Genomic DNA, 57,671 nt, shown 5'->3' with positions numbered 1-57,671 from the left:
GCCATAAAGATCAGGGTAGTTTTACTTCCATACTTTTTAATATATTCTTCTCTATGATGATAGTAAGATGCTATAAAGAAAATATAAAGTATTTTAGTAAGCTCTAATGGTTGAAAAACAAAGCCACCAATAGATAACCAGTTAAGGGCTCCACCTGTTCGTGTTCCAAATATAAGTGTACTTAAATATAACAACAAAGAAGATATTATATAGAATTTAATATACCTATCCCATTTTTTTATCTTTTTAAAAATAAAATAAGTAATATAAAATGCAGCTATACTTATTCCAAATAAAAATATTTGTCTAATTCCACGAGCTGGATTTATTCTATATATCATTATAATACCAATACTTGAAAGCATTGATGTTATCAAGAAAAGATAATTATCACCATCTGAAACTTTATGCAGTATAAAATTAGATGCATACATAATAATCATAAATATTACTATAGATATTATTAAGTTTTGTTCTACTGTTTCCTTATAAAATAATAGTAATATTAGTGCTAATGTATTGATTATTACTAGTAGACCTTGTGGTGTTCTTGTTGCTAATTTTCCTATCATACATAACACACTCCTTAGTCTCTATATACAAATAGAAATTCTATTTGTCCTAATTTAATTCTATCTCCATTTTTTAACCTTATCACATCTAATACTTTTTCATTATTTAGATATGTACCATTGGCACTATTTAAATCTTCTAAAAAATATTCATTTTCGTCTAATATAATTCTGGCATGTTCCTTTGATATATAAGGATCTCTAAGAACTATATCATTTTGATTTCCTCTTCCTATGCTTACTTCTTGACATAAAACATACTCTTCTTTTACTTTATAAGGAATTGTTTCTTTTCTGTTTATAAGCTTAAGATAGCTAGTTCCATCACCTTCCAGAGAGTACATACTTTTAATATCTAAGTAAATAAGTCTAATAATTCCAAGCATAAAAAGGTATATAAGTAGTATAAAAACATACCTGAATATTAAAGATAGCACATTAAACATATTATCACCACCAAGCTAAAAAGTTTATTTTCATCACACTCTATTATACCACTTTTCTTATGATAAAATATATTACATTATAGTTAAGCAATATTCAACTAAAAAACCTATATTTCATATAATAGCATTTATATTACCTTTATATTATTCCTATTATTTCCTATACCATACTATTATTATAATTATGTTATTTATATGTACTTTGAAGTATTTTTATCTTTTTATACGTCTTACTACTATAGTGATGAAAAGGAGGTCTTGTATTGAATAAGCAAATTTATCGTTCTAATACTAATAGAGTAATTGGTGGAGTATGTGGCGGACTTGGTGAATATTTAGATATAAGTTCTGATATTGTGAGAGTTTTATGGGCCTTAATGACATTTGTTTCTGGTGGTTTTGGTTTTTTACTATATATATTATGTTTAGTATTAATTCCTCAGGCACCATTAGGATATCATCAAGAGCAGGGCTTTGATTTTAATAGTGGATTTAATAATACTTTAAATCTTAACAATAAAAAAACCAAAATTATATTAGGCGGTGCACTAATATGTATTGGAGTTATTCTTACTCTAAAAAAACTGTTTAATATTGATGATGTATTCATATACTCTATAGTTCTTATATTAGTTGGGGTATATATTATAGCCAAAGGAGGAAAAGAATAGTGAAGAAAAATAGCTTGTTTTTAGGTGTGTTTTTTATTTTTATAGGAGCTTTCTTACTATTAAATAATCTAAATCTTTTAAATTTTTCAGTATGGGGAGCTATTTCGGACTTATGGCCTTTAATCTTTGTAGTTTTCGGTGTACACTTAATATCTAATAAAACTTCTATAAGTTTAGTTACTTGGATAATTTTCTTTGCTATTATTATTCTATATGCTATATTCAAACAACATGGTGGTATGGTTATACAAAGAAATATGTTTTTCTAAAATAAAGAACCTCTTAATATTAAGTATAATATTAAGAGGTTTTCTTATTTTACTTTTCTACTATTGGAGATAATATTTCAAAGTTATTTACATCTACTAATCCTTTATCAGTAATTTTCCACTTTGGACTTGTTGACAACGATAAGAATGATAGATGCATAAATGGCCCGTGTATTTTAACTCCTAAGTCTTCTTTAGCTAATTTTTCAAGTTGAGATATCTTAGCACTTACTTCATGTCCGTCAAGTTCATCTGTTATAAGCCCTCCAACTGGTAATGCTAGTTCATCTATTACTTTTCCATCCTTAGCTAATGCGAGTCCTCCACCCATTTCTATAACTCTATTTATTGCTACAACTATATCTTCATGATTAGATCCTGTAGCTATTATATTATGAGTATCGTGACTTACTGATTCTGCAATAGCTCCTGATTTAAGTCCTATCCCAGTTACAAATGTTTTTCCTACATTACCTTTAGTTCTACCATGTCTTTCTATACATACTATCGGATTTACATCTTTGCTTAAATCTCCTACAACTATTCCGTTCTCTACTTTAAGTTCTACTTCTATTCCTCCAGTTAAATTTTCGTCAGGAATACATTCTATACATCTTGCTGTTACTCTATTCTTATCCGACTTTATAGTTATTTCATCCAAGCTCACAGGGCCTCTCTTAACAGAGTTTTTAACTGAGTCTGGATAAGTATATTTAGGTAGATCTATAAGAAGTTTACCATCCTTAGCTACTAGTTTTCCTCCCAAATAAACAGAATCTATTGTCATTTCATTCAAGTCATTTATTACAGCTATATCTGCAAGCTTTGCTGGTGCTAATACTCCTCTATCTTTAAATCCAAAGTAAGTAGCTGCATTTATAGTAGCCATTTGTATAGCTTCTATAGGATCTACACCTTCTTTTATTGTTCTTTGTACTATGTCGTCCATATGTCCTTTTGTTTCTAAGTCCGATGCAACCATATCATCTGTTGCTAGTATACATCTTCTTGAGTCATATCCTTCTTCTGTTACAGCTCTTATACATTCCGCCATGTTTCTTTGAGTAGAACCTTCTCTCATAAATAAATATACACCTTGATCTAACTTTTCCATAGCTTCCGCTTTAGTAGTAGTTTCATGATCAGAGCACTCTCCAGCACAAGCTACTATATGAGCTGCTAATTCTCTTCCAAACAATTCTGGTGCATTACCATCTACTATTTTTCCTATACTTGAAGCATATACTGATGATGCTACTAAGTCACTTACTATTTCTGGAGTATTTCTATATACATGTTTAGCATTACTAAATCCTTGGAACTCTCCAATACCTATTACATTTGGATAGTTTAGTAGATCATCCATATCATTTGAAGTTACATCTACTCCCGCTGTTTCAAGTGCAGGACAATCTGGTGTTAGTGCTGGTACTGGTAAATGAACATGGTTTGGAACAACGCTTGCCTCATCTGCCATAGCTTTCATTCCTATTGCCCCTAATACATTTCCAATCTCATGTGGATCTCCTATGAGTGTAGTAGTGCCTGATGGTATAGATAACCTTGAAAACTCTGTTATCGTAAGCATACTACTTTCAAAATGCATATGTGAATCTATAAATCCTGGTGATATATATTTTCCAGACACATCAACAACTTCTGTCTCCGGACCTATAAGTTCTTTACAATCTCCTACTAAGAGTATGTATTCTCCTTTTATGGCTATATCAGCTTTATATGTTTTTCTAGTTAGTACATTTACTACATTCCCATTGTTGAGTACCTTATCTGCAAATACCTTGTCACTCATAAGAACATCTATCATTTCTCTATAATCTACTGTTTTCTTTAAAGCTTTAGCATTTAACATATTTAATACTCCCCCTTATTTTTTTGTATTCTTGACTAATAGTAAATTTCAAACCTTTATTATAGCTATACTTTAAGTTTTGTAAATATAACTAAACATAGTTATAAAGTGAAATAAAAAATAACTAGTAGCCTTTTATTTGGTATAATTATATAATATCATACAATTTAAAAGTTACTAGTTATTTGTAGAATTTAAAATTTATATATTATTCTGCAACTACTTCTGTCCAGATTCTTTCATAATTTTTCACATAATCATCTAAGTCTATAAACACTTCTAGATTATTTAAGTCTTCTCCATTTGGATACAGCGCTTTATTTTCTATCACTTCTTTAGGTAGTTTCTTAACTGCTTCTGTATTTGGAGTTGCATATCCTATATATTCTGCATTTCTTTTTGCTACCTCTGGTCTACATAAGAAGTCAATGAACATTTCCGCTTCTTTTTTATGTTTTACTGTCTTAGGTATTACTATATTATCGAACCAATAGTTTGAACCTTCTTTTGGTATAGCATAGGCTAAGTTTGAGTTTTCTGTCATAGTATACCCAGCATCACCAGACCAAACTACCGACATAGCAGCTTCTTCATTTATCATCATGTCTTTTAATTCATCTCCAACATATGAATATACTAAAGGCTTTTGCTTTACAAGTTCTTGTTTTGCTTCTTCAAGTTCTTTATCATTAGTAGAATTCATTGAATATCCTAGTTTTTTTAGAGCAACTCCTAGAGAGTCTCTTTGAGAGTTTAACATAAGTATTTGCTCTTTATATTTTTCATCCCATAGTATATCCCAACTATCTACAGGCTCTTTTACCATATTTTTATTATAAAGTATCCCTACAGTTCCCCACATGTAAGGTACTGAATATTCGTTTTTAGGATCAAATGCTAGATTTTTAAATCTTTCATCTATATATTTATAATTTGGAACATTATTAAAGTCTATTTTCTCTAATAAATCTTCTTTAATCATTTTATCTATCATATAATCAGATGGAAAAAGCACGTCATAATTTACACCCTTTTTAACTTTTATATACATATCTTCATTTGTATCAAATCTATCGTAAATAACTTTTATTCCTGTTTCTTTTTCAAAGTCTTTCAATACTTCTGGGTCTATATAGTCTCCCCAGTTATATACATTTAAAGTAGTCTTTTCTTCTCCACATCCTACTGTCGCTATTCCAGTTAGTATTACTAATATTATTGCCAAAATACTTTTAAAACTTCTTTTCATGCTTAATTATCATCCCTTCTCTGTTTATATTCTCTCTTTTTTATCTTTTGTCGTTCTAAAGTTTATTATTAATAATAATCCTAATACAGCTAAAAACATTAATGTTGATAGTGCATTTATCATCGGATTTATACCTCTTCTTGCCATTGAATATATAGTTATTGATAAGTTTGAAACTCCATTGCCAGTAGTAAAGAAGCTAATAACAAAGTCATCTATGGAAAGTGTAAACGCCATAAGTGCACCAGTTATTATTCCTGGCATTATTTCTGGAAGTATTACTTTTCTAAAAGCATAAAGTGGCTTTGCTCCTAAATCCATAGCTGCCTCTGTTAGATGCTTATTTAGTTGTCTCAACTTAGGTAATACTGAAAGTATTACATATGGTATACAGAATGTCACATGAGCTAAAAGCAAACTTAAAAAGCCGAGCTCCATTTTCACAAACATAAACAATGTCATAAGTGCTACCCCTGTTACTATATCAGGGTTTAATATCGGCAAGTAATTTATATTAAGTGCTATCTTTTTATTTATTGATTTCATATCATATATTCCTATTGCTGCTAATGTACCTATTATTGTAGATATTATTGACGATAATCCTGCTATCAGTAATGTATAGTACAGTGATGTCATTATCTCTCTATTTTGAAGCAAGTCTTTATACCACTTTAACGTAAATCCTCCCCAATTTCCTCTGGACTTGGATTCGTTAAACGAGTATATCATTAGCACTACTATGGGTGCATATAGAAATATGAAGATTATGGCTGTATATATCTTTTCTAATCTTTTTTTTCCTACCATAGTCCACCATCTCCTTCTCTATCATTGTCATACTTAGCCGTTATACCCATAGCTATAAGTATCATCACCATCATGACAATAGATATAGCAGACCCAAAGTGCCAATCATCCGCAGCTAGGAACTGTCTTTCTACAAGATTTCCTATAAGTACATATTTTCCTCCACCAAGAAGTTTAGAGATTACAAATGTACTTACTGCTGGCATGAATACCATGGTAATTCCTGTTATAACTCCAGGTAAACTTAATGGGAAAATTACTTTTCTGAACGTATTTGCTTTATTCCCACCTAGGTCATAAGATGCTTCTATTAAACTGTCGTCTAGTTTTATTAATACTGAATATATTGGCAGTATCATAAATGGTAAGAAGTTATATATCATACCTAATAGCACTGCTCCATCGTTATACATTAAATTTAATGTAGGTAGCCCTATAAAGGATAAAAAGCTATTTATAATTCCATTTTTACTTAAGAGAGTCATCCATGCATATGTTCTTAATAAGAAGTTTATCCACATTGGTAAAATAAATAACAGTGATAGTATATTTCTTACTCTGGGCTCTTGTCTAGATAGAATAAGAGCCATAGGATATCCTAGTATTAAACATGCCACAGTTGACACTACAGCTAATATAACTGAGCGCTTAAGTATATTTAAATATAGTGGATCATAAAATCTTTTAAAATTATCTAATGTAATCTTTATTTTTCCAGCCTCAAGTGCACTTTCATCTGTTAAGCTGAAAAGTAATACTAACAAAAGTGGAACTATTATAAATATTAGCATCCATACTATATATGGATACGCTATAAAACTCTTTTTTTCATTCTACATTAACCTTCTTCATTACATGAATACTTTCTGGCGAAAAATTCATGCCTATAGTTTTTCCTACTTCTTCCATATCCGTACTATGGATTTTCCATTGGGTTTCTCTATCTCTAACCATCATTTCATAATGTACTCCCTTGAATGTCACTGTTTCTACTGTTCCTGTTAGCATACCTTGTTCTTTTTCTACTATTTTTATATCTTCTGGTCTTATAACTATATCTATATTTTCATTACCACCGAATCCGCTATCTACACATTTAAATTCAGTATCAGCAAACTTTACTAGAAAATCTTTTATCATTACGCCATCTATAATATTGCTCTCACCTATAAATTTAGCTACAAAAGCATTTTTAGGTTCATTGTATATATCAACTGGAGTTCCTACCTGTTGTATTTTTCCTTTATTCATTACAACTATAGTATCTGACATAGTTAGTGCTTCCTCTTGATCATGTGTTACATATATAAATGTTATACCTAGCCTTTTTTGCATTTCTTTTAGTTCAATTTGCATCTCTTTTCTCAGCTTTAAATCTAGTGCTGCTAATGGTTCGTCTAAAAGTAACACTTTTGGTTCATTTACTAAAGCTCTAGCTATTGCTATTCTTTGTTGCTGACCTCCACTTAAAGATGTAACAGCTCTATCTTCATAACCTTCTAAGTTTACTAGTTTTAACATCTTCTTTACTTTTTCTTTTATTTCTTTTTCTTGTACTTTCTTTATTCTTAATCCAAACGCTATATTTTCAAAAACATTCATATGTGGAAACAAAGCATATTTTTGAAATATAGTATTTATTTTTCTCTTATATGGAGGTACATCTTTCATGTCTTTACCTTCAATTATTATTTCTCCACTAGTAGGATATTCGAACCCTCCTATCATTCTAAGAGTTACAGTCTTTCCGCACCCACTAGGACCTAAAATAGTTAAAAATTCATTTTCTCTTACATAAAGATTAAGATTTTCTATAACTTCCATATTTCCAAACGACTTTGAAATATTTTTCAGGTCTATGATTAAGTTTTCTTCCATTTAAATCCTCCTTGCCTTTTAGAAACTAGGTGGTGTACTCACCCACAATACTTTTGCCTTTGCTTTTCCTGCATTTTCTATATAGTGATTCGCATGAGCTTTAAAGTAAAAACTTTCACCTTTCTTTACCTTGTATCTCTGACTTCCTATATATAGATATATGTTTCCGCTTAAAACATATCCGAATTCTTCCCCCTCATGAGGATAATCTTCTTTTGATTTCCCCCCTCCATCTAGTTCTATCATTATAGGTTCCATCTGATTTTTTTGGGCATTTGGTATTAACCACTGTAGTACATATTTTAGCTCTTCATTTTCCGTTTCAAAAACATCATCTTTAACAAAGACAATTTTTTCTTCTTGTATTTCATTGAAAAAATCTTTTAGATTTGTTCCTAATCCGTCCAAAATATCCACAAGTGTTGCTATAGATGGAGATGTTAAGTCTCTCTCTACTTGCGATATGAATCCTTTAGTAAGTTCACACCTATTCGCAAGTTCTTCCTGGGTCAGTGAGTGTTTCACTCTTAGACGCCTAATTTTCTCTCCGATTCTCACAAAAAATCCTCCCCATTTGTTGTCATTATATTAAACTTCCGGTTTATCATTACTAAACTCATGATTATTATATTAAAATACTTATAAAAAAGTCAACCCGTTTCTACAATTTTCTTTAAAATAAAACATTAAAATTTCTTACATATAATAAGGAAGCAATAAGTATAAAAAAGAGGTTGACTAGATATTGTCATCCTCTACTGTCCCTAACTGATAGTATCCACCCATCATGCCAGCTGCTACAAAGGCTAACATAACTCTCACTATTAACATTAATAATAGTTTTATAAGTGAATTTATGGTTTTTGTCTTATTCCTAAACATTTTTTGAATATTTAGAATATTGTCACTAATTATTTACCTATACCATCAGTTTCCTCTACAACTCTTATTATTCTTTTTACTATTGATGGAAATATTCCTTTAGCATTCATTGTAGGAGTTAATAACTTTTCATCAGATAAACACTTTCAATCATCTTTAGTATACCCTTTTTCATAACCTTATTCTCAATAACATCAGTTGTACTTTTTAATGCTAGTACTATTTAGTATTGAGAGTGTATTTGAAAGTTTTATTATATAATAGTATTTAAAAATAAAATTCCTATTAAAATTCTAAAAACCATAGTATATATTTCCTTTTATCATATCTATATCAAAGAATCTCTAGTTTCATTAGGTACCATTAGAATTTAACTCAAGTTAAAGACCTTTTTAAAACATCAAAAAGAACACCTCTTTTTATGTTTTCCACGAAGAAGTGTTCTACTGTAAATCCAAATCTTTTAATCAACTTATTTATAAAGTAGAATTTAACAATATCTTTTGTGAATATGTAAATATCTATATTCTAACCAAGCTCACTATTCTTTTCATGACAATAGTAGTTATAAGTAAAATTAGTGATACTATAACTATGCTTCCTCCAGGGGCTAAATCTAGATAAAATGAAATAAAAAGTCCAAGTATTACAGATATGAGTCCAAAAAGATTTGAATATATTAAAGCACTTTTAAAGCTTTTAGATATTTGTAAACTTGCTGCGACTGGTAGTGTCATAAGAGATGATACTAGAAGTATTCCTACTATTCTCATTGATAGTGTAATAGTTAATGCAACAAGAATTGAAAAGTATATATTTATCGCCTTTACTTTTATACCAGAAAATCTTGCACTTTCTTCATCAAATGTTATAGAGAAGAGACCCCTGTATAGAAATATAATAGAAATTAAGATTATACTTCCAAGTAGAGTTATAGTATACAAGTCTTTGTCCGTAACTAGTGCTATACTGCCAAATAAATACCCCATAATTCCATTAGTATTTCCTTTGTCTAAACTTATTAGTAAACTGGCTATACCGATCCCACCTGCAAGAACTATAGATAAAGCAAGTTCAGAATATTTAGCATAAGCTTTTCTTAGCTTTTCTATTCCAAGCGATGCTAATATAGAAACTATTATAGCTGTATATATAGGGTATACTCCCATGACCATTCCTAGTGCAACTCCTGCTAGTGCCACATGTGATATTGTATCTCCTACCATAGAGAATCTTCTTAAGACTAAAAATAGCCCTATAGTAGAACAATTCAAAGATACTATTATTCCTATTATTAATGCTCTCTGCATAAAGTCATATTGTAAAATATCCATAATAACCCCCTTTAATCTACCTTATACGCTATTCTTGATCTATGTTCTTTCGAAGTTAATACTTTGGCTTGTATTTATATTTGTACTTGCACTTGTGCTCGTATTTTTAATTTTTTGTTCTGTATCTTTCCATCCTCTATACAGAATATTTTATCGAGACTTTTCTCTACTCCTCTTACATCATGTGTAATCATAACTATAGTTAGTCTTAACTCTTTATTCAACTTATTCATAAGTGAATAAAAACTTTTTATAGATTCATCATCTAACCCTACAATAGGTTCATCCATAAATATAATATCAGGTTCATTTACTAAAAGTTTTGCTATAAATACTCTTTGTTGTTGTCCCCCAGATAGCTTTCCTATTAACTTATCTTTATAGCCCTGCATATTTACAATTTTCAGAACCTCATCTATCTTCTTTTTATGATTCTTATTTAATATTTTTAAAAATCCCATTTTAGAGTATAAATTAGCAGCTATAACTTCTTCTACTGTTGCTGGAAACTCTGTATTGAAGTTTCTAACTTGTTGAGATAGGTATCCTATATTTTTTTTAGATATGCTTATTGTTCCGCTATTAGGTTGCATTACACCTATTAGTAATTTTAAAAGAGTGCTTTTTCCCGATCCATTACCGCCTATTATTCCTACATATTCACCTTCGTTTATCTCTAAACTTATATCTTTTAGTATATCGTTTTTACCATAACCAAATTTTAGATTCTTAACTTTTACTACAACCTCAGACATTCTAATCCACCAATGCTTTCTTTAGATTTGCTAAGTTTTCCTCCATCAAATCTACATAGTCTATACCTTTATCAAATTGTTCCTTAGTAACTCCACCTATTGGATTTAGTACAAGCACTTCTAACTTAGCTTCTTTTGCTAACATTTCAACTGATTTAGGGCTTGTAAGAACTTCAAAGAATATATATTTTATATTTTTTTCTTTAGATACATTTATTAACTTTGCTAAAGTTTTAGGGCTTGGTTCTGAGTTAGGTGTTATTCCTGTAACAGCTATTTGTTCTAATCCATATCTATTAGCTAAGTATCCAAAGGCTTCGTGTGAAACTAGTATAGTATTATCCTTTTTGTTCTTTAATGTCTCCGTATATTTATTATCTAAGCTTTTCAATTTTTCTGATAATTCTAAGTAGTTTTTTTCGTAAACTTCTTGATTTTCTTTATCTAGTTTTATTAATTCTTCCTTTACTTTTTTCCCTATTTTATCTAGATTCAATGGATTTAGCCATATATGAGGATCTTTTTCTCCATGATCATGTTCATGTTCTTCATGCTCTTCACTTTCCTCTATATTTAAAAGCTCTACATAGTCACTTCCATTTATTATATCTTTATCTTTATTTTTTAGATTATTTGATATTTTTTCTCCCCAGCTTTCCATTCCTGATCCATTATATATAAATAAGTCTATTTGTTCTAAGTCTTTTATTTCTTTAAGAGAAACTTCATATTCATGAGGGTCTACCCCTGCAGGAACTAATAGATTTAAGTCTATTTTATCTTTTCCTATTTCATTAGCTACATAATACATTGGATATGTGCTTGCCGTTACCTTAATTTTATCATTTTTAATATTTTCATTCTCTATATCATTAGAAGACTTTTCACTAGTACATCCAGCTAACAATAAAATTAGTGATGTTAGTAGTAAGAATACTCTTTTTTTCATTCATACCCCTCCCTCTACAATGTATTCATTTCCATTTTTTCTATTCCTATACAGGACATAAAAGTCGTTATCAACTTTTAGATAACGACTTTTATAAGTTTACCAGCTTCCGCCGGCTCCACCTCCACCTGAAGATCCTCCGCCTCCGCGGCTACCACCAGAGCCACCTCCGAAACCACCGCCTCCAAAGCCTCCACCTCTACCATTCCCACTAAATATTACTCTTAAAATCATAATTGTAAGCGTTCCTCTAAATAGAGTAAAATCAATTATAAGAAATATAAATATTGGAATTATTATAAATATATTTGGCATGGTTCTACTTTGATTTGGCATTTCTTGTGGCTCTACACCTTCTATAGATATTTCATACTCATTAGTAATATATCCTAGTATTGCATTGAAACCATTTAGTATTCCTTCATCATAATCCTCTGACTTAAAGTACGGAGTAATATATTTATCTCTTATTTCACCCGCTCTACCGTCAGTTATAGCTCCTTCAAGTCCATATCCAACTTCTATTTTTAACTCTCTCTCATTAGGAGCTATTAAAAGAAGAATACCATTATTTTTTTCCTTACTACCTATTTTCCATTTTCTAAAAAGTTCTGTCGCATATTCTTCTTTAGATCTATCTTGCAGAGAGTTGACCACAGCGACCACGACCTGTGCCCCGGTTTTATCATATAACTCTTTATTTACACTTACTATGTGCTTTTCTGTATCTTTACTTATGACTCCTACTTCATCATATACATAAAAGTCATAGCTTCGCTTTGGTAGCTTTAAATCTTCTCCATATGCTAAAGTCACAACACTTAAGAGTACTAAGGTTATTAAAAATATATTTAATAATCTTGAATTTTTTATTTTCATTTAATTACACACCCTTAAAATTCTACTTTTGGTGTCTCTTTATCTTTTTCCTGTACTTCAAAGTATTCTGCTTCTTCAAATCCAAACATACCTGCAATTATACGCGTTGGAAAGCTTTTAATTTTCGTATTAAATTCTTTTACAGAACTATTATAATCTTGTCTTGCAACCGTAATTCTATTCTCTGTTCCAGCTAACTCATCTTGAAGTCTAATAAAGTTTTGGTCAGATTTTAGCTCTGGATATCTTTCAACTACTACATTTAATCTAGATAATGCTGTATTAAGTTGATCATTAGCTTGAGCCATTTCACCTGGTGTTTTAGCTTTTTCTAATCCGCTTCTTGCTTCAGTAACTCCTATTAATACATCTTTCTCTTGTTGTGCAAATCCTTTAACTGTGTTTACTAAATTCGGAATTAAATCCGCTCTTCTTTTTAGTTGGTTTTCTACTTGTGCCCATTGAGCGCTAGTAGTTTCATCTAATTGTACTAAGTTATTATAGCTTGATGCTAATACTCCACCACATAACAGAACAATTGCCAATATAATTATCAATGGTATTGAAATTTTTTTCATTTATCTCTTCCCCCTTCTAAATAATAGTTAATCCTTATCTATTTTAGTCCTTAATTTAGGGTATTGTTACTTCATAGTGCTATTGTTTTATATTGTAAATCTCCATATTTTCTATTGCATCATTTATCAATTCTTCTGTGTTTAAAGCTTCTTCTGATTTTTCTATATCTTCTACTTCTGGTCTTGTTACCGGATGCTTTGGTAAGAATACTGTACAGCAGTCTTCAAAAGGTTGTATAGAAGTTTCAAATGTTTCTATATCTTGTGCTATTTCAGTTATATCTACTTTATCCATTCCTATTAATGGTCTAAATACTGGAATTTCTACTGATGAATTTGTAACAGTTAAGCCTTTTATAGTTTGACTGGCTACCTGACCGAGACTCTCTCCAGTTATTAGCGCATCTAGTCCATTTTTCTTAGCTATAGACTCTGCTATTCTCATCATAAATCTTCTCGAAATTAAAGTCATTTCTTTTTCTGGACAATTTTTATTAATTTCCTTTTGAATATTTAATAAATTAACACTATAAACAGTTATATTTCCACAATATCTTGATAATATACCTGCTAAGTCTTTAACCTTTTCCTCTGATCTCTCGCTTGTAAACGGATAACTATGGAAATGTACTGCATCTATTCCTAGTCCTCTTTTTGCCATCATAAAGCCAGCTACAGGACTATCTATACCCCCAGATAGAAGTAATAAACCTCTGCCATTAGTTCCTATTGGTAATCCACCGTATGCTTTTATTTTTCTGGTATATATATAGCATTTCTTTCTTATATCTATATTTAAAACTATATCTGGTTTATGAACATCTACAGTTACATCCTCAACATTTTCTAAAAGGTATCCACCTATTTCTCTAGATATCTCTGGTGATTTCATAGGGAAGTTTTTGTCCGCTCTTTTAGTTTCAACTTTATAAGTTCTATTTTTACTTTCTTCTAAGGCTTCTTTTAATGCTAATATAGCATATTTTTTAACCTCTTCCATATCCTCATTCTTTTCTATTCTAAGACATGGACTTACATAAACTATACCAAATACCTTTTTTATTCTATTCATTGCATTTTCCATAGAGCTTTCAGCTATTTCTATATATACTTTACCTTGCTCTTTATATATTTTAGACTCGCCTAAGTCTTTTATTACACTTCTTATGTTTTTTATTAATTTATCTTCAAAATATGACTTGTTTAATCCTTTTAACGCAATTTCTCCAAAACTAACACTTATAACTCTTTCCATTTTATCACCTCATAGTAATTTTTCTTATATCTTCTACCGCATATTTTAATTTTTCTACCACATAATCTAGTTCTTCAAAAGTATTGTTATATGAGAAACTAAATCTTACTGCACCATCTATTTCTTTATTACTTAATCCTATAGCTACTAATACATGGCTCTTTCCTTTTCCTTTAGAAGAGCATGCTGAGGACGTTGATACGTAGATACCACTATCTTCTAAGTAGTGAATTAAAACTTCACCTCTTACTCCAATAAATGAGATATTAATAATATGTGGTGTTCCTAAGTCGTCTAAAAAACTATTTATTTTTATATTTTCTATATTACCCTTAACCTTCTCATAAAAATAGTTTTTAAGCTCTAATATTTTTTCTTTCTCTTGTTTAAAGTTTTTTTCTAATATTTCTACTGCTTTTCCTAATCCTATTATACCTGGTACATTTTCTGTCCCTGATCTAAGACCTTTTTCTTGTTCTCCTCCAAAAGCTATACTTTCTAAGTTTAATCCTTTTTTTATAAAAATTCCACCAATTCCTTTAGGTCCATGTACTTTATGTCCACTAAATGTAAAAGCATCTATTCCTAGTTTATTTATGTCTATATCTATTTTACCAAAAGCTTGTACACCGTCTACGTGTAATTTTACATTTTTATTCTTAGAATTTATTATATTTCTTATTTTCTCAATTGGTTGTATAGTTCCTATTTCATTATTTACAGACATAACAGATAATAGTATAGTTTTATTCGTTATACTTTCTTCTAATTGTTCTAAGTTCAATACACCGTTTTCGTCGACATCTAAGTATGTCACATCATATCCTTTTTCCTGATAATGTTTAAACACATTTAGTACGGATGGATGCTCTATTTTAGTAGTAATTATATGTTTTCCATTTCTAGAAAATTTATTTACTATACTTTGAATTGCTATATTATTAGATTCTGTTCCTCCTGAGGTAAAAGTTATTTCCTCTTTCCTTACTTTTAAAAAGTCAGCTATTATTTTTCTTGATGCTTCTATTTTCTTCTCTACTTCAAGTCCCATTCTGTGAAGTGAAGATGGGTTTCCATATTCATCCTTTAGCATAAGTATCATCTCATTTATTACTTCATCTCTTGGTTTTGTAGTAGCACTATTGTCTAAATATACTTTCAAAAAATCACTCCTATTTCTAAATTTCTAAATTGAAACTTAGACTTAATACAACTATTATACTATAATGATTATATCCAACTTTAATAAAAGTTACAAAATAAACTGTAGTTTTTTATATTTTATTTTAATATTTTAAATATATTTAGAACTTTTTAAAAAAACTTCTATAAAAGGCTTGCATCCTGTGTCGCTTTTTGCTATAATTTGTTTGTGGTTATCCCCCTGGTAACCTCAAATGAGATCTCTATTCCCAATACCCCTTTTGAACGGTTTTATTTTGCGACTCATTGGAGAGTGAGTCTGCAAACAAAAAAAGACTCCCGCTGAGTCTTTTTTTTGTTGTCAAATTCTTGTTCCAAAAGGATTTCTTCTCCTATTTATATACTTTTCTATTTCATGAATCTTTTCTTCTAAATATTTTGTTTCTGCAACATCCGTATTATTTTCTAGTTTCCTTATTCTTCTTTCAATACTTTCTAATACTTTTTCTAGTTCTATAATTCTACTTTCTAATTCTCTAGAAACACTCATTTCACTCACATCCTCTTCTACATAATTTTTTTGTGGATAATCTTCTCTAAAATAATAATCTTCCATATAATCATCTATATGATCTTCTTGGCTAGTAAAATCTTCTTTTTTTTTAGGTTCTTCTACTGCTTTTTCTAATTCTCCAAACCCTAAGAAAGTTAAGTTTGGATAAGTTCTTCCAAATGAATAATTCATGATATAGTTTTTTCGTAATTTTTCTTCATTAGTAATAAACTTATATCTAACAAAGTTTACTTCTTTTGATTCTTTCCATAAATATGGATTACTCCAAGTCTCTCCTTCATCTAAAGAGTAGCTACTCATCACATTATCATATTCTGTCCATACATTCCAAAGTGTCTCATTTTCATATATCAAAGTAGGATAAGTACAGTTAGCTAAGTTAGATAATACATTATAAGACACCTCTTCAATTTTATCTGGATGTACTTTTATCTTTTTATGTTTTATAGTTAGATTTTCATTTTCATATTCACTATATGTTATATGTAGATAACCTCTTAGTTCCAGAATATCTAAATATAATTTTGAACTATTATCATTTGTAATATGGATAGATTCTTCCCATGCACCTCGATTTATGTCGAATACTTTTAAAAATATCTCCTCCGTATAATCTCCTAAATCATAATATACTAATATTATTTTTTCACCATCTATTAATAGTTCAAATGGATTTACTATTTTATTTTTATATATTCCCTCGATAGTAGTTGTATTCCATTTATTATCTTCATAGTAGTGATGATATATATTTAGTATTCTTTCATCTTCTATTGACTGTTCATGATAAAATATATGTAGTGTATTGTTATTCGTCAGTATTTTCAAATTATATATATTTCCCCTTGTTTCTTCAATCAACTCACTTTCTGTCCAATCATAACCATTAAATGAATATATTGAAATACTTAGATTTTCTTTTTGACAAACTAAATATATAATGTCTTCTTCATTTATTGATACATCATATTCTAATATTTTATTATCTACAACAGTTTCTTTTGCAGCTTTACCATTAGTTCTATCATAGATTACTACTTCTATTCCTTTATCGGTATGTTGAAAATTATATATACTTCCCGTTCTATCCGTAATCAATGAGTTGTCTAGATTTAAAAACGACATATATACACCTCCATTATTAAATATTATTTATGCTAAGTTACTATTATGACAATTATAAGTACTTATGTAACAGTTTTATTCACTGAGAATATATTAAGATTAAGAGTAGTTAGTTATTATTCACTTATTACTACTATTCATAATTTAAAGGAGGTATGTATTTATGAGTTGTGGAAGAAAAGATGATTGTGAAAGAAGAGAAGATCGTGATAAAAGAGATAACTGTGGAAGAAGAAGTGGTTGTGGCAGAAGAGAAAGACCTATTGGGATAGGTTTACCTAGAAATTGCTGTACTGCTAATACTGGCTGTAGTTTTGATGGTAATTTAAGAAGAGTTAAGGCTGAGCCAATTTATGTTCAAAAAGTTTATGATACAGCACTATTCAACTTACAAGGACTTAGAACTGTTGCTGATCAACACTTTTCACCTAATATTGGAAGAAATGCTCGTATCGTGAGAGTATTAGATATAAGATGTAAAAAGTTTTTTAACCCTAATAATATTGACGATCCAAAGAACCTAGTGATAGGCCAGGATACAACACTTTCAGGTGCTCAGTTTGTCAAAGATTGTAAGGGCGATGATGTAACAGTTGTAGGACCAGACGGACTATGTAGTGAAAAGCTTGTATTTGCGGATACTCAATTCTGTGATGATAGATGTGAAGGTACTCCTATATTTGGTACACAAAAACTAACTGTTACTGGAGATGTTGTAGTTGAGATTGACGTTGAAGTTTGTGATGACTGCGATAAGAGATGTGATGTTACTCTAAGAGGAGTTATTCCAATAGGAACAATGAGAAATCCTCTAGTTTTAACTAATTTCTTCGAACTTTGTATTCCTTCAGTTGAAGATGGAGCATTTTTACCAAGATTTACTGAAATTTGCAATGCAGACTGTGAACCAAGATTAGCTACTAATAATATAAGAAGAGATATACGTGTAGATAGAGATGGAGATGTAAGAGTAAACTTAATGATTTCTATCTGTATTACTTGTGAAAAGAAAATAGTAGTTCCTGTTCAACTTTGTGTTTTATCTACAGGTTTCCCTGAACTTTCTCCAGAAATTGCTCCTATATGTGAGTCATTCCCTACACTGTTCCCAAATCAAATTGATGAGGAAAGTATAAGAGAATGTAAAAGAGAACAAGAAAGAGAAGAATGTAGAAGAGAAAGAGAACGTGAAAGAGAACGTGAGGAAGAGTGCGAAAGAGAAAGAGAACGTGAAAGAGAATGTGAAAGAGAACGTGAAAGAGAACGTGAAAGAGAAAGAGATAGCAAAAGAAGATGTGGTTCTAGACATGGTCACAGAAACTTTGCCTTATCTGAAGAATCAGATACATCTGATATAGCTGATGATTCTGAAGACGATTTATAATAAAAGAGTCTCAATTGAGACTCTTTTTTACATATTTATTCATTTAGGCTAAATTTCTTTTTCTATTTGATACCCCGTTAGTCCATTTTCCACACTTATCTCCATATCTAGCAATTATACAATCTTCTTCTACTATCTCTATGACCTCACATATATTTGCGCAGTCACCACAATCTATACCTTTTACTTTATATTCATTATTGGCTATGTTTATTCCTTTAAAATTAGTTTTTCCTTTATCTTTTACTTCTTCTTTGGCTAATATTGCAACTCCTATCGCTCCCATTACATCAAAATTCTTAGGCACTACAATTTCCAATCCTAATGCATCCTCAAAAGCTTTTTTTATTCCCTCATTAGCAGCTACTCCTCCTTGGAACGCTACTTTATCTAAGATTTCTTTTCCTTTACCTACATTACTTAAATAGTTTCTAACTAAAGCTTCACAAAGACCTCTTATTATATCTTGTTGATTATGGCCTAGTTGTTGTTTGTGTATCATATCTGATTCTGCAAATACTGCACATCTTCCTGCTATTCTTACTGGATTTTCTGATATTAGTGCTAATTTTCCAAAGTCACTTATATCTACTCCTAGTCTTGATGCTTGCCTATCTAGAAACGAACCAGTTCCAGCAGCACAAACTGTATTCATTGCAAAGTCTGTAACTATACCGTCTTTAATAATTATTATCTTTGAATCTTGGCCTCCAATTTCCAGTATAGTCTTTACATCTTCTACACTATCAATTGCAGACACTGCATGGGCTGTAATTTCATTTTTTACTATGTCTGCACCTAATATCATGCTTGCTAAATGTCTACCGCTTCCTGTGGCTCCTACGCCCTTTATTTCAATTTCTCCTAAATCATCAATTATCTCTTTCATTCCTGTTTGTAGAGCATCTATAGGTTTTCCTTGAGTTCTTAAATACTTTTTATATATAACTTCATTATTTTCATTTATAAGAATTAAGTTTGTGCTAACTGAGCCTACGTCAACTCCCAAGTAATAACTTTTCATTTTCTTTCTCATCCCTTCTTTTTTTAAGTAAATCTGTAAATGCTTCTAACCTAGTTAAGTACCCTGCTTCACCTGTCATTTCATCTATGACTAGCGTTAAAATAGGTATATCTAAGTCTTTTTGAACAGTAGGTAATATACTTTCCGCTACTATTTCTGGCATACATGCAAGTGGTAATAATTGAACTAATCCATCATATCCCTCTTTAGCATACATTATTGCAGTTCCAATAGTTTCTCTACCATGTCCTCCTACTAAAGTGTCTAGATAAGGAGATGCTTCTTTAAATATTTGCTTTTGTGTTTTAGACCCAAATGGAAGTGAATATAAGTGAAATTCTGCCCACCTACTAGGAGTCCATGCTTTTTCCACCTCAATGCCTAGATATCCGAGTTTCTTTTCAATCTCTAAATTTACAAAAGGTTCTATAACAGTGTATATTTCTCCTATTATCCCTATTTTTAATGGATTAAAGTTTTTATCAATTTTTATATCTTTTAAATCTTCTTTACTTTTTCTTATTAGTTTTAATATTTCATCTACCCCGTGTACATTCTCTATCTCTTTATAAAATCTGTCTATAACTATATCTACTTCAATTTTATTTAGAGCCCTTGCTCTTATTTTGTTAGAAAAATCTATTAAATCATCTGACTCATATAGCACCGATTTAACTCTATAACCACTTCTAATAATCTTAAATATATTCTTAGTATTGGTTGCTGTAGCTATACTTTTTATCAAATCTTTAGGTGATTCTCTAAACGGCTCAAAAGTTATCACCTTTGCATCATATCCCAGTTCTTTTAATATTTCTTGTTCCATAGTGGGGTAAAATCCAAATCTACAAGGTCCACAACTTCCTGTAATAACTACCGTGTCTGCACCTTTCTCTATACTTTCAATATAGTTTCCTATATTGATTTTTAATGGTAAGCATATGGTTTCTGGAGAATATTTAGTTCCTATTTCTAAAGTTCTCTTACTGCATATAGGTGGTAATACTACCTCGTTTCCCAGATCTTCAAATAATGCTTTAGCTGCTATATATGCATTACCCATGTGTGGAAATGTTATTTTCATTTTTAACCCTCCATCCTATCATATCTGTAAAGGCCTCTATTCTAGTGTTGACACCAGCCTGACCACTGTGCTCATCAATTGTCAATAGTGTAAATGGAACATTAAGTTCATTAGCTTTTCTTCTAACCATATCTTCTAATATAGAATCTAACCCACATCCAAATGCGGAAATGTATACAATTCCATCTACCTTTTTTTCATACATAACACTAAAACTTGAACCAACTATTCGTCTTCCAAATGTCCAGAACATTCTTTTAGGAAGCATCTTACAATAATGATTTGATTTTTCTACTTCTATCATTTCTGGAGTTAACACATTTATATTTTCATCTCTTAACTTGTTTATAGTATCCATATTTATATAGTTGTCATATATGTTATATGGATGTCCAAGAACCATGATATTTAAGTTGTTTTCATCGTTTATCTTTTCTTCATTATAAGAATTTTTATATAAGTTAAATGCTTCTATTGGTGTGTATCCACTTTGAAGTAATCCCTTATAGTTGTTATATCTTTTAAGAGCGTTATTATATGCTCTTATTATTTTTAATGGATTTCTAGTAAAATATTTACCAGTCTCTAATACACTTATCAATATATTGTTTTTTGATTTTAGTAAATCTATTTTTACGTCTATTATTTCTGGTAAACCTTCTATAGAGTTTTTTATCATATCTGGCAGTCCTAATATCTTAGGACAAGTGTATTCTCTTTTATATACACTAATTATTTTAGGAATAAATATATAGTCTACTCTATTTTTTAAATCTTCAACATGACCATGAAATACTTTTACTGGTAAGCATGCTTCATCTACAGATGATGAAACACCTTTATTTAGTATTTCTTTATTAGTATTAGAAGAAACTATAACTTTAGCTCCTAATTCCTCAAAGAATTCTTTCCATAGTGGATAGTAATCATAATACATAAGTCCTCTTGGGATACCAACTTTAATCAAGTCATCTCCTCCAATCATCAGTTAATCTTTATACTTTATCTATTATTAACATCTTTTTGGAAAGTATAACCTTAATATCTTATTTCTTTACATAAAAAAACAAGGGGTTATGTTTAGTCCCTTGTTTTATAACATTTATACTATTTTTTAGTGTTTAACGTTTCCTATCCCTCTGTATCTAGTCATAAGTTCTAATATGTTGTTTATAGTAGCTATTAAATCCTCTCTCTTGTTCGTCATATTTATGCTATTAGCTACATATTCAAAAAATTCTTGTGGAGTCATAAATGCTCCCTCTGTTAATGCAAGAAGTCTCTTCATTCTAGTTCTTCTTTGTAGATTTTCCATCTGATCTATATTTCTATCTATAAATTGAACTAAGCTCTTAACTGCTTCGTCAAGATATTCTTTTTCCACTATATCTACATAATCTGTGTCCAATATCTCTTCTTGTTCCAATGCATAGTCATTTATAAAGTCTAAAACATATTGAACTTTTCCAAGTTCAGATTTAAGCTCATCACTTACTTTATTTTTTCTATTAAAGTTCTCCATTGTAAACAGTTGTAAATTTTCATTAGTCTTTTTAAACTTATCATCTAGTACCTTAAATAAAGCTTTATAACTTTCTAATAATTTACTTCTACTAGCGTCGCTTTCTTTTTCTGAGTAGTTTGTCCATGCATTTGTAAGTGATTTTATATTGTAATTATCTGATTGTTCTAGTATGTTTTCTTGAAGAATACATACAGCTATTATTCTATTTACTATAACTCCAAATTCTCTAACTACATTAGCTATAGTTCCTATCTCTACCATAGTCTTATAAGTATCATCATATATTTTTCTAAGCTCATCTTCAGACATATCTTTTAATTCCATTTGTCTAGCTTCTTGAGCCTTTCTAAAGTATCTACTAAAGTAAAGTCCATATTCAGACTCTAATGATCCATTAAGTATTGTCTTGTATCTAGATAATACAACATCAGTTTTTCTCTTGCTGCTATATCTTAAGTTTCTACTAAATGCTTTTGATACAATATCATAGTATTTAGTTTTAGCCACTCTCATTGGTAAGATATTAGTTAAGTCCATAACTTTATTTTTCATATTAGTTGGATCTTCCATTACGAATTTAGATATACTGTCAAATAATTTTTGATAATCTATATTTTTATCTATTTCTGACTCATTCTGTTTTATAAATTCTTTGTAAAGTAAATCCTTAGCTATTTCATTTGTATATGATATTTCTGTAGAGTAAGCAGCTAGTGTTCTAAGAACTTTTACTATACTTGTTCTTAGTTTCTTTAGTTCTTCTATATCTAGGTTCTCGTTAAGTTTTTCTATATCTACTATACTGTCTAGCTTTATAACCTTATTTTCAACCATATTATATACTTCACTAAATTTAGCGTCTTCTTTTAATAACTCGTTTATTAAGTCTTTATCATTTTTTAATAGTGACTTTAAGTATATATTTCTATTAAATAGTTCCACATATGCCATAAGTCCTATATTCGATAGTTGTAAATTATTAGTGTTCTGTATTTGTTCTATTAACTCCTCGTCACTTAATTTACTTATTTCCTCATTAAGATTTTTTAAATTTTCCATATGTTACAATCTCCCTTCAGTGTTTGTTACATTTTCTATAATGTCTATTTCTTCTCTGCTTAGCTTGTATATATCATAAAACCATTTATCTATAGATTCTATATTTTCCTCTACTTGTACGTAATTATTTATCCTATAGCAATACTCGATATCTTTTACTAAATTCTCTACATATTTAGTATCATGTTGTACTATGATATTTAACTCCATCATTTTATTTGGATAATATTCATAAAGTTTATCATTTAACTTTTTTGCTACACATTTTAAATAATATTCAAATATTGATGAATTTAAAAAAGCTGCTAAATACTCTAGATTAAATCTATGTTTAAATTCATTCTTTATAGTTACAAAATATATATCTGCACTAGAACACACTTCTTCTCTTACTATTGTAAACTTATTTCTATTAGCTTTATAGGGAAAAACTATCTTATCTTTTTTAAATAAATCTTCATTTCTTCCCCATTGAAGCTCGTACCATTTTCTAGTTCCCTTTATACATTCTCTTCTTTTAGTTAACTTATCCTTATATTGTTCTACATGACTAATAGAATTAGGATAGTTTTCTTCTATATCTATTTTATCTGTATATATTATATACTTTTTTATGTCTTTTAATTTAAACCTTTCTACGTCACTATTTTTTATCCAAGGCTTAATAAGATTTTTTTCTAGCTGCTCATCTTCTATCTCTTCTTTACTTACTATAAATGCCTTATCATGTCCTGTTATTATTCCTTGGTTGAATGTGCATATCTCACCTAATTTAATACTTTTAGACTTATCTATCTTGTCTAAAAGCTTTTTTTCTTTCTCACTAAGTAATACCCATCCACTATTAAGCAATTCTTTTTGACTTATATCAAACATTTCAGATCCTTTAGATACATTAATAATATTATTTTCACTTTTATTTTTAGTACATTCTATCATAACAGGACTTATACCTATTCCTTTAAACGGATTCTCACCATAAAAGTCTATAATTTTATTAACATTCAAGTTCTCATTTATAAATTTTCTTAGCCCTTCTCCAGATTGTGACTCTTGAAAGTATCTGGACGTTATATAAAACAGCTTTCCATCATTCTTTAAAAGTTGATAGCCTTTTTTAAAGAAGCAGTAAGATATATCACCCTTATCTGAATAGACTTCTGAATATAATTTTTCTAAGACTTTTCTATAATCTTTATCTATTCTTTTATGTCCTATATATGGAGGATTACACAATACCAAATCAAAAGTCTGACTGTATATATCATTTTCATCTATTAATGGATCTAATTTAAATATATTTGTATTTATATTTGTAATATCATCTTTTATAATCAGCGAAAATTTAGTCATATATATAGCGAATTCATCTATATCTACTCCCCAAATATTATTCTCTATTATAAATTTATGAATACCATCCTCATTGAGTTTCCTCTCTGTTTCTCTATTTCTTATTATAATTTTATCATAATTTTCGTACATTATCTGTTTTATTTTTTTATATGCTTCTATAAGAAAATATCCCCCACCGCATGCAGGATCTATTATTTTAAAATATGGATTGTTGATAATATCTTTATCATTTATAGTTATAGAAACCATGTATTCAACTATATTTTTAGGAGTATATACCTGTCCTAATAGCTTTTTTTCTTTGCTAGTAGTAAAATTTTCATATATCTCACCTATTGAAAAATCTTTGATAGCTTTACTATCTATTTGAACTAATATCCTAATAATATCTAACTTGTTATCTTCATTTAAGTAATGTCTATAATCATGTTTTTTGTCTATGCCTTTAAATATGTACTCATAATCTTCCTCAATATTATTTTCACTTAATTTTATTATATTTGAAATATCTCTATCGTTAAATTGAATTATAATCAAGATAATTTTACTTATATAGACTAAAATACTTTTTATTATATCTATATTTGTTTGAGTATCTTTATTCTTATTCTCTTTGAGTATATTTTTTACTACCTTTTTTAATTCTTTTATATTAGTTTTTTTCTTTCATTTATTATTTATATACTCCTTTTTATTTATGCTATATGTCTATAATTTTAACATATATTACGCTATAAGTGAAATTGTTTTGACTTTTCTATATCTCTATACTTGTGATGTATGGTCACATATGTTAATCTTTATATAAGTTTTTATATTACTAATATTACTAGACAATTAAATTGTAGAAAGGATTTTAATATGAAAATATTTAAGAACGATCTTAGAAATGATATTTATATTCCTAATGATTTAAAAGATACTTTAGGCGATACTAATTTTTGTTTTTTAGATATAGAAACTACTGGTCTGAGTAGTAGATATAACCACATAATTTTAATAGGAATGTTGTGCGTAGAAAATCATAATGTATATATAACACAATTATTTGCTGAAAGTACTAGTGAAGAAAAAGAGTTGTTAGTTTCACTTACAGAACTATTAAATAACTTTGAACATATTATTACCTATAATGGTAGTACTTTTGATATCCCCTTCATAAAAAATAGATTAACTTATCATAATATTGATAGTAATATTTCTATGATTAATCACTTAGATATACTTAAATTAGTCAGAAAAAACAAAACTATGCTTGGACTTAGTGACTGTAAGCTTAAAACAGTTGAAAAATCTTTAGGTATTTTTAGAAAAGATACTATTTCAGGAAAAGAAAGCGTTGAACTTTACAAGGTTTATACTACTTCAAAAAATCCATCTATAAGAAAGACTATACTTAATCATAACTATGATGATATCTTTTACTTACCGAAGTTATTAACTATTTACGATATTATTGATGCAAAAAATAATTTAGAACTTGAACTAAGTTTTAAAGAAGTAATCGTTGATTTGTCTATTAGAAAAGATTCTTTTATCTTTAAGGATAGGCTATTATATATAGAAGGAAAAACCAAGCTAGTTAATTTACCTCCCCAGCTTTATTATGAAGATTTTTTTACTCTAGATTGGAATGTACCTAATGGCGCCTTTAATCTAAACATACAGTATAAGACTGGTAGGCTATCTACTGGTGAAGAGTGTCTATATATAGACTTATCTGATACAAATATATCTTTAAAGAATATTAATAATATGAAATATAATATTCCTAGTAATATTTTTCTAATTAGAATAAATGGTGAGATTATATATGATAATATTTCATATCTGGTCAGAGAAATAGTTTTTAGTCTTGGTTAATAGCTAAATATGAAGATAAATAAAAAAACTTGTCTAAGCTGTTTAGACAAGTTTTTTCTATATGGTGCCCAGAGGCGGAATCGAACCACCGACACGGGGATTTTCAGTCCCCTGCTCTACCGACTGAGCTATCTGGGCAAATTGGTGGGCCTTCAGGGACTCGAACCCCGGACCTACCGGTTATGAGCCGGGCGCTCTAACCAACTGAGCTAAAGGCCCTAACATTTCTGCTAGGTTTATTACTTAAAACGTTTATTCGTTTTATGGTGGGCCTGGATGGACTCGAACCATCGACCTCACGCTTATCAGGCGTGCACTCTAACCACCTGAGCTACAGGCCCATTTTATTTAGTGACTTTTAAGTAAAAATACATTGACTTTCTTATTGGTCGGGGTGGAGGGACTCGAACCCCCGGCCCCATGGTCCCAAACCACGTACGCTACCAAACTGCGCTACACCCCGACTTTATTTGTTTTTTATGGTGGGCCTTCAGGGACTCGAACCCCGGACCTACCGGTTATGAGCCGGGCGCTCTAACCAACTGAGCTAAAGGCCCCCATTTATGGCGGAGAAGGAGGGATTTGAACCCTCGCGCCCCGTGAAGGACCTACTCCCTTAGCAGGGGAGCCTCTTCGACCTCTTGAGTACTTCTCCATAGTGTTTTTATTGTTTTTTATGGCGGAGGAGGTGGGATTCGAACCCACGTGGGCTTGCACCCTAACGGTTTTCAAGACCGCCCCGTTATGACCACTTCGGTACCCCTCCGGATTTTAATTAAATCATCTTTAAGCTCTAACCTAAAATAATTCAGTTAAAACTTAGATTCTTGGCTGGGGTAGCAGGACTCGAACCTACGCATGCCAGAATCAAAATCTGGTGCCTTACCAACTTGGCGATACCCCAACAACATCTTATATATTTATTTTTTGGCGTGCCTACAGGGATTCGAACCCCGGACACTCGGCTTAGAAGGCCGATGCTCTATCCAGCTGAGCTATAGGCACTCGTTTTCTTGGAGCGGGTGAAGGGAATCGAACCCTCGCAACTGGCTTGGAAGGCCAGGGCTCTACCACTGAGCTACACCCGCGTATTATGTTTTGGTGGAGGAGACTGGATTCGAACCAGTGAAAGCGAAGCTAACGGATTTACAGTCCGTCCCCTTTGGCCAGCTCGGGAACTCCTCCTAATTTTGAAACTTTGGAGCTGGTGAGAGGACTTGAACCCCCAACCTACTGATTACAAGTCAGTTGCTCTACCGATTGAGCCACACCAGCGTATATAGTTTGTTTCTCATTCTTTAATAGAATATTTTTTGGCGACCTGGAAGGGACTCGAACCCTCGACCTCCAGCGTGACAGGCTGGCATTCTAACCAACTGAACTACCAGGCCGCATTTTTTATTTACTTATGGTGGGCGCGACAGGGCTCGAACCTGTGACCCCCTGCTTGTAAGGCAGGTGCTCTCCCAGCTGAGCTACGCGCCCGTAATTATTTTACGGATTTCTGGGATTTTCTTTTTTGGTGACCCTACCGGGATTCGAACCCGGGTTACCGCCGTGAAAGGGCGGTGTCTTAACCGCTTGACCATAGGGCCATCATACTACATGTACACATTTGGTGCCCAGAGGCGGAATCGAACCACCGACACGGGGATTTTCAGTCCCCTGCTCTACCGACTGAGCTATCTGGGCAAATTGGTGGGCCTTCAGGGACTCGAACCCCGGACCTACCGGTTATGAGCCGGGCGCTCTAACCAACTGAGCTAAAGGCCCTAACATTTCTGCTAGGTTTATTACTTATAAAACATTTATTCGTTTCATGGTGGGCCTGGATGGACTCGAACCATCGACCTCACGCTTATCAGGCGTGCACTCTAACCACCTGAGCTACAGGCCCATTTTATTTAGTGACTTTTAAGTAAAAACATGTTAATCTTTTTACTGGTCGGGGTGGAGGGACTCGAACCCCCGGCCCCATGGTCCCAAACCACGTACGCTACCAAACTGCGCTACACCCCGACTTTATTATTAAATATATTATTATTCTATTGGCAGGGGTAGCAGGACTCGAACCCACGACATTCGGTTTTGGAGACCGACGTTCTACCAACTGAACTATACCCCTATGTATATGGTGGGCCTTCAGGGACTCGAACCCCGGACCTACCGGTTATGAGCCGGGCGCTCTAACCAACTGAGCTAAAGGCCCCCACCTATGGCGGAGAAGGAGGGATTTGAACCCTCGCGCCCCGTGAAGGACCTACTCCCTTAGCAGGGGAGCCTCTTCGACCTCTTGAGTACTTCTCTATAGTGTTTTTATATGTTTTTTATGGCGGAGGAGGTGGGATTCGAACCCACGTGGGCTTGCACCCTAACGGTTTTCAAGACCGCCCCGTTATGACCACTTCGGTACCCCTCCGGATTGGTGATCCATCCGCGACTCGAACGCGGGACACCCTGATTAAAAGTCAGGTGCTCTACCGACTGAGCTAATAGATCACAAAATATTTACTTCTGGCTGGGGTAGCAGGACTCGAACCTACGCATGCCAGAATCAAAATCTGGTGCCTTACCAACTTGGCGATACCCCAACAACATCTTATATATTTATTTATTGGCGTGCCTACAGGGATTCGAACCCCGGACACTCGGCTTAGAAGGCCGATGCTCTATCCAGCTGAGCTATAGGCACTCGTTTTCTTGGAGCGGGTGAAGGGAATCGAACCCTCGCAACTGGCTTGGAAGGCCAGGGCTCTACCACTGAGCTACACCCGCATATATAGTTTCATGGAGCTGGTGAGAGGACTTGAACCCCCAACCTACTGATTACAAGTCAGTTGCTCTACCGATTGAGCCACACCAGCACATATAGTTTGTTTTTCATTCTTTAATGGAATGTTTTTTTGGCGACCTGGAAGGGACTCGAACCCTCGACCTCCAGCGTGACAGGCTGGCATTCTAACCAACTGAACTACCAGGCCGCATTTTTTATTTACTTATGGTGGGCGCGACAGGGCTCGAACCTGTGACCCCCTGCTTGTAAGGCAGGTGCTCTCCCAGCTGAGCTACGCGCCCGTAATTTTATTACGAACTTCTGGGACTTTTTTGGTGACCCTACCGGGATTCGAACCCGGGTTACCGCCGTGAAAGGGCGGTGTCTTAACCGCTTGACCATAGGGCCATCATGGTAGCGGTGAACGGATTTGAACCGCTGACACTGCGGGTATGAACCGCATGCTCTAGCCAACTGAGCTACACCGCCATAATGGTATTAATAAGCATCTAATTTGGTTGCGGGGACCGGATTTGAACCGATGACCTTCGGGTTATGAGCCCGACGAGCTGCCGCTGCTCCACCCCGCGTCGTTTTAGTTTAGAGTTTCTTGGTGCCGAGGACCGGAATCGAACCGGTACGATCTTTAAGGACCGCAGGATTTTAAGTCCTGTGCGTCTGCCAGTTCCGCCACCCCGGCAAATTGGCTCTCAGGGTGGGACTCGAACCCACAACCTACCGATTAACAGTCGGGTGCTCCACCGTTGAGCTACCTAAGAACATCATTTAGCAACGTCTTACTCTCCCAGGCGGTCTCCCACCAAGTACCATCAGCGCTGAAGGGCTTAACTTCTGTGTTCGGTATGGGAACAGGTGTGACCCCTTCGCTATCGTCACTAAATATTTGAAGATATTTCGTACCTTCAAAACTACACAGCGATTAGATTATTCTTTAATATATTGGTCAAGCCCTCGATCTATTAGTATCACTAAGCTGAAGACATTGCTGCCCTTACACCTGTGACCTATCTACCAGGTAGTCTTCCTGGGATCTTACTAGGTTAACCCTATGGGAAATCTTATCTTGAGGGGGACTTCGTACTTAGATGCCTTCAGCACTTATTCTTTCCAGACTTAGCTACTCAGCCATGCCGCTGGCGCGACAACTGATACACCAGAGGTCTGTTCATCCCGGTCCTCTCGTACTAGGGACAACTCCTCTCAAATTTCCTACGCCCACGACGGATAGGGACCGAACTGTCTCACGACGTTCTGAACCCAGCTCGCGTGCCTCTTTAATGGGCGAACAGCCCAACCCTTGGAACCTACTTCAGCTCCAGGATGAGACGAGCCGACATCGAGGTGCCAAACCTCCCCGTCGATGTGGACTCTTGGGGGAGATAAGCCTGTTATCCCCGGGGTAGCTTTTATCCGTTGAGCGATGGCCCTTCCACTCGGTGCCACCGGATCACTAAGTCCAACTTTCGTTCCTGCTCGACTTGTAGGTCTCGCAGTCAAGCTCCCTTCTGCCTTTACACTCTTCGTACGATTTCCGACCGTACTGAGGGAACCTTTGAGCGCCTCCGTTACTCTTTAGGAGGCGACCGCCCCAGTCAAACTGCCCAACTGACAGTGTCCTAAAACTGGTTTCACAGTTTCTAGTTAGAACTTCAGCATCATAAGGGTGGTATCCCAACGGTGACTTCACCAAAGCTGGCGCCCTGGTTTCTAAGTCTCCCACCTATCCTGTACATATGATACCAAAATTCAATATCAGCCTGCAGTAAAGCTCCACGGGGTCTTTCCGTCCTGTCGCGGGTAACCAGCATCTTCACTGGTACTACAATTTCACCGGATCTCTTGTTGAGACAGTGCCCAAATCGTTACGCCTTTCGTGCGGGTCGGAACTTACCCGACAAGGAATTTCGCTACCTTAGGACCGTTATAGTTACGGCCGCCGTTTACTGGGGCTTAAGTTCTGAGCTTCGCTTGCGCTAACTCTTCCCCTTAACCTTCCAGCACCGGGCAGGCGTCAGCCCCTATACTTCATCTTTCGATTTAGCAGAGACCTATGTTTTTGGTAAACAGTCGCTTGGGCCTATTCACTGCGGCTGGTTGCTGCTCCAGGTGTGCACCCTTCACAGCCTCCAGCACCCCTTCTCCCGAAGTTACGGGGTTATTTTGCCGAGTTCCTTAACAAGAGTTCTTCCGCTCGTCTTAGGATTCTCTCCTCGCCTACCTGTGTCGGTTTGCGGTACGGGTACCTATTTGCTCGATAGAAGCTTTTCCCGACAGTGTGGATTCAGTGACTTCGCTACTTATTTTCGCTCCCCATCACATCTCAGGATTGTTCTAGCGGATTTGCCTACCAGAACTCCCTACTTGCTTAGACGTACATAACCAACAGTACGCTTCACCTATCCTCCTGTGTCACTCCATTTCTCAAACGCATTTAGGTAGTACAGGAATCTCAACCTGTTGTCCATCGCCTACGACTTTTGTCCTCGGCTTAGGCCCCGACTTACCCTGAGTGGACGAGCCTTCCTCAGGAAACCTTAGGCTTTCGACGGGTGGGATTCTCACCCACCTTTCGCTACTCATGCCAACATTCTCTCTTGTATGCAGTCCACCACTCCTTACGGTATGACTTCTGCCCACATACAATGCTCCTCTACCGATGTTATACACATCCCATAGCTTCGGTGACAGATTTTAGCCCCGGTTATCTTCGGCGCAAGACCACTCGACCAGTGAGCTATTACGCACTCTTTGAATGAATGGCTGCTTCTAAGCCAACATCCTGGTTGTCTGTGTAGTCTTACATCCTTTACCACTTAATCTGTACTTTGGGACCTTAGCTGATGATCTGGGCTGTTTCCCTTTTGACTATGAATCTTATCACACATAGTCTGACTCCCGAGAATCATGAATGTGGTATTCGGAGTTTGATAGACTTTGGTAACGCATAGCGCCCCGCAGTCATTCAGTGCTCTACCCCCACTTCACTTTCTCGAGGCTAGCCCTAAAGCTATTTCGAGGAGAACCAGCTATATCCGGACTCGATTGGAATTTCACCCCTATCCACAGGTCATCCGGTAGCTTTTAAACGCTAATCGGTTCGGACCTCCGCGAGATTTTACTCTCGTTTCATCCTGCCCATGGATAGATCGTCCGGTTTCGGGTCTACGCCATACAACTTAATCGCCCTATTAAGACTCGGTTTCCCTTCGGCTTCGTTGCTTAACAACTTAACCTTGCTGCATAACGTAACTCGTTGGCCCGTTCTACAAAAAGTACGCGGTCGTTCATATAAAGAACTTCCACTGCTTGTAGACATAGGGTTTCAGGTTCTATTTCACTCCCCTCCCGGGGTTCTTTTCACCTTTCCCTCACGGTACTGCTTCACTATCGGTCACTAGGTAGTATTTAGCCTTGGGGGGTGGTCCCCCCTGCTTCCCACAAGGTTTCACGTGTCTCGTGGTACTCTGGATCATAACTTGGAGTTTTCTCGTTTCACCTAAAGGACTATCACCCTCTGTGGTGGAGCTTTCCAGCTCTCTTCGGTTACAATACCTCTCCGTTTGTGTTATGTCCGCAACCCCATAAGAGTAAACTCTCATGGTTTGGGCTCTTCCCCGTTCGCTCGCCGCTACTGAGGGAATCGATTTTTCTTTCTCCTCCTCAGGGTACTTAGATGTTTCAGTTCCCCTGGTCTGCTCCCATATACCTATGTATTCAGTATATGGTACTTGAGGTTTGCCTCAAGTGGGTTTCCCCATTCGGATATCTACGGATCAGTGTCTACTTGCGACTCCCCGTAGCTTTTCGCAGCTTATCGCGTCCTTCTTCAGCTCCTAGTGCCAAGGCATTCACCCTATGCCCTTACTAACTTGACCAGTTAGTAAGTAAATATCAAATAAGTTTGACATTCACTACTCAATTTATTATTGAGGTTTAATTTTCCTTAATATATTAATATATCTCGGTTAATTGTATTTTAATCTATTTCGCTGTGTAGTTTTCAAGGTACAATTTGTTTTAGACGCCATTTTATAAAGCATAGGTATCAGATGTTCTATCTGATCTATCTTTATAAGTGTTCTAAAACTTATTTGAGAGTTTTGGTCTCTCAAAATTAAACAGTAAAAAGCGTTTCTCCTTAGAAAGGAGGTGATCCAGCCGCACCTTCCGATACGGCTACCTTGTTACGACTTCACCCCAATCATCGATCCCACCTTCGACAGCTGCCTCCTTGCGGTTAGCTCACTGGCTTCGGGTGTTACCAACTCTCGTGGTGTGACGGGCGGTGTGTACAAGACCCGGGAACGTATTCACCGCGACATTCTGATCCGCGATTACTAGCAACTCCGGCTTCATGTAGGCGAGTTGCAGCCTACAATCCGAACTGTGATCGGCTTATTGAGATTCGCTCCACCTCGCGGTTTCGCTGCCCGTTGTACCGACCATTGTAGCACGTGTGTAGCCCAACATATAAGGGGCATGATGATTTGACGTCATCCCCACCTTCCTCCGATTTATCATCGGCAGTCCCTCTAGAGTGCCCAACTTAATGATGGCAACTAAAGGTAAGGGTTGCGCTCGTTGCGGGACTTAACCCAACATCTCACGACACGAGCTGACGACAACCATGCACCACCTGTCACCTCTGCCCCGAAGGGAGACTCTATCTCTAGAGTTGTCAGAGGGATGTCAAATGTTGGTAAGGTTCTTCGCGTTGCTTCGAATTAAACCACATGCTCCGCTGCTTGTGCGGGTCCCCGTCAATTCCTTTGAGTTTCAGTCTTGCGACCGTACTCCCCAGGCGGAGTGCTTAATGCGTTAGCTGCGGCACTGAGGTTCGACCCCCAACACCTAGCACTCATCGTTTACGGCGTGGACTACCAGGGTATCTAATCCTGTTCGCTCCCCACGCTTTCGTGCCTCAGCGTCAGTATCAGTCCAGAAAGTCGCCTTCGCCACTGGTGTTCCTCCTAATATCTACGCATTTCACCGCTACACTAGGAATTCCACTTTCCTCTCCTGTACTCAAGCCAAATAGTTTCAAGTGCTTACGCCGGTTGAGCCGACGCCTTTCACACCTGACTTATTTGGCCGCCTACGCACCCTTTACGCCCAATAATTCCGGATAACGCTCGCCCCCTACGTATTACCGCGGCTGCTGGCACGTAGTTAGCCGGGGCTTCCTCCTAAGGTACCGTCATTATCTTCCCTTAGGACAGAGTTTTACGACCCAAAGGCCTTCATCACTCACGCGGCGTCGCTGCATCAGGGTTTCCCCCATTGTGCAATATTCCCCACTGCTGCCTCCCGTAGGAGTCTGGACCGTGTCTCAGTTCCAGTGTGGCCGTTCACCCTCTTAGGCCGGCTACCCATCGTCGCCTTGGTGAGCTTTTATCTCACCAACTAGCTAATGGGACGCGGGACCATCTTATACCACCGGAGTTTTGACTCATGCACCATGTGGTGCTAGAGTTTTATAAGGTATTAATCCCGGTTTCCCGAGGCTATCCCTTTGTATAAGGAAGGTTTCCCACGCGTTACTCACCCGTCCGCCGCTCTCCAGTCACTCTTTCACCCGAAGGATCCGTAACGACTTTCCCGCTCGACTTGCATGTGTTAGGCACGCCGCCAGCGTTCATCCTGAGCCAGGATCAAACTCTCAAAATAAAAGTTTTCTGTCTCAGCTTCTGCTGACTGCTCTATTTAATGTTGAGCTTCATTTGTTATTAATTCTAGGAATTAACTTGCTTTTTACTGTTTAATTTTCAAAGACCAAAGTCTGTTTCACTATCTTAACATCCTTTTAACATTCTGTCAAGAAGTTTTTTCGACTTTTTTCTCACTTCTTGTTTTACTTTGTCGCTCTCTTGTGGCGACTCTTATTACTTTATCAGGTTTTGTTTCTTTTGTCAACACTTTTTTTCAACTTTTTTATTCCAGATTTTATATCTTATTCATATATCACCTTTAAGCGACTTTTATAATTTATCAAATTCAAACAGCTTTGTCAATAGTATAAGAATATTTTTATTATAATATGTAAATGATTTTTATTATAATTGAGCAGAGTCAATCACTAGACTATCTTAGGGGTTAACTCTGCTCTGGGTATAGTGCGCTTCTATTCAGGGTTTTCTTTCCTATATATTATATATGAGTATACTGACAGTCCTATTGTTGATAATATTAGAGGCCCTATTGTTATATAGTAACTTATTTCACTACCAACAAATCCTCCTATTATAAACAGTATCCCTATCAAGAAAAACACATATCCTCCTAACCTATGTGTTTTCTTCCATACTGTCTCACTTGCTAGTGTCCATGGGGTTTTTATACCAAATGAATAGTTATGTCTAATTTGAGACATGTAGTTTCCAAATGTTGAAAAAACTACTCCCAGTGATATTTGAATAACACTTGATATCTCTATATTATAGCCAAGTGCATATGCTACAGTTAACCAATGGATTAATATAATAAACAAAGTCATCACAACTATAAATATTTCATAAGCCTTTCCATGCTTAGCATAAGATCTTCTCTTTGGATCTAATTTGGGTAGTATCTTCATTAGTGCATACATTAATAATGGAAGTGTCGCTGTGAAATATACAAATGTTTTACTTTGAAAGTCGTCAACCTCTCCTTTAATATTCCAATGGCTAGGAATTTGATCTGGCAGCTTGTCATAAATCATTGTAGTTGCTAATATTGATAAAAGGATAATAGAGATTAATACTATACTTATTTTTTTATTTTTCATTCTGCTCCCTCCTATTTTCTAAAAAATCAAATGTCCACTTCATGATCTCCTGTAGTACAGTCGTATTTAAAGAATATATTATATTTTGCCCATCCTTCTCCCACAGTACTAGATCTGAACTTTTTAATGCATTTAGATGATGACTAATAGAAGGCTTACTTATTTTAAATTGTTCTGCTATTTCACCTGCTGTCATATCCTTTTCTTTAAGCAACTCTAATATTTTTCTTCTTGTTGGATCTGAAAGTGCTTTAAATGCTTGATTCACTACATCATCTCCTAATAACATATTTATATATTTAGATAATTATCTAAATATATAAATATGTTATTCTAACTATTTAAAATTGTCAAGGAGTATTATAATATCTCAAATATTACTTTAAAATTCTTATATATACCTTGATAGCTATGTGTGTTTCCAAAAGTTTATATATCATTTTTATCTTAGTTTGTGTACCTATTATATGGATATACATTTTTAATCGTCTTAAATTTGAATTTAGAAGGCCATTTAAAAATAATTACTTTTATTTATATATTAGTAACCACACTCTACCTTCTCTTAACTTTAATCATTTGTAGTAAAAATATACATCTAATATATCTCATGTTTTTCATTATTCCTACAATGTCAAGCATCAAGTTAAAAGACTATATTTAAATGAAAACAACGTAACTATCTTTATCTGCGTAGATTATGTATGTTTTACTCTCCATTTTTCTAGTGTTATTCCTAACCAAAACTAATAAATATCAACTGTTATAATACACAATAATAGCTACTTAATCCATTGTCCAATTAATCCTGTATCAGTTCCATCAAATCCTAGTATTCTTCCTTCTATTACTATAAGATTAATTTTCAATCCATAACCCCTACATGATGCCCATGGATAGCATATTTCAAATATAAAAACTGTAACTAACCAGCCTGATGTACTCTAACATATAAGTAGTAAAAGTGCATCCACAAAATATAATTCTTGTTTAGCTATATTTTCTATACTGATACTTGCACTATTTCTATCAAGCACTTTTAGTTCTTTTTACGATAATATATTTAGGAATACTATAGATATAAAACAAGTACATGGCTCTAGTCGCTAACATACATCCTTTCATAAAATAGAACCAAGCCCAAACTAACTCTATAGCTTGGTCTTGGTTCTATTTTGTATAATATATTTTATAGTTATTTCGAAGTTTATTTGCTAGTATTATATTTTCCCTTGATCTCTATGTCTCCTATATTTATTATAAACTGCTCATTATCACTATACATTGGATTATACTTATACATTAAGTTATTATATGCCATATCTTCATTGTTTTCTACATTAGAGTTCTCATCTAAAAATATCACTAGTATTAGTTTTTCTTTATTGTTAGGATTCTCTGCTATAAAAGCTCCAGTAACTTTTTCATTTTTAATAGATACTCCATCCACATAGATAGTATCCTCATCTATTTTTATAGGTAGTTCAGAACTCATTTCTTTAATTATCTCATTTTTATCTGGATACCCAATAACTATTAAATTAGCTTGCTTATCTGTTTCTATTAAATCTTTTTCCTCTTTGACATTTATTTTTAAATTATACTGCATCATAGTCTCATCTACTAACATTTGAATAAACTGCTCAACTTTAGCTGAATCATTTTCATTTAAATGTTCTGGCTTTACTATTAATACTTCTTCTCCTTCTAAAACTCTAAGATCTATACTTCCTATCACTAATCCATTTCTTTTTTCTAATCCATTCAAATAGCGTTTTCTCATATTTCTATAACGAAACTGCTCTTCTTCTTGAGTTAATTTTATGCTTTGTGAAAAATAGTTTGGCTTTAACAGTCCATCTTCCATAGAGTTCTTAATATCTTTTCCTCCTATTTCTTCTATTACACTTAATAATCCCTCTATGGTTGCATTCTTAAACTTATATTCATCATAATATGTGCTAAGTATCTTTACAAACTTTTCTTCTCCTACTTTTTGTTTTAGGTATTCGAAGAAAGCAGGTCCTTTTCTATATATAGTCTCTCCATAGTCACCCCAATTTCTAAACTGATCTACACTACTATTTACAGGAGAGTTATCCGACATATACATTGAATTTCTTATAGCATAGTCAATTCCATTTTCATGATTTTTTCCATATTGTTTTTCGAAGTAATAAGCGGTAGTGAATACTGTTAAAGATTCGTCTAGAAAAGGCTCCTTAAATTCATTATTTCCCACTGCTACATACCACCATTGGTGCATTGTCTCATGAACTGCAGCTTCTATTGTGAAGTTAACTCCCTCTTCTATGTTTATATCTCCTGGTTCCCAGTATCTTCCCATCTGTATTACCTGAGGATATTCCATAGCTCCTCCTGATAAAGGTGTTTCTGTTATTCTTAACTCATCATAAGGATATTTTCCTATTGTTTTATTCATAAACTTCATTGCCTTAGCTACTTCATCTAATACCATATCAGCTTCTCTACTATCCTTTTTGTCTTCTATAAGATAATAGTTACTAATTTTAATTCCATCTACTTCTGTAGTCTTTACTTTATATTCATTACTCATAATGATAACAAACTCTCTAACTTTTTCAGCCTTTATCGTTAGAGTTTTATTTTCTCCGTCTTCTTTCTCTCCTATTATACTACCTGTTGGAGCCACTACCATCTGCTTAGGTACAGTAAGATTTACATTATAATCTGAGACATCACTGTAGTTAGACTCTCCAATAGGGTGGAATGGGTTCTCATCCCATTTTTTATCTTTCTCATTATATATAGATAAGACGGGATACCAATTTGTTAGAGAGTATACTCCTTGTGAATAGTGAAGACGATGACTTCCCTCAGGAATTTTCATAGTGAATTCAATTTTTACATCTACCTTTTCACCTTTTTTTAATGGTTCCTTCATATTTATTTTCAATATTTGATTATTATCTGTATACTTAACTTCTTCACCATTAATATATACTTGTTTTACCTTAATATAACCCTTTATTTCTTCTCCTAATTCTTCTTCATCCATAAAGTACATACCACCTATAGCTGCTAATGTATCAGGGGACTTATAAGAATCTGGATAAAGATGAAATACCAAATCATTTAAGTCTGAATTATATGTATTGGTGAAAGTTACTTTTTGCTCTCCATCTACAGTATGATCATTAGTATTTAAAGTTATATTCAAATCATACTTAGTTATATTTTCTAAATCTACTGCAAACCCGAATTGAAAACTACTTAGCAATATTACTAAAACTAATATAGTTGATAAAAACCTTCTTTTGTTCATGATAAACCCCCTTATTTTTTATATACATTTCTATAATACCACAAGCCTCCTATAACTTCCAAAATATTTCTTATATTCCTATCAAAGTTTATATCTCTAAATTAGTTACGTTTATATAGCAAAATATTTTTAATATAAAGATTAAAGATATTTAAACTTATAGAAAAATATGAAAGGAAACATATTAGATTTGTTTTTATAAAGCAGAATGTATTTACTGTGTGCTGTCAAGCTCATGGAAAGTCAATAGATGCATTCAAGGTATCTATATTTAAGTAAGTTCTAATAATAAGGATTATCATAAATATTTAAATAAATTAGGTGGTTTTATAATAAGATGATATTTAAAGTAAGAAAAGTATTTCAATGTAAAAGATGTGAGTAAAAATAGCTTTAATAATTTTACTAATGTGCTTTATTTTATCTTTTAATTTTCATTTTTATAAGAAGTTGATATGTAAACCTATAATTAACGACCTTTTTAGTCTTGTAAAATAGCATTAAAAAGTATTTTTATAAAAAAATAAAACGTTGAAATATCAACGTTTTTCTTATTGGCGCACCCAGGAAGACTTGAACTCCCAACCTTCTGATTCGTAGTCAGACGCTCTATCCAGTTGAGCCATGGGTGCCTATAATGGAGGCGGCACCCAGATTTGAACTGGGGAATAAAGGTTTTGCAGACCTCTGCCTTACCACTTGGCTATGCCGCCATATATCTAGTTTATGGGGTGGATAGTGGGACTCGAACCCACGGTCTTCGGAACCACAATCCGACGCGTTAACCAACTACGCTATACCCACCATGCTTAAATAAAATTGGAGCGGGTGAAGGGAATCGAACCCTCGCAACTGGCTTGGAAGGCCAGGGCTCTACCACTGAGCTACACCCGCGCATTTTCTTAATCTATAATGTTTATTGGAGCGGAAGACGAGATTCGAACTCGCGACCCTCGCCTTGGCAAGGCGATGCTCTACCACTGAGCCACTTCCGCATATCATCATTGGTGGAGGAGACTGGATTCGAACCAGTGAAAGCGAAGCTAACGGATTTACAGTCCGTCCCCTTTGGCCAGCTCGGGAACTCCTCCTAGTTTTGAAACCTTGGAGCTGGTGAGAGGACTTGAACCCCCAACCTACTGATTACAAGTCAGTTGCTCTACCGATTGAGCCACACCAGCATATATAGTTTGTTTCTCATTCTTTAATAGAATATTTTTGGCGACCTGGAAGGGACTCGAACCCTCGACCTCCAGCGTGACAGGCTGGCATTCTAACCAACTGAACTACCAGGCCGCATTTTTTATTTACTTATGGTGGGCGCGACAGGGCTCGAACCTGTGACCCCCTGCTTGTAAGGCAGGTGCTCTCCCAGCTGAGCTACGCGCCCGTAATTTTATTACGAACTTCTGGGACTTTTTTGGTGACCCTACCGGGATTCGAACCCGGGTTACCGCCGTGAAAGGGCGGTGTCTTAACCGCTTGACCATAGGGCCGTCTGTTTAATTTGGTTGCGGGGACCGGATTTGAACCGATGACCTTCGGGTTATGAGCCCGACGAGCTGCCGCTGCTCCACCCCGCGTCGTTTTAGTTTAGAGTTTCTTGGTGCCGAGGACCGGAATCGAACCGGTACGATCTTTAAGGACCGCAGGATTTTAAGTCCTGTGCGTCTGCCAGTTCCGCCACCCCGGCAAATTGGCTCTCAGGGTGGGACTCGAACCCACAACCTACCGATTAACAGTCGGGTGCTCCACCGTTGAGCTACCTAAGAACATCATTTAGCAACGTCTTACTCTCCCAGGCGGTCTCCCACCAAGTACCATCAGCGCTGAAGGGCTTAACTTCTGTGTTCGGTATGGGAACAGGTGTGACCCCTTCGCTATCGTCACTAAATATTTGAAGATATTTCGTACCTTCAAAACTACACAGCGATTAGATTATTCTTTAATATATTGGTCAAGCCCTCGATCTATTAGTATCACTAAGCTGAAGACATTGCTGCCCTTACACCTGTGACCTATCTACCAGGTAGTCTTCCTGGGATCTTACTAGGTTAACCCTATGGGAAATCTTATCTTGAGGGAGACTTCGTACTTAGATGCCTTCAGCACTTATTCTTTCCAGACTTAGCTACTCAGCCATGCCGCTGGCGCGACAACTGATACACCAGAGGTCTGTTCATCCCGGTCCTCTCGTACTAGGGACAACTCCTCTCAAATTTCCTACGCCCACGACGGATAGGGACCGAACTGTCTCACGACGTTCTGAACCCAGCTCGCGTGCCTCTTTAATGGGCGAACAGCCCAACCCTTGGAACCTACTTCAGCTCCAGGATGAGACGAGCCGACATCGAGGTGCCAAACCTCCCCGTCGATGTGGACTCTTGGGGGAGATAAGCCTGTTATCCCCGGGGTAGCTTTTATCCGTTGAGCGATGGCCCTTCCACTCGGTGCCACCGGATCACTAAGTCCAACTTTCGTTCCTGCTCGACTTGTAGGTCTCGCAGTCAAGCTCCCTTCTGCCTTTACACTCTTCGTACGATTTCCGACCGTACTGAGGGAACCTTTGAGCGCCTCCGTTACTCTTTAGGAGGCGACCGCCCCAGTCAAACTGCCCAACTGACAGTGTCCTAAAACTGGTTTCACAGTTTCTAGTTAGAACTTCAGCATCATAAGGGTGGTATCCCAACGGTGACTCCACCAAAGCTGGCGCCCTGGTTTCTAAGTCTCCCACCTATCCTGTACATATGATACCAAAATTCAATATCAGCCTGCAGTAAAGCTCCACGGGGTCTTTCCGTCCTGTCGCGGGTAACCAGCATCTTCACTGGTACTACAATTTCACCGGATCTCTTGTTGAGACAGTGCCCAAATCGTTACGCCTTTCGTGCGGGTCGGAACTTACCCGACAAGGAATTTCGCTACCTTAGGACCGTTATAGTTACGGCCGCCGTTTACTGGGGCTTAAGTTCTGAGCTTCGCTTGCGCTAACTCTTCCCCTTAACCTTCCAGCACCGGGCAGGCGTCAGCCCCTATACTTCATCTTTCGATTTAGCAGAGACCTATGTTTTTGGTAAACAGTCGCTTGGGCCTATTCACTGCGGCTGGTTGCTGCTCCAGGTGTGCACCCTTCACAGCCTCCAGCACCCCTTCTCCCGAAGTTACGGGGTTATTTTGCCGAGTTCCTTAACAAGAGTTCTTCCGCTCGTCTTAGGATTCTCTCCTCGCCTACCTGTGTCGGTTTGCGGTACGGGTACCTATTTGCTCGATAGAAGCTTTTCTCGACAGTGTGGATTCAGTGACTTCGCTACTTATTTTCGCTCCCCATCACATCTCAGGATTGTTCTAGCGGATTTGCCTACCAGAACTCCCTACTTGCTTAGACGTACATAACCAACAGTACGCTTCACCTATCCTCCTGTGTCACTCCATTTCTCAAACGCATTTAGGTAGTACAGGAATCTCAACCTGTTGTCCATCGCCTACGACTTTTGTCCTCGGCTTAGGCCCCGACTTACCCTGAGTGGACGAGCCTTCCTCAGGAAACCTTAGGCTTTCGACGGGTGGGATTCTCACCCACCTTTCGCTACTCATGCCAACATTCTCTCTTGTATGCAGTCCACCACTCCTTACGGTATGACTTCTGCCCACATACAATGCTCCTCTACCGATGTTATACACATCCCATAGCTTCGGTGACAGATTTTAGCCCCGGTTATCTTCGGCGCAAGACCACTCGACCAGTGAGCTATTACGCACTCTTTGAATGAATGGCTGCTTCTAAGCCAACATCCTGGTTGTCTGTGTAGTCTTACATCCTTTACCACTTAATCTGTACTTTGGGACCTTAGCTGATGATCTGGGCTGTTTCCCTTTTGACTATGAATCTTATCACACATAGTCTGACTCCCGAGAATCATGAATGTGGTATTCGGAGTTTGATAGACTTTGGTAACGCATAGCGCCCCGCAGTCATTCAGTGCTCTACCCCCACTTCACTTTCTCGAGGCTAGCCCTAAAGCTATTTCGAGGAGAACCAGCTATATCCGGACTCGATTGGAATTTCACCCCTATCCACAGGTCATCCGGTAGCTTTTAAACGCTAATCGGTTCGGACCTCCGCGAGATTTTACTCTCGTTTCATCCTGCCCATGGATAGATCGTCCGGTTTCGGGTCTACGCCATACAACTTAATCGCCCTATTAAGACTCGGTTTCCCTTCGGCTTCGTTGCTTAACAACTTAACCTTGCTGCATAACGTAACTCGTTGGCCCGTTCTACAAAAAGTACGCGGTCGTTCATATAAAGAACTTCCACTGCTTGTAGACATAGGGTTTCAGGTTCTATTTCACTCCCCTCCCGGGGTTCTTTTCACCTTTCCCTCACGGTACTGCTTCACTATCGGTCACTAGGTAGTATTTAGCCTTGGGGGGTGGTCCCCCCTGCTTCCCACAAGGTTTCACGTGTCTCGTGGTACTCTGGATCATAACTTGGAGTTTTCTCGTTTCACCTAAAGGACTATCACCCTCTGTGGTGGAGCTTTCCAGCTCTCTTCGGTTACAATACCTCTCCGTTTGTGTTATGTCCGCAACCCCATAAGAGTAAACTCTCATGGTTTGGGCTCTTCCCCGTTCGCTCGCCGCTACTGAGGGAATCGATTTTTCTTTCTCCTCCTCAGGGTACTTAGATGTTTCAGTTCCCCTGGTCTGCTCCCATATACCTATGTATTCAGTATATGGTACTTGAGGTTTGCCTCAAGTGGGTTTCCCCATTCGGATATCTACGGATCAGTGTCTACTTGCGACTCCCCGTAGCTTTTCGCAGCTTATCGCGTCCTTCTTCAGCTCCTAGTGCCAAGGCATTCACCCTATGCCCTTACTAACTTGACCAGTTAGTAAGTAAATATCAAATAAGTTTGACATTCACTACTCAATTTATTATTGAGGTTTAATTTTCCTTAATATATTAATATATCTCGGTTAATTGTATTTTAATCTATTTCGCTGTGTAGTTTTCAAGGTACAATTTGTTTTAGACGCCATTTTATAAAGCATAGGTATCAGATGTTCTATCTGATCTATCTTTATAAGTGTTCTAAAACTTATTTGAGAGTTTTGGTCTCTCAAAATTAAACAGTAAAAAGCGTTTCTCCTTAGAAAGGAGGTGATCCAGCCGCACCTTCCGATACGGCTACCTTGTTACGACTTCACCCCAATCATCGATCCCACCTTCGACAGCTGCCTCCTTGCGGTTAGCTCACTGGCTTCGGGTGTTACCAACTCTCGTGGTGTGACGGGCGGTGTGTACAAGACCCGGGAACGTATTCACCGCGACATTCTGATCCGCGATTACTAGCAACTCCGGCTTCATGTAGGCGAGTTGCAGCCTACAATCCGAACTGTGATCGGCTTATTGAGATTCGCTCCACCTCGCGGTTTCGCTGCCCGTTGTACCGACCATTGTAGCACGTGTGTAGCCCAACATATAAGGGGCATGATGATTTGACGTCATCCCCACCTTCCTCCGATTTATCATCGGCAGTCCCTCTAGAGTGCCCAACTTAATGATGGCAACTAAAGGTAAGGGTTGCGCTCGTTGCGGGACTTAACCCAACATCTCACGACACGAGCTGACGACAACCATGCACCACCTGTCACCTCTGCCCCGAAGGGAGACTCTATCTCTAGAGTTGTCAGAGGGATGTCAAATGTTGGTAAGGTTCTTCGCGTTGCTTCGAATTAAACCACATGCTCCGCTGCTTGTGCGGGTCCCCGTCAATTCCTTTGAGTTTCAGTCTTGCGACCGTACTCCCCAGGCGGAGTGCTTAATGCGTTAGCTGCGGCACTGAGGTTCGACCCCCAACACCTAGCACTCATCGTTTACGGCGTGGACTACCAGGGTATCTAATCCTGTTCGCTCCCCACGCTTTCGTGCCTCAGCGTCAGTATCAGTCCAGAAAGTCGCCTTCGCCACTGGTGTTCCTCCTAATATCTACGCATTTCACCGCTACACTAGGAATTCCACTTTCCTCTCCTGTACTCAAGCCAAATAGTTTCAAGTGCTTACGCCGGTTGAGCCGACGCCTTTCACACCTGACTTATTTGGCCGCCTACGCACCCTTTACGCCCAATAATTCCGGATAACGCTCGCCCCCTACGTATTACCGCGGCTGCTGGCACGTAGTTAGCCGGGGCTTCCTCCTAAGGTACCGTCATTATCTTCCCTTAGGACAGAGTTTTACGACCCAAAGGCCTTCATCACTCACGCGGCGTCGCTGCATCAGGGTTTCCCCCATTGTGCAATATTCCCCACTGCTGCCTCCCGTAGGAGTCTGGACCGTGTCTCAGTTCCAGTGTGGCCGTTCACCCTCTCAGGCCGGCTACCCATCGTCGCCTTGGTGAGCTTTTATCTCACCAACTAGCTAATTGGGACGAGGGACCATCTTATACCACCGGAGTTTTGACTCATGCACCATGTGGTGCTAGAGTTTTATAAGGTATTAATCCCGGTTTCCCGAGGCTATCCCTTTGTATAAGGAAGGTTTCCCACGCGTTACTCACCGGTCCGCCGCTCTCCAGTCACTCTTTCACCCGAAGGATCCGTAACGACTTTCCCGCTCGACTTGCATGTGTTAGGCACGCCGCCAGCGTTCATCCTGAGCCAGGATCAAACTCTCAAAATAAAAGTTTTCTGTCTCAGCTTCTGCTGACTGCTCTATTTAATGTTGAGCTTCATTTGTTATTAATTCTAGGAATTAACTTGCTTTTTACTGTTTAATTTTCAAAGACCAAAGTCTGTTTCACTATCTTAACATCCTTTTAACATTCTGTCAAGAAGTTTTTTAAACTTTTTTCTTACTTCTTGTTTTACTTTGTCGCTCTCTTGCGGCGACTCTTATTACTTTACCAGGTTTCTTTTTTCTTGTCAACACTTTTTTCAAACTTTTTTCTTTCAATTCAAATTTATTGTATAGATCGTGTTGGCTTATATAATATACCACATTTATATGTATAACTCAACTTATATTTTAAGATCTAAACATCCTAATATAAAAAGCCTAAACAATAAAATTCTTAGAATTTTATTGTTTAGGCTTTTCTATATCTAACATAACTACATAATACTTTTTTCTAGTTCATTCTTACACGCTATAGTTATTTCATCATTAGGATTTATATTATACGCTTTAAGAATATCTCTTTGAGCATTTTCAATATCATTCATTTGCAAATATGACATTCCTCTATTGCACATAATTTCATAATCATTAGGTCTTAACTCTATAGCCTTCGTAAATTTTTGTATTCCACTTATAGTTTCTCCCAAATATACTAAACATAATCCTAATTCATTTATCGCGTCTACCTGATCCTCTTCTATTTCTAATACTTTTTCGAAGTATCCTTTAGCTTCTTCAAATAAGTTTAATTGTCTAAAGCCTAATCCTATCATAAAATATAAGTTCCACCAGTTTTCGTATTTAGGTTCCAAAGGAAGTAATTTATCTAGACCACTTTGTGGATCACCGTTCAATATACTACTATATCCTTCTTCATATATAACATCATCTTTTATAGAGTCTAAGTTTTCTCTTACTTCCTGAAGAAGTTCTTCTTCTTTTCCTATTCTTAAAAACTTCTCCCATGTCAATTGACACTTTTTAAATTCACTTCTATTTTTATAATGATATCCTAGTTTGTAATACGCTAAATGAAAACTAGAGTCAGCATTTAATATTTCCTCTAATATTGTTGTTGAACCATTTAAAAATGCATTTGCAAGTTCAGTGTCTTTTAAGTTGAGTGATTCTTTAGCTCTTTCTTCAAGGGCTAATGCATAGTTGTATTTACCATATAAATTATCTTCATTTAAAAAGTATAATGCTCTTAACCCTATTAGTCCACTTTCTAAAGAACCTTCGTTTATACTTTTTAGACTTATATAAAGTATATACTCTTCTATTTTTTTATCATAGCTATATAATATCTTTTTATAGGCTTCAAAATATTTAAACTCTGGATCTACCCCTATAGTATATATTATACCCTTTATAAATGAAGCAAATTTTATCTCATCTAATCCATCTCCCCTTTGTATTTCATCTATAAGCTCATCTACTACTATAGGAAGCGGTATTTCTTTTTCAACTTTATGTCCACTTACTTCTATATATGAATCTGGCTGTATTTCTATAAAGGATATGTTCTTCGTTTTCTTCTTAAAATAATTATCTAGTCTACTCATAAAGTCCACCTTTTCTTTAGTTTTACTATTTATACGTATTTCTCATAAACATTCTTTTTCTTCTTGTACTTGTACTAAGTAGTTCAAATAATACTCCTCTATATATCATAGTAAACGAGAATATAGCTTGCCCTACAAAATATATAGCAATTCCTTTTAGCGACATTATATTGAGATTTGATCCAATACTGGTGTTAAATAAATTAGTTATAATACTTCCTGTTACTATATATATTAAACCTAACAGTATAATATTAGGAACTAACCATTCAATCCAATTTTCTTTCATATATTCAAAAGTATATTTTATAGCATCTAGTCCTGAGTAGTGTTTTTGATATATTACTTCCGGAAGAGGGTTTATTGCAACTAATACTAATAAATTGATTATGACCACTATTGTTCCAGTATCTAAAGATCCACCTGAACTAGCAGCAATCATAGGCACTAACCCCCTAATAAATATCATTTCTGCAATCCATCCAATAAAAAATATTCTTATTAGCGGACTCATATAAACTCTATATCCTAATTTAAAGTCTTTAAAGTCAAACTTTTTATATTTTATAATATTATAAAGTATATAAAGGTAACTTGAAAGCATAGCTACATATAGAATATACTGTAAAACACCTGCTACTATATTTAAAACTGGTACTCTAAAAAATGGTGATAACAATAGGGTCGCAATAATAGTAATTCCTAAGTATATTAGCCCTGTAAATATAATTGTCCAATTTTTTTTAAACATTTCAAATGCTTTTTTAATAGTATTTTTGTTAATATAAATTATATCTTTTATAAAATTCATCCTTACGCTCCTCTCTCTTTTAAATATCTTTTTGTAATATCGAATACCTCACATTTATCAAATACCTTATTTTCTAGATTATAGACAAATAAATAAATTCTATTTACATATTTTATAGATTCCTTTTTATATTTATTTTCTATAATATATTTGATATCATAATTAAACCCTTCAAAATGAACATCGTTTAATATCCTCTTAACAGGAGTATCTGCATATCGTGGAAGATATGCTTTTAAGTTCTTATCATTTTGTAAGAAATCATGCCTCATAGTCTTTAAATTTTCTTTTTTCTCATTATTAAGATACTCAGGTATATTAGGAGACTTTGTATTAAGTATTAAATCAAATTTAATAAATTCACGTATTAATTCAATATCTCCTTTTACAAATCCTTCAGAAAACTCATAGAGCTTTTTATACAAAGAAAGTCTGTTGTGTGAGGCTTCATTATACTTTTTAGTTTCCCAGAAATCTGCAAACTCACTATAAAAGTCAAATGGAGATTCAAAGAAGTTCTCAATAATATATTCTATAGAATTTTTAAAGTATCCTTCATTTCCATACTTTTCAACTAAGTCTTCTATCTGCTTTAATTTCAAAAGCTCTCTATAGCTAATATCTTTAGTTTCCATAACCTCATAAGACGGCTTATTTATGAACTTAAATCCATAGTCATCTTTCCTTTTCCTTAATTCTGATCCTTTTAATAGTTTTAAAAATCCTAGTTGAAGCTTATGTGGTCTAAGCCCATATACATCATTAAATGATTTCTTAAAACTATTGTAATTTTCATGTGGAAGTCCCGCTATTAGGTCTAAGTGTAGATGTATATTATTATAACTATTTATTTGATCTACAACCTTAGATAACTTATTGAAATCAGTTTGTCTATCTATAGCCTCTAGTGTCATAGGATTTGTAGATTGTACTCCTACCTCAAATTGAAATAATCCCTCATCTACAGTTCTAAGAAATTCAAGCATATCATCTTCTATTAGGTGTGCTGTAACTTCAAAGTGAAAGTTTATATCTTTAACATTTTGGCTTATTATAAATCTCATTATCTCCATCGCATATCCTTTTTTAGCGTTGAAGGTTCTATCTACAAACTTAACCTGTTTAACTCCCAAATCTATTAATTTTTTGAGATCACTTTTTACTCTCTCAATTGAAAAAAATCTAACACCTTTTATTGTAGATGATAAGCAAAATTGACAGTTAAAAGGACAACCTCTAGAACTTTCAAAATAAACAATTCTATTTTTGAACGCCTCTATATCGTCATCAAAAGGTGAAGGTATAGAATCCAAGTTTTGGATAAGATCTCTTGGAGGGTTTACATATATATTTTCATCTTCTCTATGAACAATACCTTGTACATTTCTAAAATCTTTTTTATTTTTTATATTCAAAAGTAACTCTTTAAATGTTTCTTCTCCTTCTCCATATATTATAAAATCTATAAAAGGATTCTCTTTTAAAATCTCTTCGCTATTATATGATACTTCGGGTCCACCTAGTATTATAGTTATATCTTTATTTATAAGTTTTAGCCTCTCAGATATCTCTAATATCTGTTCTATATTCCATATATAACTTGAAAAAGCCACTATATCAGGATTCTTCTTAAATATCTCACCAGTTATATAATCTGTATTTTGGTTTATAGTATATTCTTCTATTTCTATATTAGGAAATTCATCTTTACAATAACTTTTTAAATATCTTATAGAAAGAGCTGTGTGTATAAATTTTGAATTTAACGTTGTTATTAAGATGTTCATGTTTTTTATCTTCTTCCCTTCTTTAGTTTATACATTGAGTAAGGAGTTACAGCAAGTTCATAAGTTCCTGTAACTCCTTACTCAATATCTATATCCTTCTATATGAATAAATCTTATATCTGTATAATAATAGTTTGATAGTCTATAGTCAAATCTATCATCAGTATGCGCTGCTATAAAAATATTATCTGGATTTATAGGTCTTTCTATCCTTACAACTACTGGTGAATGATTAAATATATTATCCTGTTCAAAGTTTAATTGTACAATATCTCCTATTTCTATCTCCTTTATATCACAGAGCCTCCCTACAGGTCCCCTTCCTTTATTGTTTATTAAAAACTTATATAAATATTCTACACCTGTCCAAGCTGCTGCTCTATCATTTAAGTTATTATAATACCATCCAGTCCATTTCGTATAGTTCATAGGGCAACCTCCAGCATATAGAACTTGTGATGCAAAGTTTGTACAGTCACCCCCTAGATCTTCAAAGTCATAAAATCTAGGATTTCTGTCTAATGCCCATCTCTTAGCATATCTATAAGCATTTATTCTATTGTACGGAAAAAGCTCTGTATCTGTTTTTTTAAAGTTATAGTCCACAGAATTCACCTTCCTTTATATACCTTACATTTTACTTTATTTGCATGAATCTCACTTCGCTTAATACTCTATATTATTTAAAAATCTACATGTGTGTTACTAAGTCATTTTTAATCTAGTTATAAACTTGAGCTCATTTATTATTTTTTTAATGTGAAGGTATTCTTACTTCTTTATAGAAATAGAATAATAGATAGAAATATAGTTTATATTATCGAATTAATGAAGGAGGCTCTTGGAAATATGCAAGAATTCGACAAGATATCAATATCTGAACTTTCAAAGCAAAATATGTTCATGATTTTACATGCACTTGAGTATACAGGTAAAAGTACAAATGTAGATACCTTTATTGAACTTAAAAACAATATAATTAAAGAACTAAGTGAGTTAGCAGATGCTACTGAAGATGAGTTTATGAACTATCTACAAAAAGAATCTATTTAATAAAAAAATCAAAATCGCTGTCGAATTTTCTATTGATAGCGATTTTAACTTAATTATCTTTCAATTTTACAAATCTATAAATTCCAGCTCTAGTTTTTACATAACTTATAATAAATCTATCTCGCTCACCCTTATATATAATCTGACATTTATTTAAAATATCATGACTAAAAGCTTCGTCATAGTTATATTTAAATATATCAGTATCTTTATAACTTTCTATATATAAACTCTCCGGATTTATTCTTCCTTTTCTTAATTTTGTTATATACGAACATAAGCTTTCTATAAAGTTTATATCTTTTATATCCCTACTTATAATTTCTCCTTTTATCATTCCAACCAGCCCATGTGTAAAAAAGTTTCCATTATCTTTTTCATATATATAAGTTTCACTTTCTTTCAAAATATATAGGGATTCTCTGAGTGTATTAAATTTTTGATTTATATTTATTCCATTTAGAAAACTTATGATATCTATTTTTGTTCTTTCAAATTCTATAACATAATTTTTACAGTATGTATCTTTAGGCATTTTGTAAAAGTCATCACATTCAAGTAAATCTTTTTGTGAAAAGTTTATTATTTCTTGTTTTAGTGTTTCTAATATATCTATGTATTCATAATCTTTATATTTTAACTTTAAGAAAAGTATCTTAGATAGTAATACGTATTCTAAAAGTATCTCTATATTTCCTGAAGTATAAAGTATGTTTTTTATAGTTTCTTTTTTCACAGTATGCCAGTTTTGATTAGCCAAAGTAATAGGCACAATTCTAGCATATATAGTTTCATCAGTACTATTCCAATACTCTTTAGTATAATTTTTATCTATAGCATTTATTATATCTTTATTATATCCATGTCTATAACTTTTCCACAGTTTTAGTTCTTCTAAAAACCTTTTATAATCTATAATGTTTCCATCATTACTTTGTGAAGGTAATAGTGATTTAATAGTAAGTATCATTATCTCCACCATGTATGACCACTGATTTTGTTCATACTCCTCCACTATGGGCTTCTTTCCCTTACTTTTATAGTCTAGAACTTCAAAGTAACTTGCATTCATTATAAAGTTTTTTATCATGCTTTCCTGCATTGACTTAAACACTCCTTTAAATATAAAAAGCTAGGATTCACCTAGCGAAGTTATTCTTTGGTTTTAGTTTTTCTTAAAATTATAAATCCAATTAAAATTAAGACTATTGGAAATATAGAATCTAATATTGCTACTTTAATATGATTAGGAATAATAATAATTCCCAAAGATAATATTTCTATTAAAGACTGTTGTATAAGCAATATGCATCCTAATCCAACAAACCCAATACCTATATATTTTGGCTTAACCTCTCCTAAGTGAAATTCTGAAAATAAATCTTCTTCAACTTCACTTCCAGATTCCAGTTTCTTTCTAGTATGATATGCATCAAAGAATGCGTAGAACCAAATCATAATATTTAGTATAGTAAAAGATCTAGCTGAATATATTAAATCGGTTATAACTATTACACCAAAAAATAAAAACATAAACTGGAGTCCTTTTTTCATAAGCCCTAAATACATATGGCCTCCACCTGGAATTAAGGAGCATATCATAGCTAATATTTTGTTATATTTTTTATTGTCATGAAAGTCAAAGTCTTCATCATCATAAAAGTCGTTGTTCAATTCAATCGCTCCTTGCTTTATATTTAAAATATGCCTGCTATCTCTTTCATACTTTCTGAAATTTTATCTATTGGACTTAATATCATTTTATTTATTCCTATACTACTTTTATATATTTCTGAAAATAGATTTACTGGTTTATATTGAGTTATATTAAAAACAGCAGCGACTGCTCCTGCCGCTATAATACTAGTAACCCATTTAAATATAAAAGTTTCTTTTATGCTTTTTTTACCCTCGTATACTTTAACTTTACTTATAACACCGCTAGTAAAGTCAATAGGAGTTATAACCGTATTGTGATTTGACAAAATAAAGAACATCTTTTCCATATCATCATATTCTTTTTTGCATCGGACACAATTGGATATATGTTTCTTTATATTAAACGCCTCTATATCAGTAAGGCTTTGCTCTATATATCTATCCATTTTATCCATTGCTTCCTCACATTTCATTTATATTCCCCTCTCTTATACACGCTTTAGCTACTCTTTCTTTTAGCATTCTTCTAGCCCTATAAAGCCTTGTTTCTACGGTTCTTTCTGGTATATCTAACGCTTTTGCTATTTCTTGATAAGTCATTTCATTAAAATGATACATTATAAGAACAGTTTTATACTTGTCTGATAAGTCATATATTAGACTGTGTATTTCTTGTTGACTTTCATCTTTTACTATTCTTTCATCCGGCATTAGACTTCTATCTGGTATATCTATAGTTTGATCTTTATTCTCTTCATTAACCATATTTGAGAAGTTTATATTTTTCATCTTTTCTTTTTTCTTTTTCCAATCTAAGCAAGTGTTTACGGATATTCTATATATCCATGTAGATAGCTTACTTTCTCCTCTAAAGTTTTTTATTTGTCTATATATCTTTAAAAAAACTTCCTGAGCTAAATCTTGAGCTTCATCATAGTCATTTGTAAATTTATAAGCCATTCCAAACACTCTATTTTTATACGAGTTCACTATTTTATCATAATTAGAATAATTCCCACTTTTCAACTGTTGTATAATTTGATTTTCATTCAATTTAAAACACCACCTACCTAACTATCATTTTAGTTAGTTTTTAATGTTATATTTCCATTATTCACTCTTACATTGAATAAAGGCTTTAGATTTTGTCTAGTTTCATTTATACTACTACTACTGGCACTCTCTATTATATTAAATCCTATATTATCATATATAGTTCCATAAGTAGTAACTATATTGAACTTTCCTTTTTGCTTGCTTGGCAATTCTATATTTACATCTGAATAGTCACAGTATATCTCTACATCTTTATCTATTGCTTTTTCTAATTTCAAAGATGTGCTTCCACCATTCGAGCTAATATATATATTTCCAAACGAACTCTCTATATTATTTTCACAGTATTGGCTATGAATATTTATATTTCCAACTATATTTTCTGCTTTTACATATCCGTAGTTCACTTTCAAGTCTATATCTCCGTTAATATCTTCTAGTCGTATATCTGAATAGTTACTGCTTATAGTTATAGAGTTCTCAACATCTTCAATCTCTATAGCACTATAGTCACTTTTTATTTCTATATCTACATTTTTAGGAACAATTAATATATATCTAACATCCTCAATATTCATATCATTTATATAGTTACCCTTAGCTTTTTTTTCTATTGTTGATGTTATTTCAGTAATATTTCCGTCTTCATTTATTTTTAGAATATTATTTGTTGCTTTTTTTTCCTTATCTATATCGTCATATTTATAAGTGCCTGATACATATACTTTTACTTCATCATCATTACTTTTCTTAACTATTATATCACTATATGAGTCATTTAATATAATTTTTTTATTTCCTTTCAAAACCATATTATTAGAAACTGACTTTTCATACTTGTGTCTTATTCTTGCATGTTCTTTCACATTATCAAATCTTTGTATAGTAGTTGATGTCATAGCTATACTACTCACAATAGCCACAACCAATGATGTGCTTATTATATCTAGCTTTACATTAATATCTTCTTGATTTTTAGCCTTTAAATTATTAATTATTATCTCTAATCCAAATAGCATTATAATAGACGGCCATAACATTGAAAATAACTTAACTATATTATATCCTATGAATTTTTGAAGAAGTATAGTAAATCCTAAAGCCATAAGTAGAACAGCTAAAGTAAATCTACCCGTCTTTATGCTTTTCAATTTAACCCTCCTCCAACTATCTGCATTAATATATATGACAAATAGTTTTTTTAAAACCCTTCACTATATTGAAAAAAATAGCACCGTCTAAAACGATGCTATTATAATTTACTTTACATTTTCTCTGGTGTTTCAATACCAAGGAGTCCTAGTCCAGTCTTTAACACTACAGATACGGAGTAAACCAATAATAATCTAGCTTTTTGTAAACTCTCATCCTCTACTATTATAGGACATTCATGATAGAATCTACTGAATGCTTGAGCTAAGTCTATCACATGTTTAGATATAAATGAAGGTTCATTTTTTTCCATAGCTGATACTATAGCATGCGGGAATGTTTCTAATAATCTCACCACATTTATTGACTCATCATTATTTAGTAGTGAATAATCTATATCAGTAGTTATATCATATTGAGCTCTACTCAATACACTTTTTGCTCTAACGTAAGTATATTGAACATAAGGCCCTGTTTCACCTTCAAAACTTAACATCTTATCCCAGTTAAATACTATATCTTTTATTCTACTGTTACTTAAATCATTAAATATAACTGCACCTATACCAACCATTTTTGCAACTTCATCTTTATTTTCAAGCTCTGGATTCTTTTCTTCAATTACTTCTCTAACCTTTTCTATTGATCTACTTAGAAGATCATCTAAAAGTATAACATTTCCTTTTCTAGTTTGAAGCTTTCCTTCTTCTGTACTAACTCTACCAAATGGAACATGTTCTAAGTTTTTAGCCCAATCATATCCCATAAGTTCTAGTACCTTAAAGAACTGTGCGAAGTGTAGGTTTTGAGCATAATCAGTAAGATAGATAGCCTTTACAAAATCAAATGTTTCTTTTCTATATATCGCAGCAGTTATATCTCTTGTAGCATATATAGTTGTTCCATCACTTTTAATAACTAAACATGGTGGCATTTTGTACTCCTCTAAATCTACTACATATGCCCCTTTACTTTCTACTAAAATATTTTTTTCTTTTATCATTTCAACTACTCTATCCATTTTATCCTCATAAAAACTTTCACCTGTATAGTAGTCAAAATCAACCTTTAGTAATTTATATATTCTTGAAAACTCTTCTAAGCTTAGTTCTACGAACCATTTCCAAATCTTTTTAGCTTCTTCATCATTGTTTTCTAGCTTTTTAAACCACTCTCTACCTTCATCTTCAAGAGTGGGATCTTTTTCAGCCTCTTCATGGAATTTAACATATAGCGATTGTAGTGCCTTTATAGGTTCTTTTTCTATATCTGCTTTATTACCCCACTTGTTATATGCACATATCATCTTACCAAATTGTGTTCCCCAATCTCCTAAGTGGTTAACCCCTATAGGATTAAATCCTAAGAATTTATATATTTTATATATTGAATTACCTATAACAGTTGATCTTAAATGTCCAACGTGAAATAACTTTGCTATATTAGGAGATGAATAGTCTATAACTACCTTTCCGCCATTTCCCATAGTACTTGAACCAAAGTTTTCTTTTTTATCCACAACTTCTTTTAAAACGCTCTCTAATAATAGTGCTTTATTAACAAAGAAGTTAACATATCCACCTGTATTTTCTATCTTTTCAAAGTATTTATTTCCTTCTAAACTCTTTGCTATATCTTCTGCTATTATATTAGGAGCTTTTCTTAGTGTCTTTGCAAATCTAAAACAAGGTAGTGCATAGTCTCCTAACTCATAGTTAGGTGGTACTTCTATTATTGTTTCAATATCACTTTGAGTAAATCCATCTACCTTTTCACTTATTAATTTCGTTACTTCGCTTTTAAAATCTATCATAAATTAATCCTCCTTATTTAACTTCAAGTTTTTAACACAAAAAGATCTCGTCTCTAAATAAAAGAGACGAGATCTTAATCCCGTGTTGCCACTCTAATTAGTATATATACTAAAAGTTATATACTCACTCTATTCCTATAACGTAGGAAATACGTCTAATTTTACTCATTTCAAATAGATTCTCAAGGTCTCTTTTCAGATATATTTATGTATTAGGCTTACACCGTCCCCAACTCGCTTAGACATAACTTAAATCTTACTCTTCCTTTCGCAGAATTTAAGTATATTTAATATGTTTGATAATTTGAGATTATAACATATATTTTAGCTTTTTTCAATATATTAGATTATTTAGTTTCTGCTTGTATTATATATTATATTCGTTTCAAAATATTTTTTATTTGTGATAAGAGGGAATATTTTATTTAATAGCTGTCAATAAGCTTGCTTATTAAGCCTAACCCAAGCAAAATTATTAAATAATTTCTCATAAGTATCGATTGCCATCTCTAAAGCTTATTTTTATTTTTCGAACTATTAAACTGTTTTTATTATCAGCTTAACAGTTCAAATATTTAAAGCAACCTACATTTTTCTAAATTTCATTCTATTCCACTACAAAACTACGAAGAAGGTTTCTTGACGCATTTAATAGTTCTAAATAATTTTCACTTGTCACTTCATCTTCAGGATCA

40 protein-coding genes, 47 tRNA genes, 6 rRNA genes and 1 other annotated feature (2 of these 94 only partly in view) are annotated in these 57,671 nt (G+C 34.1%); of the genes, 5 read left to right on the top strand and 88 right to left on the bottom strand.

What is annotated here, in order from left to right:
* Both CURI_RS04855 and CURI_RS04850 read right to left on the bottom strand, forming a co-directional pair.
* On the bottom strand, positions 1–572 hold the start of the coding sequence (locus CURI_RS04855; protein WP_014967113.1) for an FtsW/RodA/SpoVE family cell cycle protein. 691 nt of this gene lie to the left of the window's left edge; the window shows 572 of its 1,263 coding nt (coding positions 1–572); the start codon lies at positions 570–572; its stop codon lies beyond the left edge, outside the window.
* A 14-nt stretch (positions 573–586) separates the two neighbouring features.
* Positions 587–1,018, bottom strand: a complete 432-nt coding sequence (locus CURI_RS04850; RefSeq protein WP_014967112.1) for an FHA domain-containing protein — start codon at positions 1,016–1,018, stop codon at positions 587–589.
* 263 nt (positions 1,019–1,281) lie between these two features.
* On the opposite strand from CURI_RS04850, the gene CURI_RS04845 reads away from it, so the two are divergent.
* A complete protein-coding gene (locus tag CURI_RS04845; RefSeq protein WP_014967111.1) occupies positions 1,282–1,689 on the top strand; it encodes a PspC domain-containing protein in 408 nt (135 codons plus the stop codon).
* Positions 1,689–1,958 carry a LiaI-LiaF-like domain-containing protein gene (locus CURI_RS04840; protein WP_014967110.1) on the top strand — a complete coding sequence of 90 codons (270 nt, stop codon included), beginning with the start codon at positions 1,689–1,691 and terminating at the stop codon, positions 1,956–1,958. The genes CURI_RS04845 and CURI_RS04840 overlap by 1 nt, the downstream gene beginning before the upstream one ends.
* 49 nt (positions 1,959–2,007) lie before the next feature.
* Here CURI_RS04840 and CURI_RS04835 read toward each other — a convergent pair whose 3' ends face one another.
* The 14 genes from CURI_RS04835 to CURI_RS04770 form a co-directional block, all read right to left on the bottom strand.
* Positions 2,008–3,828 (bottom strand): adenine deaminase, encoded by a 1,821-nt coding sequence (locus CURI_RS04835; RefSeq protein WP_014967109.1) that lies wholly within the window; start codon positions 3,826–3,828, stop codon positions 2,008–2,010.
* 208 nt (positions 3,829–4,036) lie between these two features.
* Positions 4,037–5,077: an ABC transporter substrate-binding protein gene (locus CURI_RS04830; RefSeq protein WP_014967108.1), complete on the bottom strand. Its 1,041-nt coding sequence runs from the start codon at positions 5,075–5,077 to the stop codon at positions 4,037–4,039.
* Positions 5,078–5,101: 24 nt separating this feature from the next.
* Complete coding sequence (locus CURI_RS04825) at positions 5,102–5,887, bottom strand: ABC transporter permease (RefSeq protein ID WP_014967107.1); 786 nt, start codon at positions 5,885–5,887, stop codon at positions 5,102–5,104.
* Positions 5,881–6,678 (bottom strand): ABC transporter permease, encoded by a 798-nt coding sequence (locus tag CURI_RS04820; RefSeq protein WP_014967106.1) that lies wholly within the window; start codon positions 6,676–6,678, stop codon positions 5,881–5,883. Before CURI_RS04820 ends, CURI_RS04825 begins: the two co-directional genes overlap by 7 nt.
* A gap of 37 nt (positions 6,679–6,715) precedes the next feature.
* On the bottom strand, positions 6,716–7,765 hold the full coding sequence (potA, locus tag CURI_RS04815; RefSeq protein ID WP_014967105.1) for a spermidine/putrescine ABC transporter ATP-binding protein: 1,050 nt from the start codon (positions 7,763–7,765) through the stop codon (positions 6,716–6,718).
* Between the two features lie 18 nt (positions 7,766–7,783).
* Positions 7,784–8,323, bottom strand: a complete 540-nt coding sequence (locus CURI_RS04810; protein WP_014967104.1) for a helix-turn-helix domain-containing protein — start codon at positions 8,321–8,323, stop codon at positions 7,784–7,786.
* An 845-nt stretch (positions 8,324–9,168) separates the two neighbouring features.
* Positions 9,169–9,981 carry a metal ABC transporter permease gene (locus CURI_RS04805; protein ID WP_014967102.1) on the bottom strand — a complete coding sequence of 271 codons (813 nt, stop codon included), beginning with the start codon at positions 9,979–9,981 and terminating at the stop codon, positions 9,169–9,171.
* A 74-nt stretch (positions 9,982–10,055) separates the two neighbouring features.
* Positions 10,056–10,736, bottom strand: a complete 681-nt coding sequence (locus CURI_RS04800) for a metal ABC transporter ATP-binding protein (protein WP_014967101.1) — start codon at positions 10,734–10,736, stop codon at positions 10,056–10,058.
* A 1-nt stretch (position 10,737) separates the two neighbouring features.
* Positions 10,738–11,685 (bottom strand): metal ABC transporter substrate-binding protein, encoded by a 948-nt coding sequence (locus CURI_RS04795; RefSeq protein WP_014967100.1) that lies wholly within the window; start codon positions 11,683–11,685, stop codon positions 10,738–10,740.
* A 99-nt stretch (positions 11,686–11,784) separates the two neighbouring features.
* The gene (locus CURI_RS04790; protein ID WP_014967099.1) at positions 11,785–12,564 is read right to left on the bottom strand and encodes a TPM domain-containing protein; all 780 of its coding nucleotides are present in this window, start codon (positions 12,562–12,564) and stop codon (positions 11,785–11,787) included.
* A 14-nt stretch (positions 12,565–12,578) separates the two neighbouring features.
* Positions 12,579–13,142: a LemA family protein gene (locus CURI_RS04785; protein ID WP_014967098.1), complete on the bottom strand. Its 564-nt coding sequence runs from the start codon at positions 13,140–13,142 to the stop codon at positions 12,579–12,581.
* 79 nt (positions 13,143–13,221) lie between these two features.
* Positions 13,222–14,397, bottom strand: a complete 1,176-nt coding sequence (gene thiI, locus CURI_RS04780) for a tRNA uracil 4-sulfurtransferase ThiI (protein WP_014967097.1) — start codon at positions 14,395–14,397, stop codon at positions 13,222–13,224.
* 4 nt (positions 14,398–14,401) lie between these two features.
* A complete protein-coding gene (locus CURI_RS04775) occupies positions 14,402–15,559 on the bottom strand; it encodes a cysteine desulfurase family protein (protein WP_014967096.1) in 1,158 nt (385 codons plus the stop codon).
* Between the two features lie 342 nt (positions 15,560–15,901).
* Positions 15,902–17,239 carry a hypothetical protein gene (locus CURI_RS04770; RefSeq protein WP_014967095.1) on the bottom strand — a complete coding sequence of 446 codons (1,338 nt, stop codon included), beginning with the start codon at positions 17,237–17,239 and terminating at the stop codon, positions 15,902–15,904.
* Positions 17,240–17,402: 163 nt separating this feature from the next.
* Between CURI_RS04770 and CURI_RS04765 the strand changes: the two genes are divergently transcribed.
* Positions 17,403–18,623, top strand: coding sequence for a hypothetical protein (locus CURI_RS04765; protein WP_014967094.1), 1,221 nt, complete (start codon positions 17,403–17,405; stop codon positions 18,621–18,623).
* Between the two features lie 43 nt (positions 18,624–18,666).
* On the opposite strand, the gene CURI_RS04755 is transcribed toward CURI_RS04765, so the two are convergent.
* The 5 genes from CURI_RS04755 to CURI_RS04735 all read right to left on the bottom strand — a co-directional run bounded on the left by CURI_RS04755 (position 18,667) and on the right by CURI_RS04735 (position 25,208).
* Positions 18,667–19,647 carry an acyl-CoA dehydratase activase gene (locus CURI_RS04755; RefSeq protein ID WP_014967093.1) on the bottom strand — a complete coding sequence of 327 codons (981 nt, stop codon included), beginning with the start codon at positions 19,645–19,647 and terminating at the stop codon, positions 18,667–18,669.
* The gene (locus tag CURI_RS04750; RefSeq protein WP_014967092.1) at positions 19,622–20,731 is read right to left on the bottom strand and encodes an acyl-CoA dehydratase activase-related protein; all 1,110 of its coding nucleotides are present in this window, start codon (positions 20,729–20,731) and stop codon (positions 19,622–19,624) included. Before CURI_RS04750 ends, CURI_RS04755 begins: the two co-directional genes overlap by 26 nt.
* Positions 20,703–21,698: an acyl-CoA dehydratase activase-related protein gene (locus tag CURI_RS04745; RefSeq protein ID WP_228370455.1), complete on the bottom strand. Its 996-nt coding sequence runs from the start codon at positions 21,696–21,698 to the stop codon at positions 20,703–20,705. Before CURI_RS04745 ends, CURI_RS04750 begins: the two co-directional genes overlap by 29 nt.
* A 147-nt stretch (positions 21,699–21,845) precedes the next feature.
* Positions 21,846–23,315 (bottom strand): hypothetical protein, encoded by a 1,470-nt coding sequence (locus CURI_RS04740; protein WP_014967090.1) that lies wholly within the window; start codon positions 23,313–23,315, stop codon positions 21,846–21,848.
* Between the two features lie 3 nt (positions 23,316–23,318).
* Positions 23,319–25,208 (bottom strand): N-6 DNA methylase family protein, encoded by a 1,890-nt coding sequence (locus CURI_RS04735; protein ID WP_014967089.1) that lies wholly within the window; start codon positions 25,206–25,208, stop codon positions 23,319–23,321.
* A gap of 324 nt (positions 25,209–25,532) precedes the next feature.
* On the opposite strand from CURI_RS04735, the gene CURI_RS14950 reads away from it, so the two are divergent.
* On the top strand, positions 25,533–26,534 hold the full coding sequence (locus CURI_RS14950) for a ribonuclease H-like domain-containing protein (RefSeq protein WP_014967088.1): 1,002 nt from the start codon (positions 25,533–25,535) through the stop codon (positions 26,532–26,534).
* A 62-nt stretch (positions 26,535–26,596) separates the two neighbouring features.
* Here CURI_RS14950 and CURI_RS04725 read toward each other — a convergent pair.
* From CURI_RS04725 to CURI_RS04425, 60 genes are all read right to left on the bottom strand, one after another.
* A tRNA-Phe gene (locus CURI_RS04725) sits at positions 26,597–26,672 on the bottom strand.
* A 4-nt stretch (positions 26,673–26,676) separates the two neighbouring features.
* Positions 26,677–26,753 (bottom strand) — tRNA-Ile (locus CURI_RS04720).
* A 45-nt stretch (positions 26,754–26,798) separates the two neighbouring features.
* Positions 26,799–26,875 (bottom strand) — tRNA-Ile (locus tag CURI_RS04715).
* A 45-nt stretch (positions 26,876–26,920) separates the two neighbouring features.
* A tRNA-Pro gene (locus tag CURI_RS04710) sits at positions 26,921–26,997 on the bottom strand.
* Between the two features lie 17 nt (positions 26,998–27,014).
* A tRNA-Ile gene (locus tag CURI_RS04705) sits at positions 27,015–27,091 on the bottom strand.
* A 7-nt stretch (positions 27,092–27,098) separates the two neighbouring features.
* Positions 27,099–27,189 (bottom strand) — tRNA-Ser (locus CURI_RS04700).
* 22 nt (positions 27,190–27,211) lie between these two features.
* Positions 27,212–27,300: transfer RNA gene (locus CURI_RS04695), tRNA-Ser, on the bottom strand.
* A 62-nt stretch (positions 27,301–27,362) separates the two neighbouring features.
* A tRNA-Gln gene (locus CURI_RS04690) sits at positions 27,363–27,438 on the bottom strand.
* A gap of 24 nt (positions 27,439–27,462) precedes the next feature.
* Positions 27,463–27,539: transfer RNA gene (locus CURI_RS04685), tRNA-Arg, on the bottom strand.
* Positions 27,540–27,548: 9 nt separating this feature from the next.
* Positions 27,549–27,622: transfer RNA gene (locus CURI_RS04680), tRNA-Gly, on the bottom strand.
* 11 nt (positions 27,623–27,633) lie between these two features.
* Positions 27,634–27,719 (bottom strand) — tRNA-Tyr (locus tag CURI_RS04675).
* 14 nt (positions 27,720–27,733) lie between these two features.
* Positions 27,734–27,809 (bottom strand) — tRNA-Thr (locus tag CURI_RS04670).
* A 39-nt stretch (positions 27,810–27,848) separates the two neighbouring features.
* Positions 27,849–27,925: transfer RNA gene (locus CURI_RS04665), tRNA-Asp, on the bottom strand.
* A gap of 18 nt (positions 27,926–27,943) precedes the next feature.
* Positions 27,944–28,019, bottom strand: a tRNA-Val gene (locus tag CURI_RS04660).
* A 35-nt stretch (positions 28,020–28,054) separates the two neighbouring features.
* Positions 28,055–28,129: transfer RNA gene (locus tag CURI_RS04655), tRNA-Glu, on the bottom strand.
* 21 nt (positions 28,130–28,150) lie between these two features.
* Positions 28,151–28,226, bottom strand: a tRNA-Phe gene (locus CURI_RS04650).
* 4 nt (positions 28,227–28,230) lie between these two features.
* Positions 28,231–28,307: transfer RNA gene (locus CURI_RS04645), tRNA-Ile, on the bottom strand.
* Positions 28,308–28,354: 47 nt separating this feature from the next.
* Positions 28,355–28,431 (bottom strand) — tRNA-Ile (locus CURI_RS04640).
* A gap of 45 nt (positions 28,432–28,476) precedes the next feature.
* Positions 28,477–28,553 (bottom strand) — tRNA-Pro (locus CURI_RS04635).
* 30 nt (positions 28,554–28,583) lie between these two features.
* Positions 28,584–28,659 (bottom strand) — tRNA-Trp (locus CURI_RS04630).
* A gap of 7 nt (positions 28,660–28,666) precedes the next feature.
* A tRNA-Ile gene (locus tag CURI_RS04625) sits at positions 28,667–28,743 on the bottom strand.
* A 121-nt stretch (positions 28,744–28,864) separates the two neighbouring features.
* Positions 28,865–28,953: transfer RNA gene (locus CURI_RS04615), tRNA-Ser, on the bottom strand.
* A gap of 4 nt (positions 28,954–28,957) precedes the next feature.
* Positions 28,958–29,033 (bottom strand) — tRNA-Lys (locus CURI_RS04610).
* A gap of 16 nt (positions 29,034–29,049) precedes the next feature.
* Positions 29,050–29,125 (bottom strand) — tRNA-Gln (locus tag CURI_RS04605).
* 24 nt (positions 29,126–29,149) lie between these two features.
* Positions 29,150–29,226: transfer RNA gene (locus tag CURI_RS04600), tRNA-Arg, on the bottom strand.
* 9 nt (positions 29,227–29,235) lie between these two features.
* Positions 29,236–29,309, bottom strand: a tRNA-Gly gene (locus tag CURI_RS04595).
* 13 nt (positions 29,310–29,322) lie between these two features.
* A tRNA-Thr gene (locus CURI_RS04590) sits at positions 29,323–29,398 on the bottom strand.
* 40 nt (positions 29,399–29,438) lie between these two features.
* Positions 29,439–29,515 (bottom strand) — tRNA-Asp (locus CURI_RS04585).
* Positions 29,516–29,533: 18 nt separating this feature from the next.
* Positions 29,534–29,609 (bottom strand) — tRNA-Val (locus CURI_RS04580).
* A 31-nt stretch (positions 29,610–29,640) separates the two neighbouring features.
* Positions 29,641–29,715 (bottom strand) — tRNA-Glu (locus CURI_RS04575).
* Between the two features lie 4 nt (positions 29,716–29,719).
* Positions 29,720–29,796 (bottom strand) — tRNA-Met (locus CURI_RS04570).
* Between the two features lie 26 nt (positions 29,797–29,822).
* Positions 29,823–29,897: transfer RNA gene (locus tag CURI_RS04565), tRNA-Met, on the bottom strand.
* A gap of 21 nt (positions 29,898–29,918) precedes the next feature.
* Positions 29,919–30,007 (bottom strand) — tRNA-Leu (locus CURI_RS04560).
* A 4-nt stretch (positions 30,008–30,011) separates the two neighbouring features.
* A tRNA-Asn gene (locus CURI_RS04555) sits at positions 30,012–30,086 on the bottom strand.
* Positions 30,087–30,091: 5 nt separating this feature from the next.
* Positions 30,092–30,208 (bottom strand): 5S ribosomal RNA (gene rrf, locus CURI_RS04550).
* A gap of 59 nt (positions 30,209–30,267) precedes the next feature.
* A 23S ribosomal RNA gene (locus CURI_RS04545) occupies positions 30,268–33,203 on the bottom strand.
* Positions 33,204–33,470: 267 nt separating this feature from the next.
* Positions 33,471–34,995: ribosomal RNA gene (locus CURI_RS04540) — 16S ribosomal RNA — on the bottom strand.
* Together the 16S, 23S and 5S rRNA genes with 34 tRNA genes alongside form the textbook arrangement of a ribosomal RNA operon.
* Before the next feature lie 454 nt (positions 34,996–35,449).
* Entirely contained in the window at positions 35,450–36,094 is a 645-nt protein-coding gene (locus tag CURI_RS04535; protein WP_014967087.1) for an SdpI family protein, read from the bottom strand.
* Positions 36,084–36,362 (bottom strand): autorepressor SdpR family transcription factor, encoded by a 279-nt coding sequence (locus CURI_RS04530; RefSeq protein WP_014967086.1) that lies wholly within the window; start codon positions 36,360–36,362, stop codon positions 36,084–36,086. Before CURI_RS04530 ends, CURI_RS04535 begins: the two co-directional genes overlap by 11 nt.
* 939 nt (positions 36,363–37,301) lie before the next feature.
* Positions 37,302–39,401 (bottom strand): M1 family metallopeptidase, encoded by a 2,100-nt coding sequence (locus CURI_RS04525; protein ID WP_014967085.1) that lies wholly within the window; start codon positions 39,399–39,401, stop codon positions 37,302–37,304.
* Between the two features lie 555 nt (positions 39,402–39,956).
* Positions 39,957–40,033 (bottom strand) — tRNA-Arg (locus CURI_RS04520).
* A 6-nt stretch (positions 40,034–40,039) separates the two neighbouring features.
* A tRNA-Cys gene (locus CURI_RS04515) sits at positions 40,040–40,114 on the bottom strand.
* 14 nt (positions 40,115–40,128) lie between these two features.
* Positions 40,129–40,205: transfer RNA gene (locus CURI_RS04510), tRNA-His, on the bottom strand.
* 16 nt (positions 40,206–40,221) lie between these two features.
* A tRNA-Gly gene (locus CURI_RS04505) sits at positions 40,222–40,295 on the bottom strand.
* Positions 40,296–40,321: 26 nt separating this feature from the next.
* Positions 40,322–40,396: transfer RNA gene (locus CURI_RS04500), tRNA-Gly, on the bottom strand.
* 10 nt (positions 40,397–40,406) lie between these two features.
* Positions 40,407–40,492 (bottom strand) — tRNA-Tyr (locus CURI_RS04495).
* Between the two features lie 14 nt (positions 40,493–40,506).
* Positions 40,507–40,582 (bottom strand) — tRNA-Thr (locus tag CURI_RS04490).
* Between the two features lie 38 nt (positions 40,583–40,620).
* A tRNA-Asp gene (locus CURI_RS04485) sits at positions 40,621–40,697 on the bottom strand.
* 18 nt (positions 40,698–40,715) lie between these two features.
* Positions 40,716–40,791 (bottom strand) — tRNA-Val (locus CURI_RS04480).
* Between the two features lie 31 nt (positions 40,792–40,822).
* A tRNA-Glu gene (locus CURI_RS04475) sits at positions 40,823–40,897 on the bottom strand.
* Positions 40,898–40,909: 12 nt separating this feature from the next.
* Positions 40,910–40,984: transfer RNA gene (locus CURI_RS04470), tRNA-Met, on the bottom strand.
* A gap of 21 nt (positions 40,985–41,005) precedes the next feature.
* Positions 41,006–41,094, bottom strand: a tRNA-Leu gene (locus CURI_RS04465).
* Positions 41,095–41,098: 4 nt separating this feature from the next.
* Positions 41,099–41,173 (bottom strand) — tRNA-Asn (locus CURI_RS04460).
* Between the two features lie 5 nt (positions 41,174–41,178).
* Positions 41,179–41,295 (bottom strand): 5S ribosomal RNA (gene rrf, locus CURI_RS04455).
* Between the two features lie 59 nt (positions 41,296–41,354).
* Positions 41,355–44,290: ribosomal RNA gene (locus tag CURI_RS04450) — 23S ribosomal RNA — on the bottom strand.
* A 267-nt stretch (positions 44,291–44,557) separates the two neighbouring features.
* Positions 44,558–46,083: ribosomal RNA gene (locus tag CURI_RS04445) — 16S ribosomal RNA — on the bottom strand.
* Between the two features lie 431 nt (positions 46,084–46,514).
* Complete coding sequence (locus CURI_RS04440; RefSeq protein ID WP_014967084.1) at positions 46,515–47,645, bottom strand: tetratricopeptide repeat protein; 1,131 nt, start codon at positions 47,643–47,645, stop codon at positions 46,515–46,517.
* A 25-nt stretch (positions 47,646–47,670) separates the two neighbouring features.
* On the bottom strand, positions 47,671–48,456 hold the full coding sequence (locus tag CURI_RS04435; RefSeq protein WP_014967083.1) for a hypothetical protein: 786 nt from the start codon (positions 48,454–48,456) through the stop codon (positions 47,671–47,673).
* Between the two features lie 2 nt (positions 48,457–48,458).
* Positions 48,459–50,243, bottom strand: coding sequence for a B12-binding domain-containing radical SAM protein (locus CURI_RS04430; RefSeq protein WP_014967082.1), 1,785 nt, complete (start codon positions 50,241–50,243; stop codon positions 48,459–48,461).
* An 81-nt stretch (positions 50,244–50,324) separates the two neighbouring features.
* Positions 50,325–50,849: an amidase domain-containing protein gene (locus tag CURI_RS04425; protein ID WP_014967081.1), complete on the bottom strand. Its 525-nt coding sequence runs from the start codon at positions 50,847–50,849 to the stop codon at positions 50,325–50,327.
* Positions 50,850–51,092: 243 nt separating this feature from the next.
* Here CURI_RS04425 and CURI_RS04420 point away from each other — a divergent pair, with 243 nt between their 5' ends.
* The gene (locus CURI_RS04420; protein ID WP_041701539.1) at positions 51,093–51,296 is read left to right on the top strand and encodes a hypothetical protein; all 204 of its coding nucleotides are present in this window, start codon (positions 51,093–51,095) and stop codon (positions 51,294–51,296) included.
* A 49-nt stretch (positions 51,297–51,345) separates the two neighbouring features.
* Here CURI_RS04420 and CURI_RS04415 read toward each other — a convergent pair whose 3' ends face one another.
* The 7 genes from CURI_RS04415 to CURI_RS04385 all read right to left on the bottom strand — a co-directional run.
* Positions 51,346–52,398, bottom strand: a complete 1,053-nt coding sequence (locus CURI_RS04415; protein WP_014967079.1) for a hypothetical protein — start codon at positions 52,396–52,398, stop codon at positions 51,346–51,348.
* Between the two features lie 50 nt (positions 52,399–52,448).
* Positions 52,449–52,970, bottom strand: coding sequence for a hypothetical protein (locus CURI_RS04410; RefSeq protein ID WP_014967078.1), 522 nt, complete (start codon positions 52,968–52,970; stop codon positions 52,449–52,451).
* A 23-nt stretch (positions 52,971–52,993) separates the two neighbouring features.
* The gene (locus CURI_RS04405; protein WP_014967077.1) at positions 52,994–53,428 is read right to left on the bottom strand and encodes a zf-HC2 domain-containing protein; all 435 of its coding nucleotides are present in this window, start codon (positions 53,426–53,428) and stop codon (positions 52,994–52,996) included.
* On the bottom strand, positions 53,418–54,008 hold the full coding sequence (locus tag CURI_RS04400) for an RNA polymerase sigma factor (protein ID WP_014967076.1): 591 nt from the start codon (positions 54,006–54,008) through the stop codon (positions 53,418–53,420). The genes CURI_RS04405 and CURI_RS04400 overlap by 11 nt, the downstream gene beginning before the upstream one ends.
* Positions 54,009–54,037: 29 nt before the next feature.
* Complete coding sequence (locus tag CURI_RS04395) at positions 54,038–55,162, bottom strand: hypothetical protein (protein ID WP_014967075.1); 1,125 nt, start codon at positions 55,160–55,162, stop codon at positions 54,038–54,040.
* A gap of 113 nt (positions 55,163–55,275) precedes the next feature.
* Positions 55,276–56,976, bottom strand: coding sequence for an arginine--tRNA ligase (gene argS / locus CURI_RS04390; protein ID WP_014967074.1), 1,701 nt, complete (start codon positions 56,974–56,976; stop codon positions 55,276–55,278).
* Positions 56,977–57,035: 59 nt separating this feature from the next.
* Positions 57,036–57,257 (bottom strand) — a binding site (T-box leader).
* A 326-nt stretch (positions 57,258–57,583) separates the two neighbouring features.
* Positions 57,584–57,671: the final stretch of a copper amine oxidase N-terminal domain-containing protein gene (locus tag CURI_RS04385; RefSeq protein ID WP_014967073.1), read on the bottom strand. 719 nt of this gene lie beyond the right edge of the window; 88 of the gene's 807 nt are visible here — the last part of the coding sequence; the start codon falls outside the window, past its right edge; the stop codon is at positions 57,584–57,586.

It is taken from the genome of Gottschalkia acidurici 9a, assembly GCF_000299355.1.
Classification (GTDB): Bacteria; Bacillota; Clostridia; order Tissierellales; family Gottschalkiaceae; genus Gottschalkia; species Gottschalkia acidurici.
This window is presented reverse-complemented; position numbering and strand designations above follow the sequence as displayed.

Excerpts from the sequence above, each read along its gene's own strand:
- potA (WP_014967105.1), bottom strand. The coding sequence starts at position 7,765 with ATGGAAGAAAACTTAATCATAGACCTGAAAAATATTTCAAAGTCGTTT.
- CURI_RS14950 (WP_014967088.1), top strand. The coding sequence starts at position 25,533 with ATGAAAATATTTAAGAACGATCTTAGAAATGATATTTATATTCCTAAT.
- CURI_RS04430 (WP_014967082.1), bottom strand. The coding sequence starts at position 50,243 with ATGAACATCTTAATAACAACGTTAAATTCAAAATTTATACACACAGCT.
- CURI_RS04830 (WP_014967108.1), bottom strand. The coding sequence starts at position 5,077 with ATGAAAAGAAGTTTTAAAAGTATTTTGGCAATAATATTAGTAATACTA.
- thiI (WP_014967097.1), bottom strand. The coding sequence starts at position 14,397 with ATGGAAAGAGTTATAAGTGTTAGTTTTGGAGAAATTGCGTTAAAAGGA.
- CURI_RS04420 (WP_041701539.1), top strand. The coding sequence starts at position 51,093 with ATGCAAGAATTCGACAAGATATCAATATCTGAACTTTCAAAGCAAAAT.
- CURI_RS04755 (WP_014967093.1), bottom strand. The coding sequence starts at position 19,647 with ATGAAAAGTTATTACTTGGGAGTTGACGTAGGCTCAGTTAGCACAAAC.
- CURI_RS04525 (WP_014967085.1), bottom strand. The coding sequence starts at position 39,401 with ATGAACAAAAGAAGGTTTTTATCAACTATATTAGTTTTAGTAATATTG.
- CURI_RS04765 (WP_014967094.1), top strand. The coding sequence starts at position 17,403 with ATGAGTTGTGGAAGAAAAGATGATTGTGAAAGAAGAGAAGATCGTGAT.
- CURI_RS04405 (WP_014967077.1), bottom strand. The coding sequence starts at position 53,428 with ATGAAATGTGAGGAAGCAATGGATAAAATGGATAGATATATAGAGCAA.
- CURI_RS04825 (WP_014967107.1), bottom strand. The coding sequence starts at position 5,887 with ATGGTAGGAAAAAAAAGATTAGAAAAGATATATACAGCCATAATCTTC.
- CURI_RS04795 (WP_014967100.1), bottom strand. The coding sequence starts at position 11,685 with ATGAAAAAAAGAGTATTCTTACTACTAACATCACTAATTTTATTGTTA.
- CURI_RS04740 (WP_014967090.1), bottom strand. The coding sequence starts at position 23,315 with ATGGAAAATTTAAAAAATCTTAATGAGGAAATAAGTAAATTAAGTGAC.
- CURI_RS04415 (WP_014967079.1), bottom strand. The coding sequence starts at position 52,398 with ATGCAGGAAAGCATGATAAAAAACTTTATAATGAATGCAAGTTACTTT.
- CURI_RS04440 (WP_014967084.1), bottom strand. The coding sequence starts at position 47,645 with ATGAGTAGACTAGATAATTATTTTAAGAAGAAAACGAAGAACATATCC.
- CURI_RS04800 (WP_014967101.1), bottom strand. The coding sequence starts at position 10,736 with ATGTCTGAGGTTGTAGTAAAAGTTAAGAATCTAAAATTTGGTTATGGT.
- CURI_RS04790 (WP_014967099.1), bottom strand. The coding sequence starts at position 12,564 with ATGAAAATAAAAAATTCAAGATTATTAAATATATTTTTAATAACCTTA.
- CURI_RS04750 (WP_014967092.1), bottom strand. The coding sequence starts at position 20,731 with ATGAAAATAACATTTCCACACATGGGTAATGCATATATAGCAGCTAAA.
- CURI_RS04435 (WP_014967083.1), bottom strand. The coding sequence starts at position 48,456 with ATGAATTTTATAAAAGATATAATTTATATTAACAAAAATACTATTAAA.
- CURI_RS04835 (WP_014967109.1), bottom strand. The coding sequence starts at position 3,828 with ATGTTAAATGCTAAAGCTTTAAAGAAAACAGTAGATTATAGAGAAATG.
- CURI_RS04850 (WP_014967112.1), bottom strand. The coding sequence starts at position 1,018 with ATGTTTAATGTGCTATCTTTAATATTCAGGTATGTTTTTATACTACTT.
- argS (WP_014967074.1), bottom strand. The coding sequence starts at position 56,976 with ATGATAGATTTTAAAAGCGAAGTAACGAAATTAATAAGTGAAAAGGTA.
- CURI_RS04785 (WP_014967098.1), bottom strand. The coding sequence starts at position 13,142 with ATGAAAAAAATTTCAATACCATTGATAATTATATTGGCAATTGTTCTG.
- CURI_RS04805 (WP_014967102.1), bottom strand. The coding sequence starts at position 9,981 with ATGGATATTTTACAATATGACTTTATGCAGAGAGCATTAATAATAGGA.
- CURI_RS04770 (WP_014967095.1), bottom strand. The coding sequence starts at position 17,239 with ATGTCGTTTTTAAATCTAGACAACTCATTGATTACGGATAGAACGGGA.
- CURI_RS04820 (WP_014967106.1), bottom strand. The coding sequence starts at position 6,678 with ATGCTAATATTTATAATAGTTCCACTTTTGTTAGTATTACTTTTCAGC.
- CURI_RS04535 (WP_014967087.1), bottom strand. The coding sequence starts at position 36,094 with ATGAAAAATAAAAAAATAAGTATAGTATTAATCTCTATTATCCTTTTA.